Consider the following 41,688-nt stretch of genomic DNA (forward strand, 5'->3'; position numbering starts at 1 on the left):
AGTTGGAGCTGGACCCTCCCGACGGGTTGCGGGTCTTTGGGCCTGCGGATCTGTCGGTGGAGCAGCACGCCGACCTTGATCAGCTTGCCGAGCAGATTGTGGGGGAGGCGGTGCGGCGGGCTCGGGTGGGGGGGCCGGGCCTGGTGGTGCATGTGGAGGGTGGGGGCAGTGGTCGGCCGCTTGCTTTTGGCCGTGCGGCGCGCTCCGGGCAGTATCGTGCGCNGTCGGCCTGGCAGGTGCTGGCGCCGGTGCTGGCCCGGCGGCTGGCAGCGGTCGGTCTGCCGCCCGGCGCGGTTGGGCACGAGACGCATACGCGAGGTGCCGGTCCGACGTCCGGGCCGATGCAGGTCGACGGGTCGGCTGCTTCATGGGAGGCGTGGGAGCGTCGTCGGGTGTCGATCTGGCTGGCCGAGGACCCGACGGTCCGCCCGCCGGCCCTCCGCCCACCGGCCATCCCGGCGCCGGCGCCGGAGGGGCCGGAATCGGCCGATGCGATCACGTACGCCTCCACGCTGCGTCTCGGCCAGCAGTCCGCTCCGCCGATGGTGGCGCCTGTCCCGCGGCCGGTCGAGCCGGTCTCGCCACCAGTGGAGATGACGCCTCTGGAGCCTGCGGCGACGCCTCTGGAGCCTGCGGCGCTGCTCCCAGAGCCTGCGGTGTTGCAGGTGGGGTCCACCTCGTCGTCGGTGGAGTCCGCTCCGGAGCCGGTGGAGTCCGCTCAGCCGGAGGCCGTGCTGCCCGTGGTCGACGCTGTCCCACCGGCGGTGGCAACGCCGGCAGCACCGCGGGCCTTCGGCTTCTCCTCCCCGGAGTCGCCCGCCCCGGAGTCGCCAGAAACGTCGTCGTCCGATCCGGCGCTTCCGTTCGACGAGAGTGATCTGCCGGGGCTGTTGGCTTCTCCGCCGCTGGAGCCGCCGCGTCTGTTCGACGATTCGGCCGCCGATTCCACACATGGTGAGGAAAGCCCGCCTGTGGATGGTGACGGGGTGCCTGGGCCGGTGTCTCCGGTTGCCGATTTGTCCGTGTACGAGTCCGATGCCGGGGAATCCGATTCTGCTGACTCGGATGCTGGTTCGCTGGCGCCGGTGAATGTTGAGGATCTCGCTGTTCGGGTTGATTCGGGGCGTGGGCTGGTGGTGGGGGAGGGGATGGCGGGGCTGGCGGAGGGGTTGGTGGGCCAGCCGCATGTGACGTCGGTGTTCCTGCCGCGGACGGAGGACGGTGAGCTGGGAGTGGCGTCGCGGGCGGGTGGTGAGGTGGTGCCGGTGACGTTGGAGGTGTTGCGGGCGATGCTGGCGGCGGCGGGTTGGCGGGGTGGGCCGGTTCAGGTGTGGGCGCCGAGTGGGCCGGCGGCCACGGCGGCCGATCAGAATGACACGGATTCCGACTCCGACTTTGACGAGGATCCGGAGTTTAGTCGGCTGGTCAACCAGCTGCGGGCTTTCTCCCGGAATCCGGCGAGGTGGTTCCTGCTGCCGACGGAGTTCTGGCTGCCTGAGCAGGGTGCTTCGCAGCGGGTGGTGGAGGGACGTCTGACAGCGCAACCTGGTCGCTCGGGGCGTGCCTGGCGGGAGGTGCGGGCGCGCCACATTCCGGGGGAATCGCTGAGAGTTCCCTCATGGCTGTCTGTGGCGGAGGATGGCTCTCTGGCGCTGGCCGAGATTGAAAGCCCGATGGAATGGAATGGTGTCCTTGCGTCGGTGACGTTGGCGGATTATCTCGATCAGCTTCCTTTGCTGCAGGCGTTGAACCGGGCGAACACCGNGGTCCTCGATGTGGTTCTTCCCTCGCATGAGGGAGGCGTCGGGATGACCCGGCCCGATGGTACCCGGGTGCGTTTCCGTGATGATTTCGAGGATGATCCCGGGGACGGGGTCGCGGGTCCCACGTTTGCGGAGTTCCTGCAGCGGGAGCTCGGGGACGTCCGGCATTTCAGGGCTTTGCGGTTGTGGACCGCGGGTGGGCCCGGCCGGTCGGAGCGGATGTTGGAGCGTTTCGCGGCCAGTACCGGCCTGGAGGTGCTGGTGCTGGACGCGTCCAGCCATGGGGCCTTCGACGGTGCGGGGCCGCGATCGGTGGATGGGCAGGGGCGGCCGACGCCGTGGCGGGTGATCGGGCCGTTGGCGGATCAGGGTGCCAGCAGGTGGGAGTCGGTCGACGGGGTGGCACGGCCGCGCCGGGATGACGCGGTCGTCCGCACCAGCACCGGGCTGATCCAGCAGGGTTCCGACTCGTCGCCGGAAAACGTCCGCGAGTCTCCCAACAGGGATGACCTTTACGATGTGCGGAACTTCCGTGTCCGGCGCAACGCTGCCGGCGAGCCCGAATTCATGATTGGCCGCCGGGACGGGACGTTCTACGCTCGATCACCCGTCGAGATGGTGGAGTTTTTCGAGCGTCACGGTTGGAATCCGGGTCGCCAGCCGCTCGTCGTCGCCGAGCCGCTCGACACCTACGGCAGCGACCCGGACTGGCTGATCACCCTGCGCCAGGAGGCGTGGCGGCAGGTCGGTGCCGCCGCCGGTGCGTTCGTGTTCGCGCCGGCTCTCGACAACGACGTTCTGATCGCCGCGGGCCTGCATGCGAGGGTCGCCCAACGTCGCGGGCGGGCCCGGGGGGCCCGGGGGGTCTGGGACGTCCTGCACGCGCCTGCCGATCGGCCGGTTCCCCTGGTGACCGATCCGCTGGGCCGGTTGTGGGCGCCGGACGCACCGGCGTGGCTACAGATGACCGGCAACGGGCTGGCGGCCCCCACCGAGGTCACCGCCCAGCGAAACCTGATGCAGTATCTGAGACCGAGTCTGGGATACCCGCCGGGTGTGTTCGCGCTTGATCTTCCACTGCTGCCGGACGGTGGTCTCGGGGTGACCCTCGGAGATGGGAGTGTGCGCCCGCTCGCAGAGATCGGGACGGAGACGGTCGTGGCCGCCGCGGAGGCGGCGCGGCGCGAGCCGTTCGGGACGGTGGTGCTCTGGACGCCACCGCCCGACTCCGCCGNCGCCGATCAGAACTTCGCGCGTGACACCGAGAGTCTTGCCNCCGCCTTCGGCCGATCGGTCGTCCGGATTCAGTTCGGGATGGACCCGTTCGTGAGCCGTGACGTTCCAGGCGGCCCAGCCGTGCGTCCGGAGAACAGGGCGCGCGGGGTGGGCGAGACCGGTGCGCGGCCGCTTGAACTGAATATCGTCCGCCCGCCTACGGGAAGGGGGATCCCGAGCTATCTGACGATCGACGGCAGGTCCCAACTCGTCGAGAGCATCACGGATAACCACGGGGTGCAGTCGTTCGAGAGCGGGGCGCTGCTGTTCGGCGCGAGCAGCTCCGATCCCGCCGCACGGGCCGAGATCGCCTCTTGGTACAAGAATCTGCACGCCATGCCCCCGGTCGCCGGCGGCTTGCCGCTCGTGGTGGTGCACACGAGCCCGTCGGACGAGCCGTCGTGGCGACCGGAGCGGCTGGATCCGCTCGACGCCGAGACGGTGAACGCATTTCTGCGCAATGCCTTCCTTCAGCCTGGGCAGGAAGCCCTGCCGGCCTCGCCGATACGGTTGATCACGACCCGAGTCGGGGGGAATCGGGCGCTTCTCGAACGGTTTGCCGNGGAGATCTCCGCGGCGCACGACGGCCAACCCGTCTATGTCGGCCACAACGCCACGTTTGTCGAGGACCTGCAGGACTTCAGCGCGGAGTCGTGGGTTCCCATCATCGCGGAGGCGGGATCCGAGGCCGCGGGTGGAGGACATCCGCCGGTCGTGGATTGGATCCAGGACAGCATGACGAATGTGCTGGTCCCCGTCGACCACAGTTTTGAGAGGCCGGAGTCCGACGCGTCGGAGTGGTATCTGGCCGATGCGTCGGCCGCAGATCTTCTGGCGGTGCCGCTGATCGATGGTCACGGTGTCTACGGGGTCGATCTGCGGTCGGTTGACGACGGGGAGAGAGGGCCGACGCCGAGGCGGCGTCCGGGTCGGTTCCTGGTGCTGGCCGACGGTCACCGGGACGTCGTGGTCGGCCATCATCCGTCGATCGGGACGCTGCGGATCCCGCCCGAGCAACTGGCCGCGATCATCTTGGCCCAGGCCCCGCCGGGCTTCACCGGGGCGGTCTACCTGGGTGTCGGGGGCCTGGACGAGCCGCCTGGCCTCCGGCGGCCCAGACCGGTGAGCACCGGGTACGCCGCGTTGCTGCGCGGTGAGCTCGGTCTGCCGGTGTATGCCACGCACCGCGACGAACCGGATTTCGACACCGACGGCATCTGGCAGGAGGCGCCCCGGCTGAGGTGGTCACCTCTGATCGGAGAGTTCACCGCGAGCGGCATGAATCTCCTGTCGGCGGATCTCGCCTGGTCCACGACGGATCTCGCGGTGGAAACGCGTCAGTTGATCGACATGGCGCGCGAAGCCGGTGCGTTCCCGGTGGTCATCGGCAGCGAGTTCGACGGCCGTCTGGTGTTGACCAGTCGTCGTGGCCTCGAACCGGCCGCCCCGCGACCGCTGGCTCGACTGCTGCGGGCCGAGATGGACCGCATGGGCGTCGCCGCCGATCAGCGTGTCACCTTCATCGCGGTGCCGGTTCAACCGACGCAGGGGGCGGGTTGGGAGGCCCGGGCGGAGCGGTTCATCACCGAAGCGGCCACCCACCTGCTGGCTGCGCCGGCCATCCGGCCTGCCGAGCTGGCGCAGGAGCCGCCGTCCTATCGGGGGCCGGGGACCGTCATGCGGTCGGGACCGGGGGGACACAGCCGGGTGGTGCCGGTGCCACGTGGTACTCCGAACGACGAGGAGGGGCTGCTCACGGCGGTTCTGCACAGCGCGGCGCGCCAGCATCCGGAGCATGACCTGGCGGAACTGTACGCACTGCTGCGCACCGCTCCCGGCCCGGTGGCCGGGGCGATCCAGGCCGAGCTCGGTAAGGCTGTGCTCGATGAGGCTGTGCTCGATGAGGTTGTGCTCGGTGAGGCCGAGCTCGGTAAGGCTGCGCTCGGTAAGGCTGCGCTCGGTGAGGCTGTGCCCGGTGAGGCTGTGCCCGGTGAGGCTGTGCCCGACGCGCCCGCCGCCGGCGGCGAGCGGTCCAATGATCGTTCGGTGGCCACCACGATCGTCGAGCTTCTGTCTGACGCCGAGGTGGCTGGGCTGGTTCCCGAGGAGGAGTGGGACCCTCGGGGCGCGCGGGAGGTGGTCACCGAGGCATTGGCCGAACGTCCGGATCATCCTATGTGGGAGCGCGTGGCGGACCTGTCGGCGCAGTCGCCGCGGGGGCGGCGCCGGGCCGAGGTGGTGACGGCGGTGCGGGAACAGGCCCGGGTGCTGGGGCATGTGCCGTCAGTGGCGCAGGTGCTCGGCGCGGCGATGCGGGGGGACTCGCCGTACGGCGGCGGGCTGGTTGCGGTGTTCGGTCGGGATGTGGTTCCGGGGCTGCTGGGCGTTCCGGTGGCCTGGGTTTCCGGGGACACGGTGGAGGCCGGCCCGGCGGAGGTGGTGCGGGTGTACGAGCATCCGGACTGGGACACGTCGCTGAGCCGCTATCACGGGGTGGAGCCCCTGGGGCAGGGGCAGGAGGTTCCTTCCCTGGCGAGTCCGACCGGGGAGGAGCCGAACCCGCCGGCCTCGGCGGCGGCCGTCCGGGATGCGGTGGAGGCGGCCCGGCGCATCGTGCGGGACCGTCTGACCCGGCTGCGGTCCACACCGCCCCCTACCCCGTCCCTAGATCCGCCCGGTCCTGTGCAGCCGTCCGGCCCCGTTCAGCCAGCCTCCCCCCAGCAGACCGACGCGGCTCAGCCATCGGATCTCGCTGCACGTCCGGAGCCCGAGGTCGGCCAGCCGACCTCGGTGGCGGGTCCGGCGGTGGGCACGGTGTCAGCCGATGGTCGGGACTTCCGGATTCTTCGGGTTACCGGTGACGGCCTGTGCTATTTCACGTCGGTCATCGTGGGCGCCCGGGATCAGGCGCCCGGTTCGCCGGTGGCGAGGATGACGGTGCAGCGGCTGCGGGAGCATACGCATGCCTGGTTCACGGGGCCGGCGGGGGAGGAACTGCGGATCGCGCTCGACCTGCCGGAACTGGGGGGNGGTCCTGCTCGGGTGGTCCGCGAACTGGCCCGGGGTCTGGGCCTGCCGGGCCTGCACTTCGTTCTCGGGGGATTGGAGGCGCTGCGGGACTGGGGCAAGACGCCCCGGTCCCGCCGGGACCGGGGCGAGGCGGCCCGTCTCCTCAACGATCTGGAGAGGTCGGTCACCCGGGAGCCGACCGATGATGTCTGGAATCGCCTGCTGTTGGTTTCACCGTTGCTGGCGAGCCTGGGGCCCCGGGGACAGTTCGTCGGGATGACGGTGAGTGATCTGGTGGCCCTGGCGATTCGTGACGCCGCCTGGTGGCAGACGCCGTTCTTCGACCGGGTTCCGGAAATTGTGGCTCAGGCGATCGATCTGGACGTGGTGATCGCGACGACCGGGTCCGCCGGCCTGACGGGAANCAACCATCTCCATCCGCCGTCGTCCGATGAGTCCCGGGCCAGCGTGTATGTGCAGTACAACGGCGTCGATCACTATCAGGCCATGGCACACGTCCCGACCGCGGAAACCGTCGGCGGCCAGACGGAGCCCGCCGGTTCGGACGGTGCGCGCGACGGTGACCGCGTGCGCCCGAGGCCGATGGTGGAGATGGCGGATTTCGCCGTTCGAGCCGATCCGGGGCGGGGCCTGGTGGTGGCCAGGGGGATGGAGGCGGTGGCGGAAGGCCTGGTGGGTCAGCCGTACGTGACCACGGTGCTCCTGCCGCGGACGGGCGACGGCGCGCTGGCGGCGCGGCCGCGGGCGGGTGGCGCGCCGGTGCGGCTGTCGTCGGAGGTGCTGCGGGACATGCTGACGGCGGCGGGCTGGCGGGGCGGGCCGGTTCAGGTGTGGGCGTCGGACGGACCGCCGGTGGGGTCACCGCAGTGGTGGGCTCAGCTGGTGCTGGCGCCGCCGCGGACGGCGGCGCTGCGCAGGCAGGCGCAGGGTTTCGCCGCCGACCTGCGGGCGGAGTTCTGGCTGCCCGAGGAAGGCGTCGCGCAGGAGGTGGTGGGCGGCCGGCTGACCGCGCGGTACGGACTGGAAGGTGGCTGGAACCTCGTGCGGCCGGAGACGGTCGCGCACCGCGGTGTGGTGACGCCTCCGGTGTGGCTGGCGCCCGAGGACAGCGGTTCCCTGGCACCGGCTCCGTTGCGCCCGGTGGTCTGGAGCACGGGGATGGCGTCGTTGACCTTGCCGGAATATCTGGATTCGCTCCCTCGCCTACAGCAGTTGGCGCGGGCCGACGAGGCCGGTCGGGTCGCTGGCGTCTTCGACCTGGTTCTCCCCTCGCACGAGGGTGGACTGGGGATGACGATGGCCGACGGCAGTCGGTCGCCTCTCGTGGAGGACGTCGACGACGAGTACAGGATCGGACCCCGGCTGCCCTCCTTGTCGGACCTCCTGACGAGCGGGGGATGGACGAACGATGGTCTGCACCGGAGGGATCTGCGGGTGTGGACCCCGGGCGGCCCCGGTCGGTCGGAGCGGAACCTCCAGCGTTTCGCCCGTATCCGGGAGGTGGAGGTCCTCGTCCTCGACGAGAACAGTCACGGCGCCCTCGACGATGCGACCGCCGGGCTGCGGGCGGTGGACGATCAGGGGCGGCCGACGCAGTGGCGGGTGCTGGGGGCGCTGGCGGCGCAGGACGCGAGCAAGTGGGTCTCGGAGAACGGAGTGGCGCGGCGGCGTCAGGACGACGCCGTGGTGCGCACGAGAACGGGCCTGACCGCGGCCCAGCCCGCGGCGTACCTGTCCGCGATGAACCACCGTGCGGATCTCGCGGCTCGCGATGATGTCTTCGAGGTGCGGGGATTCGACGTCCGGAGCAATCAGGCCGGCGAGNCCGAGTTCGTGATCGAGCGGTTGGACGGAACGTCGCACGTCATGTCGCCGACGCAGATGCCCGCCTACCTGGAGGGCCACGGGTGGCGCCGCGGTCAACCCCTTGTCGTCGCCGAGAACCTGCCGGGCGTCGAATCCGACGGGAACGGCGAAGCCCCGCCGGTGGGCCGGCGGGCGTGGGCGCAGGTCGGCGCGGCGGCGGATGTCTTCGTGTTCGCGCCGCCCAGCGGGGTCGACGTCACCTCAATCGGGAACCACACCGCCCTCGCGGACGGCGGCGGCTCCTGGGAAGTCCTGCACAGGCCCGCCGGTCGGCCGGACCCGTTGGTGACCGACTCCGCGGGGCGGCTGTGGGCGGCGGACGCCCCCGCGTGGCTGCGGATGACCAGCAACGGGCTGACGGCGCCCACCGCCGACATGATGAGAGACCACCGCTACCAGTACGAGCTTCGCGCTGAGGGTCTTCCGGCCAACGCTTTCATGCTTGATTTTCCCCTGCTGCCGGACGGTCGTCTCGGCGTGGCGCTCGGGGACGGCAGCGTGCGCTCTGTCGAGGAGATCGGGGTGGACGAGATCGTCGCCCAGGCCGAGGCGGGCCGGGACACGCCGATCGAGATCGTGATGCTGTGGACGGCGGCGCCGACGGTCGACGCCCACTACCAGGCTTTCGTTCGCGACGCGGACCGCCTGGCCGCCGCGTTCGGCCGGGAATTCCACCGGTCCGGTCCGGGGCACGATGTCAGGGAGTTCGCCGAGTCCCGTCGGGGCATCAATTTCATGCAGCTCATCCTGGAAGGTCGGGGCGAGGAGATCCTGCAGCGCCTCGTCGGGACCAGGCCCGCGGACGAGTAGCCGGACGCCGTGAACCGTCCGACCTCCTGACGTCGTGTTCTCGGCAGAGGGTCCGCCACCGCGGTCGCGGGAGCCGGGCGGCCCAGCGAGAACGGTTCACGGAGGCGGAGATGACCGAGACCCCGGCAGGCCCACTCCCGCCACATCCGCTGTCGCTCTCGGTGGCGCCATCGACGGCGCCATCGGCGTTGGCGTCGGCGTCGGCCAGTGCCGACCTGGGGGGCGAGGACGTCCCCGAGGCCGGTGAGGTGACAGTGGCGCTCGGGATGACCGTGATCAGCGTCGGGGACGATGCCGCCATGGTCGACGCCTGGCATCGGGCGCTGCTGGGGCTCGCCGGCTACCTGCCGGACGAGCTGATCACCGAGGCGCGCACCTGGCTCGCCGCGGGCCGGCGGCTCGACCTCGCGCGGGCGGTCGCGTTCGCCGTGGCCGTCGGCCAGCTCAGCCTCGGGGGCGAGGAGATCCTGCTGGCCCGGGAGGAGCTGACCGCCGGCGGACAGGACGGCGCGGGCGACGGCGATGGCGACGGCGATGGCGACGTGGTGGGAGTGCTCGACGCGCTGCCGCCCGGCGAGCGGGTGCCGAGCGCCTGGCAGTTCCGCTCCGCCGCCGACGCGGACGCGCGTGGGCCGGCGGCGGTGCTGCCGCTCGACCTGACCGCCCCGGACGCGGCGGTCGCGCTGGGGGACGTCGAGGCGGTCGTCGTCGAGGCGGTCGGGGCGGAGCCGGACGCCGTCGGCCTGTGGCGCTCCTGGCGGGCTCCGGCCGCGGGGTCGTCCTGGCCGCCGCCGAAGCGGGTGTTCGTCGTCACGGCCGAGCCGCGGTCGGGCCCGGCGGCGGCCCTGGCGGCGCGGCTACAGACCGCGCTGCTGGCCGTCGGCGAGCCGGCACCGCAGGTGGAGGTGTGCACGGCGGGCGAACAACCGCCCCCTTACCAGCGCCTCGCGCAGATGTCGGGCGCCCTGCTGTGGGCGCGTGAGCCGGCCGTCGAGGTGTCGGTGGCCCGGACGTTCGACGAGGTCGACCCGGTCGACGGCCCCCGGTTCGACCCGGACCGGCCGCGCATCGACGACCTGGGGCTTCGCGATGACCTGCTCGGCTACCTGGACGCCGGCGTGCCGATTCTCGACACCTCCTCGTTGATGTCCGACGTGGTCGACCCGGCCCGCGGCGAGGTGGTGCCCATGACGTTTCGCACGGACGGCCGCTGGGTGTGGACCGACGCGACCAGCTACTACCTGGACGAGCATGGCCTCGCCCCGGACCCGGACCTGATGCGGCACGTGGCCGAGGCGCGAGGCCCGGCGCTCGACCCGTCGCCGCCGGTGGACGGGGCCCCGCGGGTGGACCCGTCGCCGCCGGTGGACGGGTCGCCGCCGGTGGACGGGTTGCTGGCGGCTGACGGGTCGCTGCCGGTCGACGAGGTGGCCCTGCACCGGGTGCTCGCGCACCTGTTGAACCCGCGGCAGGAGGAGAACGCGGTGTGGGTCGTGCCGCAGATGGGGGTGGCGCTCCTGGACGAGGAGCCCCTCGCCGCCGTCGACGCGTCATGACCTGCTCGAGCTCAAGGAGCCAGCGATGACCGCAGCCGTCCTGTCCGTCTCCGCCACGGACGCCGAGTGTGTGACCGCGATCGGGCGCGCGCTCGTCGCGGCCGGTCCCGGGGACACCGTGGCCGTCCGGCCGGGGGTGTATCGGGAGTCGCTCGTCTTCACCCGTGACGTGGTCCTGGTCGCGGAGGAGGGCCCGGGCAGCGTCGTGATCGAGGTGCCGCTCGGATCGGCCCTGCTGTGCGCGGGTGGTGATATCCGGCTGCGGGACCTGACCGTGCGCGGGGGCGACGAGGAGCTGCCGCTGGTGCAGGCGGGGGGCGGGCGGCTGGGGCTGGACAACTGCCAGCTCGAGGCCACCGCGTCCGCGGCCATCCATGTGCGCGGGGGACGGGTCGGGGTGCGCGCCGGCCGGATCGGGAACGCGAACGGTCCCGGGGTGGTGGTCGACGCCGGCGTCGCCGAGTTCACCGAGGTCGCCGTGGAGGCGACCGGCGGACCCGCCCTCGTGGTGGCGGGCGGCGCGGAGCCGACGTTCCGGCACTGCACCTTCGCGGGCCTCGACGGGTTCGGGGTCGTGGCGACCGGAACCGGGACACCGCGGATCGAAGGCTCCCGGATCAGCTCGGCGAGCAGCGTCGCCGTCCTCGTGCAGCAGGCCAGCCGGCTGCGGCTGGTCGACACCCAGATCGACGGCGGCCAGGTCGGCCTCTACGTCGCCGACCGGGCCCAGCCCGTTCTGGAGCGGTGCCGACTGCGGGAGGCGACCGCGCACGGCGCGATCACCGTGGAGCAGGCCGCGCCGTCCCTCGTCGAGTGCCTGATCGAGAACTCGGCCGGCCACGGGCTGCACGCCACCGGCCGCTCGGCCGCCGAACTGCGCCACTGCATCGTGCGGGCCAGCGGCGCGGCCGGGGTGGTCGCCGACGAGGCGGCCCGGCCGGTCCTCGTCGGCGGGGAGGTCGCCGACTGCGGCGACGTGGGCGTCCTGCTGCTCGGCGAGTCGACGGCGCAGCTGCGCGGTGTCCGCGTCCACGGCAGCCCGATCGGGGTGTCGATCGAGGGCTCGGCCGCGCCGCTGCTCGGCGGACTCGACCTCGACGACGTCGCCTACGGGCTGCACGCCGCCGGCGGTGCCGGCCGGTTCGAGGACGGCCGCGTGCGTGGTGCCAGCCGGGCCGGGGTGCGGCTGGCGGGGGCGGCCACGACCGAGCTGCACAACTCCACGCTGACGCAGTGCCGGATCGGCATCGAGATCACCGCGGCGGCGCGGCCCTCGGTCGCCGGCGTCGAGGTCGACGGCGCGCGCGACGCCGGCATCCTGGTCCGCGACGCCGCCCACCCGAACCTGTCCCGCATCCGCGTGCACGGCACGGCCGGCCCGGGGCTCGTGCTCGAACCCGGCACCCAGGCGACGGTCTGTGACGCCGAACTCGTCGGCAACGCCGGGCCCGGGGTACTGGTGGAGACGAACAGGCCGGTCGTCATCCAGGGTGGCGTGATGCGCGGCAACGGCGGGGAAGCGGTGCGGACCGCGACGCCCACCACGCAGCTGCGCATCGACGGCGTCGAGACCGGTCACAACAACGTCGAGCTCCCCGCGCCCGCAGGCCCCCGCGCCGACGATCGGGATGCCGACGCCGCCTCGCGCTGGGCACCGCAGTCGGCCGACGGACCACAGTCCCCCGCGGGGGGTGACCCGACCTGGATGCCGGACCCCTCCCCGCCGTCCCGGTCGGGAAACCCCGCGGGCTCACCGCCTCCCGCCGCACCGCCATCCGCCGCACCGGAGGAGGATCCGGGCGGTCCGATCGCCGTCCAGCGGGAGCATTCCCGCCCCGACCCGGGTTCCGTCGGCGGCGGACCGTCCACCGACCCGCCGGACGGGTCGAATCCGGTGACCGCGCTGCTGGCGGAGCTGGACGCGCTGGTCGGCCTGGAGGGCGTCAAACGGGAGGTGGCCACGCTCGTCGGGCTGCACCAGGTGGCGAAGCGACGCCAGGAGGCCAGGCTGCACGCGCCGCCGATGTCGCGGCATCTCGTCTTCGCCGGGCCGCCGGGAACCGGCAAGACGACCATCGCCCGGCTTTTCGGCAAGATCCTGGCCGCACTCGGGGTGCTACCCGGCGGGCAGATGGTGGAGGTCGCCCGCGCGGATCTCGTCGCGGAGCATGTCGGCGGGACGGCGGTGAAGACCACCGCCAAGTTCGAGTCGGCGCTCGGCGGAGTGCTGTTCATCGACNAGGCGTACACCCTGTCGCCGACGGATGGCGGCGGGCACGACNTCGGCCNGGAGGCGATCGACACGCTGGTGAAGCTGATGGAGGACCGGCGCGACGAGCTCGTCGTGGTGGTCGCCGGGTACTCGCCGCAGATGCGCACCTTCCTCGCCGCCAACCCCGGCCTGGCCTCCCGCTTCTCCAAGACCATCGAGTTCGAGAGCTACTCCAGCGCCGAGCTGGTCACGATCGTCGAGCGGCTGTGCCGCAAGCACCACTACGCGCTGGAGTACGAGACCCAGGAAGCCCTGCGCCGGCATTTCGACACCCTGCCGAGGACGGAGACCTTCGGCAACGCGCGGGCCGCGCGGCAGGTGTTCGAGGAGATGCTGGGCCGCCAGGCGTACCGGTTGGCCACCACCCCGGACGCGCCGGAGCTGGAGCTCGCCAGGCTGCTGCCGGAGGACCTGGCGGAGACCGCCGCCCGCGGGCGGGACGCGGCGGCGGGTCAGCGTCAGGTGGTCGACGCCCTGATGCAGCGGCTCGACGCGATGATCGGACTGGACGAGGTCAAGCGCGAGGTCGCCGACCTGGTGGATCTCATCGCCTCGGCCAAGGCCCGGGCGGAGGCCGGGCTGCCGGCCCCGTCCATGTCCCGCCACCTGGTCTTCGCCGGGCCACCCGGGACGGGGAAGACCACGGTGGCCCGCCTCTACGGCGAGCTGCTGGCCGCGATGGGCGTCCTGCGTACCGGGCAGATGGTCGAGGTGTCCCGTGCCGACCTGGTCGGGCAGTACGTCGGCCACACCGCGGTGAAGACGACGGAGGTTTTCAACTCCGCCCGCGGCGGCATCCTGTTCATCGACGAGGCCTACGCCCTGTCCCCCTCCCGCGGCCAGGGCGACGACTTCGGCCGGGAGGCGATCGACACGCTGGTGAAGCTGATGGAGGATCACCGGGACGAGATCGTCGTCATCGCCGCCGGCTACACCGGTGACATGAAGCAGTTCCTGGCGAGCAACGCGGGTCTCGCGTCCCGGTTCAGCCATCAGATCCGGTTCGCCTCCTACTCGGCGGACGAGCTTGTGGCGATCTTCGAGAATCTCGCCCGCGCCGGCGGCTACGAGCCCCACGGCGGCACCCTGCAGGTCCTCCGGAAGCATTTCGACACGCTGCGCCGGGACGAGACGTTCGGCAACGGCCGTTACGCCCGCCAGCTTCTGGACAAGGCCGTCACCCGGCAGGCGAGCCGGTTGCGGAAGATGCCCGATCCGACCGTGGACGACCTGCAGAACCTTCTCCCGGGCGACGTGACGGCGGCCCTGGCCCGCTGAGGAATCCCGGGGACGTCGCCTGGATGCTCACCGGCCATTGGATGCTCACCGGCCATAGTGGTCAGATCCGGAGTGTGGAATGACCCAGTCGCCCCTGGAACACGGGTGGGAGGCCGTCGTCCGCTACCGGCCGTTCTGCCTCACCTTCACCCTCGGCGTGACCCCCTGGAACCTGGTCGAGCGTTACGGGGCCGATCCGACGGCAGCCCGCCTCCTTGCCATCGGCGAGACCTACGCCGTCGGCCAGCCCGGCGCCGACCGCTCCATTCTCGCCAGTGGATCCCTCGGGGACTGGGCGTTCGGCTTCGAGACCATGGGGGTCGAAGGCATCATGTCCGGCACCCTCGCCGCGCTGTCCCGCGGCACGCAGACAGTGGCCGTCAACGATTCCGCCAAGGCGCTGCACGTGCTCCGGTACTGGGTCGACGGGCAACCCCGCGAGAGCTTCGAGCTCGGGGTTCCCGACACCCAGCGTGCCGTCGGCGCCCATCCCTTCTGGGGTGCCGTCGAACGCCACCGGGCCGCCCATCCCGACCAGTCGAAGGTCATCGCCGCTCTGCGGGCCATCGGCGACCACGTCGGGGGCCAGCTCACCGCCGACATGCTGGCCCGTCCACTGCTCACCGCCATCCTGCCCGAGGATGGTCGCCCGCGCTCCGCACCGGCAGTCGATCTCCCCCTCGTGCGCCCCGGGGAACCCAGGCAACCCGTTCCGCTCGGCCGATACCTCGGCACCCTCGGCCCACGTGCGCCGATACCGTCATCGCCCTTGCACGACCGTGCCGAGGTGTCCCCCCCGGGTGGGCTCACGGGGATGGGCCAGAAGAGGGTCGAAGGTGGGGACACGCCGTGACCTTTGCGGCCGGGGTCGAACCGAGCGGGGTGGCGCGGTCCCGCGGAACCGCACCACGCTGCCGGGCGCGACCTCGACTTCCACGATCGTGCCCTGCACGCCTCGACGGTCAGGATCGAGGCACCCGACCCCCCAAGGTCACAACCACAACCTAAGTCCGGGACCAGTGCTGGAAGTTTCCCCCGTTGCAGTCCTGGGTGTAGAGGCGGCCCTGGCCGTTGCTGTCGAGGCATTCACCCGTGGCCACGTTCGTGAACTGATAGCCGAACGAGTTGGTGGCGGCAACCCAGGTCAGGCTGTTCTGGCCGGTGCAGGTCGTGGTGAACACCGAGCCCTGATACTTGGTGCCATCCGTCGCGGGGTTGGCGCGGGCCCCCGCGCACAGGTTGGTCGCGACGTCCGTGAGGTGGTACCCGCCGCTCACCTGTACCAGTTTCCATCGCTGGTAGTCGCCGCCGTTGCAGCCCATCGTGTAGGCCGACCCGGAGGCGTTGCTGTCCAGGCACAGGCTGGTCGAGACGTTGACGTAGGTCCAGGAGGTCTGCGGTGGGGCCGCGGGGGCAGCCGTCACCCGCGGTGCCGGTGCCGGTGCCGGTGCCGGTGCGGGCGCCGGTGCCGGGGCCGCCTTCGGAGCGGCCACCGAAGGGGCCGGCAGTGGCTTGGCCGGGTTGGTCGGGAGCCGGCCGGCCCGATCCGCCGGGGTGGCCCCGACCGGCGGGGCGCTTGCCGGGTCGCTTGCCGGGTCGGAGGTGGCCGCCGGGCTCGGCGGGTCGGAGGTGGCCGCCGGGGCGCTGGTCAGCGAGACGCTCATCGATGCCGCCGGCCGGGTCGGGGACGGGGGAGTGCGGGGTGGGGTCACCTGGGCGTCGATGGAGGTGGCCAGGCCGGGCGGGTCCGAGTCGCCGACACTCAGCGCCACCGCGGTGGTCCCCGCCGCGAGAACCACCAGCATGCCCACGGCGCCGACGAGAGTCAGCCATCGGCGCCGCGCCCGCGCGCGCGCCGTCGGGTCGATCGTCCCGGCAGCACTCCTGCCCCCGCCCTCGCCGCCATCCGCGGGGCGGCCCTGGGCCTCGTCGTCGGCCCCGGTGTCGTCGGCCCTGGAGCCGTCGTCGGCCCCAGTGTCGTCGTGGGTGTCGGAGCCGTCGTGGGTGTCGGAGCCGTTGTGGGTGTCGGAGTCGTCGTGGGTGTCGGTGCCGTTGATCGGTCCCATCGTCGCCGGGGGGAGGGCGGTGGGGGCGAGCTGCGCGGCGGCGAGCCGGGCCGCGCCGAGTGCCACGACGTGCTTGGGATGCGCGTCGACGACCGTGGGGCGCTGCAGCGCCGCCTCGATCGTCCGGGCCACCATGGGGATGCGCGAGGAACCGCCGGCGAGCAGCACCGCCGACAGGTCGCCGGGCTTGACCTCGGCGGAACTCAGTGCACGGTGCAATGCCTCCACGGTGGAATCGATTGCAGGCCTGATCATCTCCTCGAACTGCGCCCGGCCAAGCGTCACCTCGTGCTTTGCGCCGGGCAGAAACACCGGGATGACGGTGTCCTCATCGGCGGAGAGGGCCTCCTTGGCCAGGACGCATTCCTGCCGCAGCCGCCACAGCGCGACGGCGGTGTCGTGATCACCGGGATCGGCCGCGGAGACGGCGCCGTTCAGCGCGCGGTCGACGTGGTGGACGATCGCCTCGTCGAAGTCGGCGCCGCCCAACCACTCGATGCCCTCCGGGTTGCCGAGGATCCGCGGCTGGCCCGCCTCCATCCGCAGCACCGCGGCGTCGAACGTGCCGCCGCCGAGGTCGTACACGGCGACGACGTCGCCGTCCGACAACTGCCGACTGGCGGCATAGTAGGTCACCGCGGCGACCGGCTCCGTCACGAGTGGAACGTCGGTGAGCCCGGCCAGCCGGGGCACCTCGTCGAACTGCTCCAACCGGTAGGGGCCCCACACGGCCGGCCGGGTGAGGACGATCCGTTCCGGGGGCGATCCCTGCAGGCGGACCGCGCTGTCGACCGCGTCGCGCAGCATCGCCGCCAGCAGCGCCGCCGGCGAGAACGGGGCCTCGCCCAGGAGCACCGGAGTGGGATCGCCCAGCCGTCGCTTGAACTCCCGCGCCGCCCGGTCGGGTTCCTGCANGGCGCGGCGTTCGGCGGCGTCGCCGGTCAGCAGCGGCCCGTTGCGGCCGGCGTAGACGACCGTGGGGGCGACGATGCTGCGATTGCCGAGGCTGACCATCTCTGTTCGGTCGGACCACCCGATCGCCACCGCCGTGAAGGTGGTCCCGAGATCGATTCCGAGGCCGTACGTCACCGTGCCGGACTCCGCACAGGCGTGACGACCGATCGCATGGAACCTCCCGAAATGTCTACCTCCAGCAAGCTACTCCGGGGAAAAGGCCAGGGTNTAGTGCGCCCCGGGACCATTGATCGCCGGCTGGCGGCACCGTTTCCAGGAAAGGGCTTCCGAGCTGGGCAGACCGGGCAGGTCGAGAGTGTTCCGACCGGTGGGAGTCGGCGGTCTCCGTTCTGTCGTCGACGCTACCGTCGCTTACATTTCATCTATCAGCTACCTTCTGTCCGGGTCCCTTTCCGGTAAAGGGGAGCGTGAGCGGGTGGCCATGGTCGCCGCCGCGGAAACGCACCCACCAAGGTGGTGCCTCCAAGGTCGTCCGCGGGCATGCCGTGAACCGGGGACGCTCGCTGCACCGTGTTGCGAGCATGGGACGAGGACTGTGATGAGCGGCACCATTAGATTCGATTCGGGCAAGTACGATCAGTTGATCACCCAGCTTGGTGCGGCCCTGAAGGAGCTTGGGGACGGCGCCGCCGGTCCGCTGGCGCTGACGGCTGACGTGCAACTGCAACCGAGCGGTCAGACCTGGCAGCCGGCCGTCGATCTGGTCGGCGCGGGTACCGCGCTGTTCGGTCTGATCAGCGAGAACAACGATTCCCTGAAGACGGGGCTGGGCGACCTGAGCACCGCCCTCGCGCAGGGGCGGTCGATCTTCAACGACGTGGAGGACCTGGCTGCGGCCACCGCCGGGCAGTTCGACCAGGTGGTAGGGCATCCACTGGGCGCCGTCCACGCCCGGAACGAGGGCGCTGGCGCGTTGTGAGCGCTTCGGAGACGCTGACCGACTTCGCCTCCGCACTGGCGGCTGTGACGGGTGTTCGGGTGGATCTGCGGGGCGCCGCGTCTCCGGCGGACGGCTGGATCACCTTCGGCAGCCCGGGATGGTGGACCTACGCCCCCTTCGGCAGCCCGCTTTTCACCGTCGGCCTCAACCTCCAGGCGTTGGCGGACTGGGGGTCCGCGGTGTCGAGCCTGGACGACGTCGCCGACGAGCTGTCCGCCGGGACCCTGGGCCTCATGGACGTCCGGCGGCTGCGGGACGCCGAGCAGACGGTGCGGCTGCACACCGACCACCTGAGCGCCGCCAACGGCGACACGAGAAACGCTGCCCTGCTGTTCGGTGACGGCGATGCACTGACCTCGGGGAGCGCCGCGCAGGAGATCTCCACCGTGGTGGGGGGGCTGGCCTCGGGCCTGTCCGGCTATTACGACAAGCTGTCCGGTCCGCCACCGATCGCCTCCGCGCTGCACGACGTGGGCGAGGCNCTGGCCGCGTTCGGTCGGGGGATGGCCGGCGCCTACTGGGAATCGGCCCTGCACAACTCGGCCGCCGACGGGATCAACGGCATCGCGGCCAACATGCAGAAGTACCTGTTCGGCCAGCCGGTGACGACGCAGACGGTGGCGCAGGTTCTCGCCGGCTACTCCTCGTCGGCCGTGGGGGGGCTTCCGAGCGGGATGGCCGACTTCAGCGGCGATCTGGCCCAGGCCNCCGTGTGGAGTGCCGCCAGCGCCGCCGTGACCAATCGNATCCTCGGCGAACTGGACACGCTCGACGCACGGGCCAAGGACCTCGCCGGCACGCTCAGCGACGCCTACCAGACCGCGACGGAGAGGCTGGACGGCGTGTCGGGGAAGCGCGCGCAGAAGCGGTTCCGACGGTCGGAGAAGCCCCAGGCCGGGAAGCCGATCGAGGGCACGGTCAACCGGCTCTCGGATCCGTTGACGCGGGGCCGGGACAGTCTGTCGACGATGGTGCAGCCGTCGCGCACGAGGATGCTCGGGCAGGTCGAGTCCATGAGGTCGCCGGGGGCACTGGCGGGCATCGTGAACGGCGGGCCGGACGGGACGCTCCAGGTGAGCAAGGGGCAGCCGCTGCCCGGGCCGGGTGACAGCCAGGGCCAGAACATCGAGGCGTCGGGGACGCCGACGCCCGCGGGAACGACGACGCCCGTGTCCGGCGAGATGCGGGTGCGAACGGAGGCATTGGATCCGATGGACCCGAAGACGCAGGTACCGGGCGAGCGGATGGAGGGGGTCGAGCCGCTGACGCCGCAGGGTCAGCAGCCGGTGGGGGCACTGTCGGGCATCGTGAACGGCGGGCCGGACGGGACGCTCCAGGTGAGCCAGGGCCAGCCCCTGCCCGGGCCGGGTGACAGCCAGGGCCAGAACATCGAGGCGTCGGGGACGCCGACGCCCGCGGGAACGACGACCAGCCCGGTGTAGACGACCAGCCCGGTGTAGACGACCAGCCCGGTGTGACGACCAGCCCGGTGTAGGAGCCACGCCGTGGTGGGGTGCGGAGCCCGCATTTCTCCACCCCTCGAAGCCCTGCGAATCCGGTCCGTGAGTGCCCGGTGGGTGCCCCACCCGTGAACCAGGCGGCCCGGCAGGACCGTGCTCCGGCCAAGGGGCCCGCGGCGGTGGGCCCGACGGCACGCTGTTCAGGCAAGTCTGGAGGTTCTGGTGACCGAGGCCCCGACAAGCGTCGTGTCGGTGGGAGGCGTCGACGGTGTCGCTTCCGATGCTCGTGACGCATGGATGACCGACGCCTGGCATCGGGCACTGCTCGGCCTCGCCGGCTTCCTGCCCGACGAGCTGATCAGCACGGCGCGGTTCTGGCTGGCGCAGGGCCAGCGGTTCGACATCGCCCAGGCGGTCACGCTCGCCGTGGCCACCGGCCTGCTCGACGTGGGCGGCGCCGAGATCGGGCTGGCCCGCGAGGAGTTCAGGGCCGCCGGGCAGGAGAAGGACGGACTGCTGGGAGCGCTGGATGTCCTGCCCATCGCCGAACGGCTCCCGACCGCCTGGGAGTTCCGCTCCGGTGATCCCTACGCCGACGGGACGGCGGCATCCCTGCCCATCGACCTGACCACCGGCGTGGGGCCAGCCGAGCTGGCCGACACCGAACAGGCGATCCTCGCGGCCATCCTGGCCGAGCCGGACGCCGCCGGCCTGTGGCGGACCTGGCGGGTTTCGGCCGCGGGCGAGCCCTGGGCGCCGCCCAAGCGGGTCTTCGCGGTCACGATCGAGGCGGGTACGCGACCACCGGTCGAGGTGACCTCACGGCTGCAGACCGCGCTGGTCGCCGCCGGGGAGCCCGACCCGCAGGTCGAGGTGAGCGTTGTGGGTACCGACACGCCCTCGTACCAGACCCTCGCCCGCATGTGTGGCGCCCTGCTCTGGTCGCGTGAACCGGCGCTCGGCGTGTCGGTCGCCCGAGTGTTCGACGCGGCCGACCCGGTCACCGGCCCGCGCTTCGCCCCGGACCGGCCCCGGATCACCAACGTGGCCGTTCGGGCCCGCCTGCTCGGCTACCTGGACAACGGCGTCGCCCTCTTCGATGGCTCCGCGCCGATGCCGGACGTCCTCGACCCGGCCCAGGGGGACGTCGTGCCGGGCATGTTTCGCACGGACGGCCGGTGGGTGTGGACCGACGCCGTCGGCTACTACCTGCGTGCGTACGGCATCGCGCCGGAGCAGGGGTTCCGGTGGCACCTGGAGCACGGCGAACCGGCCGAGCGGATCGACGAGGTCGTCCTGCACCGCGTGCTGGCGACCGTGCTGAGTCGGCGGCGGGAGGACGAAGCCGCGTGGGTCGTCCCGCCGGCGGGCCAGTCCGCCGCCCCGGACGCGCCGTGACCGCGCGGGGCCTCGGCGCGGGTCCGGACCTCGTGAGGACCTGACTATGAAGCCGGCTACGTCATGAGCCTCGCCACCGGCTATCTCGTCGGTGCCGAGCCTGCCACCGAGGCTGTGCGTGCCACCGAGGCGGTACCTCCTGCCACCGACGCCTGGCGCGACTGGGCTGACCGGTACGACGAGACCGAGGCCGTCGAGCATCACCCGGGCCCCGGGGCGGGGTCGGGTCCGGTTCCCCTCGCCGCGGTCGCCGGCTGGCTGCCCCCCGAGACGAGTGTCGGATGGAGCGCCGCGGGCCGGCCGGTGCCGCGGCTGCTGGCCTCGCCGTCACAGGCCCCGCGGGATCCCGCCGGACGGGCGCAGGGAACGCCCCCGCCGGAGCCGACGGAACCGATCCTGGCGCGGCTGCTCGAGGGCACCCTCGCCACCGCCGCCGGCCGGTTCTTCGAGCCGGCTCTGGCCGGAGCAATGCGGCGGCTGCCGGTGGCCCCACCCGGGATGTTCACCGTTCACCTGGGCACCGGCCCGGCAGGCTTCCAGGTCAACGGTCGCCCCGTCCCGCCCGCGCTGCTGGCCCGGCTGATCCGTGCCTGTCCCGAGTGGCGCGGCCGGCCGCTGCTGGTCCTGGCGCATCCGCAGCCGGCACCGAACCGACTGGCCGCCCTGGTCCGTGCGCTGCTCGCCGGGGTCGGTGTCCCGGTGTACACCGCGGACGCCGGTGTCCTGCTGCTGCCGGGCGGGGCGATCACCGGAACGTCGTTCCATCGATGGTCGGTACCGGCGGAGGGGCAGAGCGAAGCGGAAGCGTCTTCGTCCGTCGGCCCATGGCTGCCGCACGGGTGGCCCGCAGCGGCGCGCGCGGGCGAGCGCGGCACTCCACTCGTTCGGACGCCCGAACCATCCGAACCATCCGAACCGCCCGAACCATCCGAACCATCCGAACCATCCGAACCATCCGGACTATCCGAACCGCCTGAACCGCCTGAACCGCCTGAAACCAGGCCGCTCCCCGCGCCGGTGCCGCTACCTGCGTCGCTTGCCTCGCCGGCTGCGGGGGGATCGTCAGCTCCCGGTCCGATGCCCGGTGTCATCCGGCGCTCCCTTCCCACGGCGACCCCCTGGTCACCTCCGGTCCCCGCCTCGCCGCCACCCGCATCCCCGCCACCTCCTGCATCCCCGCCACCTCCTGCATCCCCGCCACCTCCTGCATCCCCGCCACCTCCTGCATCCCCGCCACCTCCTGCATCCCCGCCACCACCTGCATCGCCTCCTGCGTCACCGCACCCTGTGTCCGGTTCCTCGGAGCTCTCCGCTCCGGTCGGGCAGTCGCCGGCGCAGGGGCTCTCGCGGGGCGCGGATCCGGTGGCCGACATGGGTGGCGGGGCGCAGCCCGGCCCGCGTTGGTACCAGCGGNTGCCGCCCGATGGCACTCCCGCCCGGCCCGGGGCGGCCCCGGTCGGATCCGCGGTGGATTCCGCGCTGGAGGAAGCTCTCGGCCACGGCCGGGACCTGGCGGCGGGCCCCCACCGCGTCCCCGGTGCCGCACCGCCTCCGCTCGACCCGACCGAGGCCATGCCCGCCGACAGCGCCGCGGAGGGGAGCCACGAAGCGGCCCGCGTCCCCCGCCAGGTCACCGGCGATGGCCGCTTCGATGACGGCCGCTTCGAGAGAGGCCGCTCCGGCCGGGACGCCGCCGGTGGCGGCTTCGGCGCGGACCGGGCTGACACCGGGCACCTCCTGCCCTGGCTCGCGGTGCTGCCGCGGGTGACGGCGGAGGACCGGGACCGGCTGCGGACGCTGCTCGGGTGGCGCTACGAGACGCACGCACGCGCCGTGATGGGCGCCCTTGCCCTGCAACCGGGCCTGCGGGCGGGAGCCGGGGCGGACGACCTGCTGGCCGGGCTGGTCGCGGTCCGCGCCTATCTCTCGGCGGCGGGACGGCTCGACTCCGCCGACCGGTCGGTGAACGCGGCGCTGCGCAGCGCCGAACGGCGGCAGGACGACGACGGCCTGATCCTGCTGGCCCGCTGCGTCCAGGCCGGCCTCGGTCGGCTGCCGGCCGTGGTGGGTCCGGTGTTCCGCCCGGCGGCTGCGAGCCCGGACGTGGTCGTGCGTCACNGGCCGGGGGACATGCTCGTCGAACCCGCCTTCCTCGAGGTGTCGACGGCCCCCTGGGAGCTGCCGGGACGCACCGTGGAATACGTGATCTGGTCCTCGACGGCCCGCCGGACGACGTGGCTCGGTGCGGACGCGACACCGGGCGGTTCGTCGCGCGAGGCCCTGTTCGTGGCCGGCACCCGGTTCGTCGTCCTCGGCGTCGACCGGCCGACCGACGCCGAGGACGGCCACGCCGGAGTCGGCGAGACCCCCACGCGGGTGCTGCTGCGCGAGGTGGTCGGTGGCCGCGTCGACGACGCGCTGGCGCAGCGCGCGCTCGGGCGGCTGCGCGACGTCCTCGCCGGGCGGTCTCCCGCCACGAGCGGGGCGGCTGCGCCCGACGGCCCGGACGGTGCGCTGCCCGAGCGACTGCGGTTCGCCCTCGGCGTCGGCGCCGGCGGCCGCCCCTTCGCACCCGACGGCGCGCGCCTGGCCGACGCCCTGGGACCGGCCGCGACGACGTGACCCGCCACCCCGCCATTCCGCCACTCCGCCCACAGCCACTCCGCCCCACAGCCACTCCGCCCCACAGCCACCCCGCCCCACAGCCACCCCGCCCCACAGCCACCCCGCCACGCCGAGACCCAGGGAGCCTCGCGATGACCGCAGCCGTCCGGTCTGACCTCGTCGCGCCGGCCGAGGGCGCGGCGGTGATCGCCCGGGCGCTGGCCGTCGCCGATCCGGGCGGCACGGTGGCGCTGGGCCCGGGCTTGTACCGGGAGTCACTCGTCTTCTCCCGGGACGTGACCCTGGTCGCGCGCGAGGGCCCGGGCAGCGTCGTGATCGAGGTGCCGCCCGGGGGGACCCTGCTCGTCGCCGACGGGGAGATCAGGCTGCGGGGGCTGGAGCTACGTGGCGGCGACGAGCGAGCGCCGCTGATGCGGGTCGTGGGCGGTCGGCTGCGGATGGACGGTTGCGATCTGCGGGCCACCGCGGCGGTGGCGCTGCACCTGCACGGCGGGCGGACTCGAGTGGTCCGAGGCCGGATCGGAAACCCCGCCGGTGCCGGGGTGGCGGTCGAGGCCGGCCTCGCCGAACTCGTCGACGTCGCCCTGGCGGGCATCGGCGGTCCCGGTCTCACCGTGTCGGGCGGGGCGATGCCGATCCTGCGACGCTGCACGTTCACGGACGTCGAAGGCGTGGGTGTGCTGGCGGCCGGGACGGGAGCGGCGCTGCTCGACCGCTGCCGGATCAGCTCGCTGTCCAGCGCCGCGGTCCTCGCCCGGGAGGACTGCCGCCTGCGGATGGTCGGCTCGCTGGTGGACGGCGGTCAGGTCGGCCTCTACGTCGCCGACCGGGCCCGGCCGACCGTCGAGAACTGCCGGTTTCGCGACACCGCCGGTCCGGCGGTGGTCACCGTGGACCTGGCCGCGCCGAGCCTGGTCGAATGCGTGGTCGACAGCCCCGCCGGCCACGGGCTGCACGCCTCGGGTCGGTCGGCGGCCGAGATCCAGCGCTGTGCGGTGCGTGGCAGCGCTGTGGCGGGGGTCGTCGTCGACGGTGACGCAAGCCCGACCCTCCTCGGCGGGGAGATCGTCGGCTGCGGTGACGTGGGAGTCCTCCTGCTCGGCGACTCGACCGCCTGGTTGGACGGCGTCCGGGTGCACGGCAGCCCGATCGGGGTGTCGGTCGAGGACGCCGCCGCGCCGCGGCTGGTCGGGCTCGACATCGGCGACGTCGGCGTCGGCATCCAGGTGCGGGAATCGGCGCATCCGCGTCTTTCCCGCAGCCGGGTACGCGGCACGGCGGGCGCCGCGCTGGTGCTCGGACCCGGTACCCGGGCCACGGTCACGGACACGGAGCTGGTGGGCGACCGTGGGCCCGGGGTTCTGGTCGAGACGGACCGCACGGTCTCGATCGACGGCGGCGTGATCGGCGGCACCGGCGGCGAGGCGGTCCGGCTGGCGACGCAGGCGTCGCGGCTGCGGATGAGTGACGTCGCGACCCGGCAGGACGGCGTTCCCGGCACCGTTGCGGATCCGGGTCCGATGGCGATCCCGGCGGGCCGCACCGCGTCCTGCACCTGACGCGCCCTACAGGACGGTCAGTTCCGCCTGCCGGCGCAGGGTCCGCAGCGCGTAGTGCACCCGGCTCTTCACCGTCCCCTCGGGGATGCCGAGGGCCGTCGCCGCCTGCGCGCAGGTGCGGTCGCGCAGGTAGACCTCGACGAGGGCGGCCCGGTGCTCGGGCCAGATCCGGCCCAGCGCCGCCTGCACGGTGGCGGCGACCAGCACCGACTCGGCGTGGTCCGGCTGGGCCTGGACCTCGGTGTGCTCGGGCTCGAGCTCGAGTTCGGTCAGCCGGGCCCGACGTCCCCGGTAGCCGTCGACGACGAGGTTGTGCGCCACCCGGCGCAGCCAGCCGTTGACCGAGCCGCGCTCGGGNGTCAACCGGTCGAGGTTGTGCCAGGCGCGCAGGAAGGTCTCCTGCACGACGTCCTCCGCCCGCCCGCGGTCGCCGCCGGTGAGCCGGGTCGCGTAGGCGAGCAGGGTCGTCCGGTGCAGGCGCACGAGCTCGTCGAAATGGTCATCCGCCATCCGCGGTTCCACCGTGTTCGCAGGCGGTTCCACCGTGTTCGCAGGCGATTGCGTCATGCTACGACCGTCGCCGTTCGGCGCCGCGCTCGATACCAGGCGCTCCCTACGCCTGCGGGGGAGGACCCGATCCGGCCAGAGGGCTAGCCCTACCGTTGCTCGTCGCCGCGCGTGCTGCCGCTGGCGCGTGCTGCCGCCGGCTCGGGGTGGGGGCGGNGTACCTCCCGTGGCGTAGGCGGGTACGCCGCAAGGAGGACATCGGCGCCCGTAAAGATCGCTCTGTGGGCCGTCGTCGCGCCGTGTCCATCGGATTAGGTTCGGCACTGCTGGACTTGGATCCCTAGAGATGGGCGATCAGCGATGATCGAGGTGCAAGGTCTCACCAAGCGATACGGCGAAAAAGTCGCCGTATCGGAGCTGAGTTTCACGGTCCGGCCCGGCATCGTCACCGGATTTCTCGGGCCGAACGGCTCGGGAAAGTCGACGACGATGCGAATGATCGTGGGTCTGGACCAGCCGAGCGAGGGCAGCGTCCTGATCAACGGGCAGCGGTACCGGGATTTCCGGGCACCGCTGTGCGAGGTCGGTGCGTTGTTGGAGGCGCGGTCGGTGCACACCGGTCGGTCGGCCTACAACCACCTGCTGGCCCTCGCCCAGACCCACGGCATCCCGCGCCGCCGGGTCGGCGACGTCATCGAGCTGGTCGGGCTGGGCGGCGTGGCCCGCAAGCGGGCCGGGGGCTTCTCGCTGGGCATGGGGCAGCGGCTGGGCATCGCCGCGGCGCTGCTCGGGGATCCCGGGACGCTGATCCTCGACGAGCCGGTCAACGGTCTCGACCCGGAGGGCATCCGCTGGATCCGCACCCTGCTGCAGGATCTGGCCGCGCAGGGACGCACGGTGCTGGTGTCGTCCCACCTGATGAGCGAGATGGCGCTCACCGCCGAGCATCTCGTCGTCATCGGCCAGGGCCGGCTGATCGCGGACATGTCCGTCGCGGACTTCGTCGCCGGCGCCTCCGAGAACGTCGTGCACGTCCGCTCGCCGCGCGCGCCGGAGCTGCGGGATCTGCTGCTGGCGGCGGACGTCACGATCCGCGCGGACGGAGCCGACGTGCTCGAGGTGTCGGGGCTGCCGAGCAGTCGGATCGGTGAGATCGCGGCCGCGGCCGGCATCGCACTGTCCGAGCTGACGCCGCGGCAGGCGTCGCTGGAGGAGGCGTTCATGGCGCTGACCCATGACGCCGTCGAGTACCACGGCGGCTCCGCGTCGGCGCTGCCGCACCAGCCGGGGGACGGGTCGGCACCGGCGGCGGGCGGCGCCCGCCTCGAGACGCACGGGGCGGGAGCGAGATCATGACGACGCTGACGGACGTCGGACCGGCACGCGGCGAGCTGACGGCGCAGGCCGGCTACGGGGTCACCCAACGGCGGGTCCTGCTGTCGGAGTGGACGAAGCTGCGGTCCCTGCGCTCGACCCTGTTCTCCCTGCTCGCGGCCATCGTCTTCGTGGTCGCCCTCGGCATCCTCATCTCCTGGGCGCAGGCCAGCCACTGGGATCAGGAGTCGCCGATCGACCGGCTCACCTTCGATCCGACGAACACGAGCCTGAGTGGCGTGTTCCTCGCCCAGCTCGCGATCGGCGTGCTCGGCGTGCTGATGTTCAGCGGCGAGTACGGCACGGGCATGATCCGTGCGACGATCACCGCGGTGCCCCACCGCCTGCCGGTGCTGTGGGCGAAGTCGATCGTGTTCGGGGTCGTCACGCTCGTGCTGATGACGGTCTCGTCGTTCGTCGCCTTCGTCGGCGGCCAGGCGATGCTGTCGTCGAAGCACATCGACACCACGCTCGGTCATCCCGGCGTCCTCACCGCCGTGTTCGGCGGCGGCCTTTATCTGACGGTCGTGGCCCTGCTGGGGGTCGCTCTCGGCGCACTGGTCCGCAGCACCGCCGGCGGGATCGCCACCCTGTTCGGGGTGCTGCTGATCCTGCCGCTGATCGTCAACTTCCTGCCGTCGAGCTGGTCGAACAACATCGACCCGTACCTGCCCAGCAGCGCCGGCCAGGACATCTTCACCGTCGTGCGGGACTCCTCCTCGCTCGGGCCCTGGACCGGCTTCCTGCTGTTCTGCGGGTACGCGGCGGTCCTGCTGGCCGCCGCGGCGGTGGTCCTGCGGCGACGGGACGCCTAGGCTCGTGGCCTCCTCGGCGCGGGGCATCGGTCGGGGCCTTCGGCGGGGCATCGGTCGGGGCTTCGGACGGGTCGTCGCGAGCACGGCCGCGAGCACAATGGAGCCCGTGGCCCTCGACGTGGCTGTCGACGATCTGCCCGGCCTGCGCAGCCCCGGGCGGCTGCTGCGGCTGCTCGCGGCGCATCCGACCGGGGTCGACGCGGCGGTCGTGCTGCCGTGCGCGGCGCTGGCGCTGATCGCCGCGGTGCTGCACCCCGAGGGGCAGGCGCTGAGCCTGGTGTTCGCGGCCGTGCTGCTGGTTCCGCTGATCTGGCGGCGGTCGCGGCCGCTGGCGGTGTTCGCCCTGCTCGCCGCGATCGCCTTCGTCCAGTGGCTGCTCGACGTGACCTCGCCCGGCGACGCGGCGCTGGTCATCGCCCTCTACTCGGTCGCCGCGTCCCGGCCCCGCCGCTGGACGCTGCTCGCGGCCGGCGTCACCGAGCTCGGGGTGGTGCTGGCGGCGGTGCGCTGGGGCGGGCCGCCGGTGCGGGAGATGTTCAGCGCCTTCGTGTTCCTCACCGGCATGATGATCGCGGCCTGCGCGACCGGGGTGAACATCGGCGGGCGCCGCGCCCGGCTGGCCTACCTGGAGGACCGCGCGGCCCGCCTCGAACGCGAACGCGACCAGCAGAACCGCCTGGGCGCCGCGGCGGAACGGGCCCGCATCGCCCGCGAGATGCACGACGTCGTCGCCCACAACCTGTCCGTGATGATCGCCCTCGCCGACGGCGTGGCGTTCACCCTCGACACCGACCCCGCCGAGGCCGGCCGGGCGGTCCAGGCCGTGTCCGACACGGGCCGGGAGGCGCTCGGGGAGATGCGCCGGCTGCTCGGCATCCTGCGCGACGACGCGCAGCAGGACACCCGTGCGCCGCAGCCCGGCCTCGGTGATCTCGACCGACTGGTCGAGCAGGTCCGGGCGACCGGCCTGCCCGTCACCCTGGAGGTGGGCGGCGAGCCGCTCGCGCTGTCCGCCGGCGCCGCCCTCACCGTCTACCGGCTCGTCCAGGAAGCCCTGACCAACACCCTCAAGCACGGCGGGCCCGCGGCGACGGCCCAGGTCCGGCTGCGGTACGGCGCCGGCGCGCTCGAGGTCGAGATCCTCGACGGCGGACCGCTCGCCGGTGCTGGTGGGCAGGGCAGTGCTGGTGGGCCCGCCGGTGCTGGTGGGCAGGGCAGTGCTGGTGGGCAGGGCAGTGCTGGTGGGCAGGGACTTGTCGGGATGCGGGAACGGGTGGCGGCCTTCGGCGGCATCGTGGTGGCCGGACCGCGGCCGACGGGCGGCTGGCGCGTCCACGCACGGCTGCCCGCCGCTCCCGATCCGGTCGCGCCCGCCGACGGCCCCGCGCCGGGCACCGCCTCGCCGGGCGGCCCTGTGCCGGGCGGCCCGGTGCCCAGGTGGGTCGCGGCGCAGCGGGTGGCCGGGTGACGATCTCGGTCCTGCTCGTGGACGACCAACCGCTGCTGCGCCTCGGCTTCCGGATGGTGCTGTCCTCGCAGCCCGACCTGACCGTCGCCGGGGAGGCGGGCGACGGCGNGGAGGCGATCCGGCTGACCGCCGAGCTCGCCCCCGACGTCGTGCTCATGGACGTCCGGATGCCCGGCGTGGACGGGATCGAGGCGACCCGTCAGATCATCGGCGCCGGCGGGGCGGCCCGGATCCTCATCCTGACCACCTTCGATCTCGACCAGTACGCCTACGCGGCCCTGCGTTCGGGTGCCAGCGGCTTCCTGCTCAAGGACGTGCGTCCGGCGGACCTGCTGTCCGCGATCCGGGCGGTGGCGGTCGGCGACGCGGTGGTCGCGCCGAGCATCACCCGCCGGCTGCTCGACACCTTCGCCCACCGGCTGCCCGACCCGGACAGCCCGCGCGCACCCGCCGATCCCCGCCTGGGCCGCCTCACCGACCGCGAGCTGGTCGTCCTGGGCGAGGTCGCGGCCGGACACTCCAACGCCGAGATCGCGGCGCACCTCGTGCTGTCGGAGGCCACCGTGAAGACCCATGTCGGCCGGATCCTCGCGAAGCTGGAGCTGCGCGACCGCGTGCAGGCGGTCGTCTTCGCCTACGAGACGGGCCTCGTGCGCCCCTCCGACCGGCCACCCACCCAGCCGGGGACGGCCTGACTCCCGCCACGGTCCCAGCTCCTTGCACAGGCCGGCGATGACCTCCGCCGCCGACGAGAACCCGCTGCGGCTAGGGTGATTAGAGGTGTTCGTCCTGATGTGAGGAGGCTGGCTGCGATGACGGGCGCAGGCGAGCGGGATCCGGCGGGCGGGCGGTGGTGGCAGAGTCTCGTCGAGGAGCGCAGCCCGGTGGATCTCAGGACGGACCAGCCGCATTCGGCCCGGATGTACGACTACTACCTCGGCGGAAAGGACCACTTTCCCGCCGACCGGGAAGCCGCCGAGCAGGCCCTGCTCGCGTCCCCGAACGTCGCCACCGCCGCCCGGACGAGCCGGGCGTTCATGACCCGGGTGATGCGCTTCCTCGCCGGTGAGGTCGGGATCCGCCAGTTCCTCGACATCGGCACCGGCATTCCCACCTCGCCGAACCTGCACGAGACCGTCCAGAGCATCGCCNCGGACTCGCGGGTCGTCTACGCCGACAACGACCCGATCGTGCTCGCGCACGCCCGCGCCCTGCTGACCAGCAGCCCCCAGGGCGCCACCGCCTACCTCGACGCCGACCTGCGCGACCCCGAGCGCATCCTGGGCGCCCCCGAAGTGCGTGCCACGCTCGATCTGCGCCGGCCGGTCGCCCTGTCCCTGATGTCGATCTTCCACTTCATCCCCGACTCCGACGACCCGCACGACCTGCTGCGCCGGCTGCTCGACGCGCTGCCGTCGGGCAGCTACCTCGTCCTGAGCCACGGCACCGGTGATGTCGACCCGGCGGTGGCGGCCGCGGCCGAGGCCTACCGGCGGCGCGGCATCCCCACCCGGCTGCGCAGCCTGGCCGAGGTCGAGAGCCTGTTCACCGGGCTGGAGCTGATCGAGCCCGGGGTACGGCTGCTGCACCGCTGGCGCCCCGACGGCGCCATCCCGGGTGACCTGACCGATGCCCAGGTCAGCGCCTACGGCGGCGTCGCCCGGAAGGCCTAGCGGGCGGCGCGGGGCCCCATGGGGGCATGGACATCCGCTCGATTGTGTCGTACTAAATGGGCAGGGGCCGGTGGGGCCGGCGATCGCCCGATCGAGGCTCGGCCGGCGCGGGAGCGGAGGCGGCGAGCGATGAGCACAACAAGTCACGACAGGGACCCCTACGCGTTACGGGACAGGATTCTGGCGCTCGATCCCGTCGAGAATGCCCGGGAGATCGCCCATCTTTTTCACCGCGACTTCCAGCGGGNCCNGCTGCCGCAGATCGCGACCGGCTTCTTCGCGACGATCTCACCGCCCCGGATGACCCGCATCCTGATTCGCACCGGTGAACTGGAGTTCCGTAACCGCAAACGACTGGTGGATCAGATGCTCATCCACCACGAAATGCTGACCCACGGATTCGTGCCGGGTCGGGGNCGCGACGCGCTGCGGCGGATGAACGAGATGCACCGCCAGTACGCGATTACCGCGGAGGATTTCACGGCCGTGTCGGTCGAGACCACCCTCGGCCAGCTCACCGCAGCCCGGGAGTACGGGTGGCGGGAGCTCACCGAGCACGAGGTGCTCGGCGTCGTCGAGTTCGAGCGCGTGCAGGCCCTGCACATGAACATCCGGGACGTGCCCGCCACCGAGGCGGAGATGGTGGCCTTCCGCGACGACTACTTCGCCCGGCAGGTGCGGTTCGCCCCGTCGAATCGGCGGCTCGCCGAGGCCGCGCTTCGGCTGCTGGCGACCGCCGTGCCGGTGCACATCGCCCCGCGGGTCGAGAAGGTCATGATGAGCCTGACCGATCCCCGCATCGTCGCGGCTTTGGGTTACGACTATCCCGACGCCGCCTACCGGGAGCGGGTCCACCGCGCCACGCGCGAGCATGCGGCCCGGGACGCCACCGACAAGCGGGCGCCGCANGTCGTCCTCGACCTGATCGCGAGCGTCTACCCCGACGGGTACGAGATCGACCGGCTCGGCACGCATCTGCGCGGCCAGGGGCAGCCGGAAGGGCGACGGGACCACGCCGGCCCGCCGCCCATGTGCCCGGTGTGACTCACGCGACGTGACCAAGGCAGCGTGACCAAAGCAGCGTGACCAAAGTAACGTGGACGGGGTGGCTGTCGGACCGCTGCCCCGAGCATCGCCGGGTTGGCGCGCATGGGCCTGCCTCGTGCCGTCCCCGGCGGTGCGACACGTCGATGTGCGCCGCTTCGCGAAACCGGCTTCCCACATCTCGCGCTACACATCAACGCGGAAAGTTCTTACATCCACCGGTCGACCTGTGTCTGTCAACGCGCAAATGTGTTTGTGTAAGTGTCTCGCGGTCTGATATAGCCCGTCTGGGCGGACCCGGGACGCGCCCCTGGNCGCTCGATCGCCACGGCTTCCCTGCTAGGCTTCCGTCGGACGAAACATGAAGATCCGATCGGGAGATAGGCAGCATACGAACTGTCGTATGTGAGTGACATCTTCCGATCTCCGTCGGCCCGGAAGACGGGTGACGCTGGAGGTTGCAGCACACATTGCGGTGGACGCAATGTGTGCTGCCGTCATCCCGGCGGAATTGCAGCCGAGTGGGCGTCGCCACGGGGGGGGTTCGGTCGGGTCTTAACAACAGTCGAGAGGTGGCTCATGCGGGTGTTGCGGACGAGGTTTGCCGTGGCGATGATTGCGGCGGCGACGATGCTGGCGGCGTGCAGCTCCGGCGGACCCTCGGATGCTTCGCAAGCGAGCGGGACCTGTGCGCCGGGGGTGACCGACAACTCCATCAAGGTGGGGCTGCTCTACCCCGACACCGGGGTGATGGGGACCCAGTTCTCGGGTTACCGGGCCGGTGTCAACGCCCGGATCTCGGCGCAGAACGCCGCCGGNGGTGTCAACGGACGGAAGATCGACTACGTCTGGGAGGACGACGAATCCGATCCCCGGGGCAATCTGCAGGGCGCGCGGACCCTCGTCAACGAGGGGGCCTTCGCCGTCCTGGAGTACACCTCGTTCTCCCAGGGATCGGGCCAGTACCTCGACGACCAGCACATTCCCGTCGTCGGGGTGGCCGATCAGCCGTTCTGGGGTGACCACGACAACATGTTCACCTACACCTTCGTCACCGACGCCGGTCGCAGCACGACGACGCTCGCCGACTTCGTGCGTCAGCAGGGCGGCACCAAGGCGGCGCTGGTCGTCACCTTCCTGACCGAGGCGTCCAAGCTGTACGCGGCGGGCGTCCGGCAGAGTCTGGAGAACGCCGGCATCCCGGTGGTCCAGGACGACATCGACTCCACCAACGCCACAGACGTCGCTCGGAAGATCATCGATGCCGGCGCCGACACGGTCATCGCCGCCTCGCCGCTGGACCTGTACACCGGCGCGCTCGACGCGGCCATCAGCGCCGGCCATCCCATCAAGGTCGCCGTCTCGGCGGTCAGCTACGACCCGCGCCTGCTCGCGCCCTACGGCCAGAAGCTCGCCGGCACCTACTCCCAGCTCACCTTCGCCGCCCTGGAGCGGAACCTGCCCGCGCAGCAGCGGTTCCTGCAGGCGATGGCCGCCTACTCGCCCGAGATCCAGCCCGCCGGCCAGCAGAGCGCCATCGCCGGCTACATCAACGCGGACCTGTTCATCCGCGGACTGAAGACCCAGCACGGCTGCCCGACCCGGGCATCGTTCATGACCGGCATGCGATCGATCACCGACTACGACGCCGACGGCATGATGGTGCAGAAGATCAACCTCACCGCCGACCACGGGCAGCTCGACCGCTGCTCGGACTTCGTGCGCATCGCCGCCACCGGCGACCGCTTCGAGGTCGTCAACCCGCAGCCGCTGTGCGGACAGCGCATCGGCGGCAACGGATAGATCGGCGGCGGTCAGTCCTCCACCGCGCGCAGCGCCGTCGCCGGGCAGCGGTCGACCGCCCGGCGCGCGGCGTCGACGCTGGCCGGGTCCACCGGGTCGGCCTCGTCGACCAGCGGCGTCACGAGGCCGTCCTCGCCCTGGTCGAAGACCTCCGGCGCCGTCATCACACAGTTTCCGGCGCCGATGCACCGGTCCCGCTCGGCCACGATCCGCACGGCGGCACTCCTCTCTCGATGATCCTCAGCGACCCTCACGCCGGCGCCGGCGGACCGCGCCCGTCACCACGTGACGGGCAGCGCCTGCAGTCCGTGGATCACCGAGTAGGGCCGGAAGGCGATCTGCTCGTACGGCACGGCGAGCGCGAGGCCGGGGAAGCGTCGCAGCAGGGAAGGGTAGGCGATCCGCAGCTCCAGGCGGGCCAGCGGCGCGCCGAGGCAGTGGTGCAGACCGTGACCGAAGGCGACGTGCCCGGTGGGCTCGCGGGTGATGTCGAGGTGGTCCGGATCGTCGACGAGCGCCGGGTCGCGGTTCGCCCCGGGCAGCGCGAGGACGACGTGTTCCCCGGCCGCGATGGTGCTCCCGGCGATGGTCACCTCCGTCGTCGCCGTGCGCGGGATGCCGGCGTGGACGATGGACAGCCAGCGCAGCAGTTCCTCGACGGCCGGTTCGACGCTGGCCGGATCGTCGCGGACCCGGGCGAGCTGGTCGGGGTGGCGCAGCAGCGCGAGGGTGCCCAGTCCCAGCATGTTCGCGGTCGTCTCGTGGCCGGCGAGAAGCAGCAGGGAGGCGATGCCGACGAGCTCTTCGGCGCTGACGTCGTCGCCGTGTTCGCGCACGAGCATGCCGAGGATGTCCTCCCCGGGATCGCGGCGCGCCCGCTCGACGAGGGTGGCCATGTACGCGCGGCTGGCCTGCTGCAGGGCGAGGCGGCGCTGCGGCGGCTGGGAGGCGTCGAGCTGGTCGGCGGTGCGCCGCTGGAAGTCGGCCCGGTCGGCATAGGGAACGCCGAGCAGCTCGCAGATGACCAGGGACGGCACCGGCAGGGCGAACGTCGAGACCAGATCGGCCGGCTTGCCGGCCCGCTCCACGTCGTCGAGGGCCGCGTTGACGATGTCGACGATCCGCGGCTCGAGTGCCCGCATCCGGCGCATGGTGAATTCCGGCGTGAGCATCCGGCGCAACCGGGTGTGCTCCGGCGGGTCGTAGGACAGAAGATTTCCCACCCGGGCCCGGGCGTATTCCTCCTCGGTTGGCCCGGCGGCGTCGGGGGGTGTGAGCGCACGCCGATCCGCGGTACTGAACCGCGCCGAATCGGAAAGCACCTCCCGAACGTCGTCGTAACGGCTCACGAGATGGGCGGGCACGCCGAAAGGCGTCACCACCGGACAGACGCCCGCGCTGTCGCGGACCTCGCCGAGCTCGGAGATCGGATCGAACTGCGCGCGCCGCATGTGCAGTGGTATTTCCGATACTTCGGTCATCACCTCTCCGCCCTTCGCCGATCGCGCTGAACGTGACGCCGACGACGCTACCACTGAAGTGAAAGGTCGCTATCACTTCGCTGGGACGGATCTTCGAGGCCGATCTCCCTCGGTGCGACGGGTGCCGCGAACCGGCCACGAAGTGCGCTTACCGCCAGGAGGCGGTCAAGACCGACGGACCCGTCCGGGGGCACCTTGGTGGTAATCACGTCGATGCCATTCACCGGCCGGGCGGGCCGTGTCCGGGGATGGCCTCGTTCTCGGCGCCCTCGATTTCGCCGCCCCCGGTCTCGCCGCCGGCGGCGTCCGACGTCTGGATCCGCGCGATCTCGACCCGCCGCCGCCCGACCCCGGTGGACACCGCGGCGCGCACAGCCGCCGCGAAGACGACGAGGGCGAAACCGGCCACGACCGCGAGGTCGACCCAGAACGGGAGCACGCCGCGCCCCCCGAACTGGCCCAGCCAGGACAGGACCGCCAGGCCACCGAGCCACGGGGCGATCCACCACGCGGCGCGCCACTCCAGGTCCGGCCGCCGGCCGGCGGGCCGGGTCGCCTGATAACCGCCGAACACCGCCAGCCCGACGGCGATCGCGGCGAACAGCTTCTGGTTGGTCCGCCAGCCGGCCCAGTAGATGACCAGGTTGGCTGCGGCGAAGCCGAGCGGGGCGAGGATCCGCGCGGCGGGCAGGCGGTAGGGGCGGAACCGGTCGGGGTCGGCGCGGCGCAGCACGGCCAGGCAGACGGGCGCGAAACCGTACATGACGAACGTCGCCGAGCTGACCAGCCGGACCAGGTTCTGCCAGCTCGGAAAGGGCAGGAGCACCACCATGCCGACGGCGGCCGCGAGCAGTACCGACACGATCGGCACCCCGCGCCGGTCGAGCCGGGCCAGCACGGCCGGCAGGCTCCGGGTGCGGGCCAGGGAATAGGACAGCCGGGCCGAGGTGCCGAGATAGATCAGCGCGGTACCCCCCGGGGAGACGACCGCGTCGATATAGAGCAGAATCGCCAGCCAACCCAGACCGAGGTTGGTGGCAAGCGTCGCGTAAGGCCCGTAGTCGCCCGTGCCGAGCGGCCGGCTCCAGCCCGCGGCGAGCCGGGCCGGCTCGACGGCGGCGATGAAGGCGACCTGGAGCAGGAAATACAGCGCCGTGCCGGCCAGGGTCGCCACAATGATGGCCCGGGGCAGATCCCGGTGCGGCCGTTTCGCCTCGGCGCCCATCTGCACGGCCTGCTCGAAACCCTGCAGCGAGAACNCCACCCCCGCGGGCAGCGCGGTGAACACGCCTTTGGCGCCGAACGGGGCGAATCCGCCCCCCGCCTGGAAATTCGCCGGATGGAAGGCGGTGGCCGTCAGCGCGACGACGGTGACGGCGGGAACGAGCACCTTCCACCCGACGGTGACGGTGTTGGTCCGGGCCAGCCAGCGCACGCCGAGCAGGTTGACGGCGGTGAAGACGATCAGGGCCGCGGCGGCGAGGGCGAGCCCGCTGCGGGTCAGGGTGCCGTCGTCGTCCACCAGCCCGGGAAACCGGTGGTCGAGATACGACAGCGCCGCGGTGACCTCGAGCGGAGCCAGAGCGACGGCGGGAATCCAGGCCACCCAGCCGGCGACGAACCCACCGAGCGGCCCGAGGACCAGCTGCGGATAACGGGCCGTGCCACCGGCGACCGGGTAGGCCGCGCCGAGTTCGGCGTAGACGAGGGCGAGCAGGGCGACCAGCGCGCCGGCGATCGCCCAGGAGACGACCGACGCGGGTCCGGCCACCTCAGCGGCGGTGAGCGCGCCGAGCAGCCAGCCGGACCCGATGACCGAGCCGAGCGAGATGAAGGTCAGGCCGGCCAGGCCGAGCTGGCGGTGCAGCCGCGCGCCGCCCGCGCCGCCCGCGCCGGTCGTCTCGCGCGTCTCGTGCACCCTGCGCACCGTGCGCTCCGTCCTGGCCGGTCTCGGCGGCGACTGCGCCGGCGGCGCCAAGACCTATCACATGGTGGCCGCCGGAACCGCGAACGCGCGGTGCAGGTGCGCGAGCGCCGCGCGTACCGCCGGACCGTGCCCGCCGCGCCAGATCAGGGCTAGCCGGGCGGGCGCCTCGACGTCGTCGACGGTGCGGGCGGTGAGCCGATCGGCGTAGCCGGCGGCCATCGAGGCGCTGAGGATCGCGACGCCGAGGCCGCGGGCGGCGAGGTCGGCGAGGGCGTCGGCGGCGCTGGCCTGCAGGGCGATCAGCGGCCGCCGGCGCTGCGCGGCGCAGGCCTCGTCGAACACGGCGCGCAGGCCGGTGCCGGGCGGCATGCAGACGATCGGGTAGGACTCCAGGTCGCGCAGGGTGAGCCGGGGCCGCCGCGTCAGGGGATGGCCGGGCGGCACGGCCGCGACGAGCCGCTCGCTGACGATGGTCAGCGACTCCAACCCCTCGACGGTGGCCTCCGCGGTGCCGATGAGGGCGAGGTCGAGGGCGCCGGCGCGCACCCCGTCGGCGAGGCGGTCGGAGGAGTCCTCCAGCAGCGAGACCACCACGCCGGGATGCGCCCGGTGGAAGGCGGCGAGGGCGTCGAACAGCGGCGTGATGGTGCAACCGATGATCATGCCGAGGGCGAGCCGGCCGCGGATCAGGCCGGTCACCTCGCCGACCGCCTGGCTCACCGCCCCGGCGGCGGTAAGCGCGGNGCGGGCGTGTTCGAGCGCGGCCTTGCCCGCGACGGTGAGCGTGACGGTGCGCGCCGACCGATCGAACAGCTCGGCGCCGAGCTCCCGCTCCAACTGGCGGATCTGGGCGCTGACCCCGGACTGGCTGATGTGCACCCGCTCGGCCGCCCGGGTGAAGTTCTGCTCCTCGGCGACCGCGACGAAGTACTCCAACTGCCTCAGATCCATGAGTAGTGATTCTAGTCTTCAGTAGAACCATCTGTTGGACTTCTGATTGGGCGATGGCCAGGCTGGGACGCACGACGTTGTCCACCCCCGTGAGAAACAGGTGTCGGCATGCGCAAATGGCTGCCACTGACGACCGTCTGCCTCGGCACGTTCATGNTGCTGATCGAGGTCAAGCCCAGCTGACCTACCAAGCCTGACCAGGAGTTTCGCGACTTCGGCACGCTGGCGAGCGAGAGCGACCCCGCCAGANGGCTTGCGTATCTTCTGGGCGCCACAGGGGCGACAGGCAACCTCATCTCCCGGTTGGAAGGGCCGCCGCGAACTCGCCTCTCGTCGCACAGGTGATCTCCCTGGCGGCGCCGATGGAGCGGGCTTGGGCCTGGTCTACTGTGGAGTGGGACGAGCATTCTTCGACACGAGGACCAGTCCGGGAGGTGGTGTCGGCGATGAGCGATGTGCCATCCGGTGGNCCGCCCGCAGGCTCGCGGTACGCCGACGTGCGTCCCTACGCGATCGCGGACACCCTCGGCGAGCTGCATGGTCCGACCTCGGGTGTGGTGGTCCTGGACCGGTGGTTGGACTGGTCGGGTTCGGCCCGGTACGACCTGGCGAAACCCGGCCGCCTCGAACGGATGCACGAGACGGTGCTACGAGAGGCGTCCACGACGGCAACCTGTCCCGCTGGCTGGAGGGGCGCACACTGGTCCGGCTGTGGGGTGATCTGGTTCTGCCGCCGCAGGTCCGGAGCAGGTGGGAGGCCCGGTTCACCGAGCTGACCGCCGGGCATCCGTCTGCGGCGTAGACCGGTGACGGCCAAGCCCCCGCCGATCCACCAGCGACTCGCCCGGATCGGGCTCCAGGTCGGCGGTCCCTACGGTTTCGCTCTCGCCGGCGGCCACGCGGTCGCGGCCCACGGGATCCTCCAGCGGCCGAGCGAGGACGTCGACCTCTTCGCCGACTNGGACCAACGCGCGGACTTCCCCGCCGCCGTCGACGCGGTCATCGCGGCATCCCGAGCGGACGGTCTCGAGGTCGAGACCGAACTCCGGACCGAGCTGATCGCGCGGCTCCACATCACCGAACCAGACAACTCCGACGAGGTCCACCGGGTGGAACTGGTCGCGAACTGGCGGATCGAGCCCCCAGTCCAGATGGACATCGGTCCCGTGCTGCACCTGGACGATGTCATGGCCGGCAAGGCCGACGCATTGTGCAACCGCGCCNCCGCACGCGACTTCCTCGACCTCGACGCCGCAATCAGCAGCGGTCGCTACACCCTCGACCGGCTCTGCTAGATCGCCCAACAAGCGGATCCAGGCTTCGGCTGAACCGCCCCGGACCTCCAAGATGCCCGGGGCGGTTCAGATCAGTGTTCGGATGCTGGCAATTTCTTCTGTTCGCCGGTGACATGGACGTGATGATGATTATTAATGGTTTGAATCGCACTCTCGAAGGCACGCTGTGTCGCGATACCCATCGTGAACGTCAGTAGCAGGGCCACGGCGAACTGAACCCAGCCGACCCTCGGTGTGGCACCCAGGCGGCATAGCACGCGGATCAGTAGGTAGATCCAAGGGCCGAACAACCCGAAAGCCCAGTGCGACGACCACCCGAGGGCCACCAACCGTCGAGCGTCGACAACCACCAATAGCAGCGAGGCCAGCCAGACTCCCATAACACTCACTGGAGCGCTGAGTAGTCCGAGCACAAGGCTGCCGGTCGTCTCGGCGGTGATTGCGAAACCCAGACCGATCAGGGGTGTACAGGCGATGGCCCAGGCAACCGAAGGACTCGTGCGCCTGCAGGACGGCATTTCCCGACCGGGATAGCCATTCCCGAAGGGGGCCTGGCAGCGGTGGCTCACCGCCGCCCCCCGCCAGACCCGGTGGCTGCGGATGCATTGTCACGGCTGTTCCGCACTGTTATTCCCACCATGGTGCGCTCCTGGGATCACTATCTCGGTACGCTCGCCGAGGAGATGCACCCGCTCGGCCCAGACAGGCCAGCCGGCCAGGACGAGAGCGTCGAGCACCCGCCCGGGCCGCAGCGGGACGAACGAGAGGCCAAACCGGTTCCCATACGTGTCAAGGAAACTCACCGTCCCAAATAGCCCGAGATACAGATCTCTTTTCTCGTACAGGACCCGTGAGACATCATCGCGGCCAATCATCGTGGTTCGCCGGAATGCCCGGTACTGCACACAGACGTCGGGCGCCACAGTGAGNAGACGCCAGTAACTCGACGTCCTCTGGAACCAGACATGGACGTAAGCACCTCGGAAACGACCGCCGCTCACCTCGCACAGTACTTTCCGAGCGGAATCACATCCAAGGCATGAACCCCCACGGCGGCCCCACTGCCGACACCCACACCTCTACCGAACGAAACATCGCGGAGCGAGCGGCTTCGGCCCTTCGTCAGATAGCCGGCGGGAAGCGAGACGGTCGCGGACTGACACGACCGAGCCGAATATCGACGAGGAGAATACCCGTAGTTGACGCCGAGCGAGCAGCAGCCCCAGCCCCACCACTGGTTGAGAGCCCCGCCTTTGGTANCGAGCCCTTGAGCGCTCATGCCCCAACACACTCCAAAGCAGCCGCTGAAACCGATCTCGGTGTGAGCATATGCCGCCTTCACGAGCCGCCCGCCCCGTGCCCACACGCTCTTCTTACCGCGGCAGTGCTTGCGCCAGACCTGGATGCATTTGCCGTCGAGGTCGAAGGTGTTGTAGGGGTCCTGGTGGGCGTAGTCGTAGGGGTTGTCGGAGCCGCCGGGTTCGGGGTCGGTCTGGAGGAAGCGGCCGAGGCTGGGGTCGTAGAGGCGGACACCCATGAGGGTGAGGCCGGAGTCGGTGTCGCGGGAGCGTTGTTTGGCACCGAGCCAGCCATAGCGGGGGTAGGCGGTGGAGGGGNAGTAGGGGCTGCCGAACTCGGTGGACTCCGCGTAGCTGGCCGGCGAGGACGCTGACGTGCTGTCGTCGACGGTGGCGACCACGTCGCCGTGGAGGTTCGCCAACTGCAACGTGACGGTGCCGGTGTCGGTCTGGGTGGCGGCGAGGTCCCCACCGATCCCGGTGATGTTCCGGGTCCAAGCCGTGCCGGCACCGATCCACGCCGGACTGTCCCCAGAGGCGGACGTGTAGTGGTTGGTGCTGGTGGTGGAGCCGTCGGTCCAGGAACGGATCCGCCGCGCGGGATCAAGAGCGTAGGTCCGGGTCGACGAGCCGACCGTCTCCGAGGCGACGAGGTCGTTCACGTAGTAGCCCAGCGTCGCCGAGCTGCCCGCGGGTGGATACGGGTCGGTGGTGGTGCGGCCGAACAGGTCATAGGTGTAGCCGGTGTTCGTGAGCCGATCGGCCTGATCATAGGAGAAGGAATATACCGCCGGCGACGTCGACGTGGAACAGGATCCTGCGTCGCTGCCCCCCCTATCTGTCAGCATGAGATGAGCCAGGCGGCGGCTATCATCTTGTGACCTGGGCGGGTAGNGAGAGGAAGATCGTGACGATGGCGGTGCCGGCTGGGCGTGGCCTGGTCGATGATGTCCGTGTGGACGGACGTGAGGACGCGGGCCGGCGGCCGGACCCGGAGGTCGAGCCGAAGGCGCGGCGGCGGTCGTTCTCAGCGGCGTACAAGCTGCGGATCCTGAACGAGTACGAGGCGGCCCCGGACGGGCAGAAGGGTGCAATTCTGCGCCGGGAGAGTCTGTACTCGGCGCATATCGTGGAGTGGCGTAAGGCCCGTGAGGCGGGTGCGCTGGCGGGCCTGTCGAA

General features: G+C 71.8%; 20 protein-coding genes and 16 pseudogenes. 22 read left to right on the plus strand and 14 right to left on the minus strand.

Annotation, left to right across the window (positions count from 1 at the left end):
* Positions 1-6,515: 6,515 nt before the first annotated feature.
* The 5 genes and pseudogenes from FF86_RS36460 to FF86_RS25740 all read left to right on the plus strand — a co-directional run.
* The coding region (locus FF86_RS36460) for a hypothetical protein (RefSeq protein ID WP_206779029.1) at positions 6,516-7,892 on the plus strand (1,377 nt) is incomplete at its 3' end.
* 962 nt (positions 7,893-8,854) lie between these two features.
* Positions 8,855-10,300, plus strand: coding sequence for a hypothetical protein (locus tag FF86_RS25730; protein ID WP_128423388.1), 1,446 nt, complete (start codon positions 8,855-8,857; stop codon positions 10,298-10,300).
* A gap of 25 nt (positions 10,301-10,325) precedes the next feature.
* The coding region (locus FF86_RS57805; protein WP_242419614.1) for a right-handed parallel beta-helix repeat-containing protein at positions 10,326-12,539 on the plus strand (2,214 nt) is incomplete at its 3' end.
* 50 nt (positions 12,540-12,589) lie between these two features.
* A pseudogene (locus tag FF86_RS57815) lies at positions 12,590-13,850 on the plus strand (AAA family ATPase); the annotation flags it as partial.
* Between the two features lie 79 nt (positions 13,851-13,929).
* Entirely contained in the window at positions 13,930-14,703 is a 774-nt protein-coding gene (locus FF86_RS25740) for a DUF6461 domain-containing protein (RefSeq protein WP_052681438.1), read from the plus strand.
* A 151-nt stretch (positions 14,704-14,854) separates the two neighbouring features.
* Here the strand turns inward: FF86_RS25740 and FF86_RS64385 are convergent.
* The coding region (locus FF86_RS64385; protein ID WP_396230092.1) for an Hsp70 family protein at positions 14,855-16,830 on the minus strand (1,976 nt) is incomplete at its 5' end.
* 1 nt (position 16,831) lies between these two features.
* Positions 16,832-17,005: pseudogene (locus FF86_RS68355) on the minus strand (Hsp70 family protein); the annotation flags it as partial.
* Positions 17,006-17,429: 424 nt separating this feature from the next.
* On the opposite strand from FF86_RS68355, the gene FF86_RS25750 reads away from it, so the two are divergent.
* Positions 17,430-17,810 carry a hypothetical protein gene (locus FF86_RS25750; RefSeq protein ID WP_044887775.1) on the plus strand — a complete coding sequence of 127 codons (381 nt, stop codon included), beginning with the start codon at positions 17,430-17,432 and terminating at the stop codon, positions 17,808-17,810.
* 1,778 nt (positions 17,811-19,588) lie between these two features.
* A complete protein-coding gene (locus FF86_RS25760; protein WP_044887777.1) occupies positions 19,589-20,689 on the plus strand; it encodes a hypothetical protein in 1,101 nt (366 codons plus the stop codon).
* A 1,087-nt stretch (positions 20,690-21,776) separates the two neighbouring features.
* Here FF86_RS25760 and FF86_RS25770 read toward each other — a convergent pair.
* On the minus strand, positions 21,777-21,968 hold the full coding sequence (locus FF86_RS25770) for a hypothetical protein (protein WP_055870571.1): 192 nt from the start codon (positions 21,966-21,968) through the stop codon (positions 21,777-21,779).
* A gap of 188 nt (positions 21,969-22,156) precedes the next feature.
* On the opposite strand from FF86_RS25770, the pseudogene FF86_RS36470 reads away from it, so the two are divergent.
* A pseudogene (locus FF86_RS36470) lies at positions 22,157-22,807 on the plus strand (hypothetical protein); the annotation flags it as partial.
* A 638-nt stretch (positions 22,808-23,445) separates the two neighbouring features.
* A complete protein-coding gene (locus FF86_RS25780) occupies positions 23,446-24,873 on the plus strand; it encodes a right-handed parallel beta-helix repeat-containing protein (protein WP_052681441.1) in 1,428 nt (475 codons plus the stop codon).
* Positions 24,874-24,879: 6 nt separating this feature from the next.
* Here FF86_RS25780 and FF86_RS25785 read toward each other — a convergent pair.
* Together FF86_RS25785 and FF86_RS57825 are read right to left on the minus strand one after the other, a co-directional pair.
* Positions 24,880-25,230 (minus strand): sigma-70 family RNA polymerase sigma factor (locus FF86_RS25785; RefSeq protein ID WP_242419616.1); only part of this gene is annotated, 351 nt, incomplete at its 5' end.
* Position 25,231: 1 nt separating this feature from the next.
* Positions 25,232-25,440, minus strand: a pseudogene (locus FF86_RS57825) (RNA polymerase sigma factor); the annotation flags it as partial.
* A gap of 300 nt (positions 25,441-25,740) precedes the next feature.
* Here FF86_RS57825 and FF86_RS25790 point away from each other — a divergent pair.
* The 9 genes and pseudogenes from FF86_RS25790 to FF86_RS25820 all read left to right on the plus strand — a co-directional run.
* Positions 25,741-26,736 (plus strand): ATP-binding cassette domain-containing protein, encoded by a 996-nt coding sequence (locus FF86_RS25790; protein WP_044887781.1) that lies wholly within the window; start codon positions 25,741-25,743, stop codon positions 26,734-26,736.
* Positions 26,733-27,569: an ABC transporter permease gene (locus tag FF86_RS25795; RefSeq protein ID WP_044887782.1), complete on the plus strand. Its 837-nt coding sequence runs from the start codon at positions 26,733-26,735 to the stop codon at positions 27,567-27,569. Before FF86_RS25790 ends, FF86_RS25795 begins: the two co-directional genes overlap by 4 nt.
* Positions 27,570-27,666: 97 nt before the next feature.
* Positions 27,667-29,037 (plus strand): sensor histidine kinase, encoded by a 1,371-nt coding sequence (locus FF86_RS25800; RefSeq protein WP_236706425.1) that lies wholly within the window; start codon positions 27,667-27,669, stop codon positions 29,035-29,037.
* Positions 29,007-29,145 (plus strand): annotated as a pseudogene (locus FF86_RS57830) (hypothetical protein); the annotation flags it as partial. The gene FF86_RS25800 and the pseudogene FF86_RS57830, both read left to right, overlap by 31 nt.
* 1 nt (position 29,146) lies before the next feature.
* Positions 29,147-29,732, plus strand: a pseudogene (locus FF86_RS25805) (LuxR C-terminal-related transcriptional regulator); the annotation flags it as partial.
* A gap of 117 nt (positions 29,733-29,849) precedes the next feature.
* Positions 29,850-30,188, plus strand: a 339-nt coding sequence (locus tag FF86_RS57835; RefSeq protein WP_242419617.1) for an SAM-dependent methyltransferase, incomplete at its 3' end; no start/stop codon positions are given.
* Between the two features lies 1 nt (position 30,189).
* Positions 30,190-30,710, plus strand: a pseudogene (locus tag FF86_RS57840) (SAM-dependent methyltransferase); the annotation flags it as partial.
* 1,674 nt (positions 30,711-32,384) lie between these two features.
* Positions 32,385-32,572: pseudogene (locus tag FF86_RS63170) on the plus strand (branched-chain amino acid ABC transporter substrate-binding protein); the annotation flags it as partial.
* Position 32,573: 1 nt separating this feature from the next.
* Positions 32,574-33,557 (plus strand): annotated as a pseudogene (locus FF86_RS25820) (ABC transporter substrate-binding protein); the annotation flags it as partial.
* Positions 33,558-33,568: 11 nt separating this feature from the next.
* Here FF86_RS25820 and FF86_RS25825 read toward each other — a convergent pair.
* The 6 genes and pseudogenes from FF86_RS25825 to FF86_RS57860 all read right to left on the minus strand — a co-directional run.
* Positions 33,569-33,772: a ferredoxin gene (locus FF86_RS25825; protein WP_044887787.1), complete on the minus strand. Its 204-nt coding sequence runs from the start codon at positions 33,770-33,772 to the stop codon at positions 33,569-33,571.
* 63 nt (positions 33,773-33,835) lie between these two features.
* Complete coding sequence (locus FF86_RS25830) at positions 33,836-35,038, minus strand: cytochrome P450 (RefSeq protein ID WP_044887788.1); 1,203 nt, start codon at positions 35,036-35,038, stop codon at positions 33,836-33,838.
* Between the two features lie 220 nt (positions 35,039-35,258).
* On the minus strand, positions 35,259-36,297 hold a 1,039-nt coding region (locus FF86_RS57850; protein WP_242419618.1), incomplete at its 5' end, for an APC family permease.
* Position 36,298: 1 nt separating this feature from the next.
* A pseudogene (locus FF86_RS57855) lies at positions 36,299-36,965 on the minus strand (APC family permease); the annotation flags it as partial.
* A gap of 57 nt (positions 36,966-37,022) precedes the next feature.
* A partial coding sequence (locus FF86_RS25840) for a LysR substrate-binding domain-containing protein (RefSeq protein ID WP_242419620.1) occupies positions 37,023-37,708 on the minus strand: 686 nt, incomplete at its 5' end.
* A gap of 1 nt (position 37,709) precedes the next feature.
* Positions 37,710-37,916 (minus strand): annotated as a pseudogene (locus FF86_RS57860) (LysR family transcriptional regulator); the annotation flags it as partial.
* Between the two features lie 806 nt (positions 37,917-38,722).
* On the opposite strand from FF86_RS57860, the pseudogene FF86_RS68360 reads away from it, so the two are divergent.
* The 3 pseudogenes from FF86_RS68360 to FF86_RS68370 all read left to right on the plus strand — a co-directional run.
* A pseudogene (locus FF86_RS68360) lies at positions 38,723-38,876 on the plus strand (hypothetical protein); the annotation flags it as partial.
* Between the two features lies 1 nt (position 38,877).
* Positions 38,878-39,139: pseudogene (locus FF86_RS68365) on the plus strand (hypothetical protein); the annotation flags it as partial.
* Position 39,140: 1 nt separating this feature from the next.
* Positions 39,141-39,211 (plus strand): annotated as a pseudogene (locus FF86_RS68370) (hypothetical protein); the annotation flags it as partial.
* Between the two features lie 71 nt (positions 39,212-39,282).
* Here the strand turns inward: FF86_RS68370 and FF86_RS33715 are convergent.
* The 3 genes and pseudogenes from FF86_RS33715 to FF86_RS57865 form a co-directional block, all read right to left on the minus strand.
* Positions 39,283-39,591: a hypothetical protein gene (locus FF86_RS33715; RefSeq protein ID WP_128423390.1), complete on the minus strand. Its 309-nt coding sequence runs from the start codon at positions 39,589-39,591 to the stop codon at positions 39,283-39,285.
* A gap of 228 nt (positions 39,592-39,819) precedes the next feature.
* Positions 39,820-40,140 (minus strand): hypothetical protein (locus tag FF86_RS36475; protein WP_206779031.1); only part of this gene is annotated, 321 nt, incomplete at its 5' end.
* A gap of 331 nt (positions 40,141-40,471) precedes the next feature.
* Positions 40,472-40,827: pseudogene (locus FF86_RS57865) on the minus strand (RHS repeat-associated core domain-containing protein); the annotation flags it as partial.
* Between the two features lie 637 nt (positions 40,828-41,464).
* On the opposite strand from FF86_RS57865, the pseudogene FF86_RS25855 reads away from it, so the two are divergent.
* Positions 41,465-41,688: pseudogene (locus FF86_RS25855) on the plus strand (IS3 family transposase); the annotation flags it as partial.

The organism is Frankia sp. CpI1-P (assembly GCF_001421075.1).
Taxonomy (GTDB): Bacteria; Actinomycetota; Actinomycetes; order Frankiales; family Frankiaceae; genus Frankia; species Frankia torreyi.

Coding starts and splice junctions, on each gene's coding strand:
- FF86_RS25750 (WP_044887775.1), top strand. CDS start 17,430: ATGAGCGGCACCATTAGATTCGATTCGGGCAAGTACGATCAGTTGATC.
- FF86_RS25740 (WP_052681438.1), top strand. CDS start 13,930: ATGACCCAGTCGCCCCTGGAACACGGGTGGGAGGCCGTCGTCCGCTAC.
- FF86_RS25730 (WP_128423388.1), top strand. CDS start 8,855: ATGACCGAGACCCCGGCAGGCCCACTCCCGCCACATCCGCTGTCGCTC.
- FF86_RS25795 (WP_044887782.1), top strand. CDS start 26,733: ATGACGACGCTGACGGACGTCGGACCGGCACGCGGCGAGCTGACGGCG.
- FF86_RS25830 (WP_044887788.1), bottom strand. CDS start 35,038: ATGACCGAAGTATCGGAAATACCACTGCACATGCGGCGCGCGCAGTTC.
- FF86_RS25790 (WP_044887781.1), top strand. CDS start 25,741: ATGATCGAGGTGCAAGGTCTCACCAAGCGATACGGCGAAAAAGTCGCC.
- FF86_RS25780 (WP_052681441.1), top strand. CDS start 23,446: ATGACCGCAGCCGTCCGGTCTGACCTCGTCGCGCCGGCCGAGGGCGCG.
- FF86_RS25800 (WP_236706425.1), top strand. CDS start 27,667: ATGGAGCCCGTGGCCCTCGACGTGGCTGTCGACGATCTGCCCGGCCTG.
- FF86_RS25760 (WP_044887777.1), top strand. CDS start 19,589: ATGACCGACGCCTGGCATCGGGCACTGCTCGGCCTCGCCGGCTTCCTG.
- FF86_RS33715 (WP_128423390.1), bottom strand. CDS start 39,591: ATGGGAGTCTGGCTGGCCTCGCTGCTATTGGTGGTTGTCGACGCTCGA.